Genomic DNA, 57,671 nt, shown 5'->3' with positions numbered 1-57,671 from the left:
AGCCCTGCTGGCGCAACCACTCCAGCGCCTGCAGCGACTGTGCGACTGCCTCCTCGGGCGCCAGGTTGCGCGACTTGAGCGCCACCACCAGCGCGTCGGCTTCGCCCAGCGCCAAGGGTCCACGTGGAACGCCAATGGTCTGCACAGTGCGGGCGCCGCCGCGCACGAGCATGCTGGCAAGGTCGGTCGCTCCGGTGAAGTCGTCGGCAATGCATCCAATCAGGGGCATGGTCAAATCTCCTCGTTGGCGGCGGCAGGCAGGTTGATACCGGGGAATATCTTCACTACGGCGATATCGTCCTCGCGCCCCAGCCCGGAAGCCGACGCTTGCTTGAACATCTGGTGGGCGCTGGCGGTCAGCGGCAACGGGAAGACCGCCTCCTGGGCGCTGTCGAGCACCAGCCCCAGGTCCTTGACGAAAATATCCACCGCCGAGCGCGGTCGATAATCACCCGCCAGCAAATGCGGCACGCGGTTTTCGAACATCCAGGAATTGCCGGCGCTGTGGCTGATCACTTCGTAGAGCGCCTCGGGATCGCAGCCCTGGCGAATGCCATAGGCCATGGCTTCGGCCGCCGCGGCAATATGGACCCCGGCGAGCAACTGGTTGACCAGCTTGATCTGCGAGCCTTGCCCGGCCTCTTCACCCAGCCGGTAGACCTTGGCGGCCACCGCAGCAAGTGCCGTTTGCGCCCGTTCGAAGGCCGCTTCCGGCCCCGACGCCATGATGGTCAACTCGCCCGCCTCGGCACGCACCGCACCACCCGAAATCGGCGCATCGAGCATCAGCACCTGGTGCTCGGCCAAGCGCTCGCTGATGCGCCGCGCAGCCGCCGCCGAGATGGTTGCACAGGCGATGACCACGGAACCCGGACGCAGCCGCGCGGCAATTCCCTGCGCGCCGAACAGCAGTTGCTCGGTCTGCGCGGCGTTGACCACCACGATGAACAGCAGATCGCTGAGCGCCGCGCTGTCACTCAGGCCGCTGACCGGCTGGCCGCCCTCAGCGCTGAAGGCCTGGCGCACGTCCTCGCGGATGTCGTAGCCCCACACGGGCAAACCGGCACGTAAAAGGGAACGCGCCATGCCCAGGCCCATGGAGCCCAGGCCGACCACACCAATATTGGATATTGCTGTCACGGGTGAATCCTCTTGTGGTTGTTATCCGGACGCGTCGGCCTCGCTTCGCGCTTCACGCAGGCGGACTTCGGCGTTACGCAGGTGCGAGGAGGCCGCGGTACGTGCCGCCTCACTGTCACCGGCGGCGATGGCGGCGAGCAGCGCGTGGTGCTCCTGGTCGACCTGACGCATGTACTGGCTGTTACGCGCCTCATTGCAACGGGTCACTCGGATCGCCTGTTGCAACAGTTGGTGCAGAAAATCGATGGTTTCGAGAAAGTGCTGGTTGCCGGTGGCGGCCACCACCGAACGGTGGAAGGCGAGGTCTTCGCGCACGCCGTCTTCACCCCGCTCAACCGCTTCGTCGAGCTCGGCCAAGGCGTTTTGCATCGCCCGCAATTGCGCATTGGTGCGCCGCGCCGCGGCCAGTTCGGCGGCTTTGATCTCCAGCGCGCTGCGCAACTCGAGGATTTCCACCACGGCCTCGAAGTTGCCCTGGGGCGGAGACAGGCGCAACGCGACACTGGGATTGGGCACGACAAAGGTGCCGCTGCCCTGGCGCGAAGTGAGCATGCCCTCGCGCTTGAGCATTGAAATAGCCTCGCGCACCACCGTGCGGCTGACACCGTATTGCTCGCACAAGGCCTGCTCGGTGGGCAGGCGGTTACCGGCGGCCAACTGGCCCTCATGGACCGCCGCACTCAGGCGTTTGGCCAGCCGTTCGGCCAGCTTGGGGGTAACGTCGTTCAGACTGTCCACTCAGATTCTCCCGGCAATCGTCGCGCTGCCTTGCCACTCGCTGTGAGCAAGAAGAAAACACGCAACGGTTGCGTCCACGTTAAATTCATCATACAACATGACAACTGCTTGTCACCTGGTTCATCAAATAACAAGAATACGGGGCGTTCGGCACGCTGCCCCGAATATTCTCCTTAAGCGGAGTGCAATACATGAAGATCCTGGTAACTGGCGGCGCTGGCTTTCTCGGCGCCCGCCTGATCGAAGCGCTGCTGGCGCCCACTGCGAGCGACCTGCTGCCCCCCGGCGCTAGCCTTGTCTCAGTCGACCTGGCGCCCTGCCCCATCGATGACCCGCGTGTGGTGTCGCACACGGGCGACATCTGTGACCCGGCCTTTATCCAATCACTGATCGGTCCAGAGACCTCCCTGGTCTATCACTTGGCCGCGATCGTCAGTGGCCAGGCCGAAGCCGATTTCGACCTGGGCATGCGGGTCAATTTCGAGGCGACCCGCGCCCTGCTCGAAGCCTGCCGCCACCAGGCCCAGGCCCCGCGTTTCGTGTTCGCCAGCTCCCTGGCGGTCTTCGGCGGGCCGATGCCCGAGCAGGTGCCCGAAGAACTCGCACCGCTGCCGCAATCGTCCTATGGCGCGCAGAAGGCAATGGCCGAACTGTTGATCAACGACTACTCGCGCAAGGGCTTCATCGATGGCCGGGTGTGTCGCCTGCCGACCATTTCCGTTCGCCCCGGCAAACCCAACGCAGCGGCCTCGTCATTTGCCAGCGGTATCTTGCGCGAGCCCCTGGCCGGCGAGGCGAGCAACTGTCCGGTACCGCTGGATACCCGCATGTGGCTGTCTTCGCCGCAGACCGTGGTCGACAACCTGGTCCATGCCGCGCGTCTGGACGGTCAGGCGCTTGGCCTGCGTCGGACCCTCAACCTGCCCGGCATCAGCGTGCGGGTCAGCGAAATGCTCGACAGTCTCGCCCGTGTCGGTGGCGAGGCGGCCCGCGCGCGGGTCAGCTTTGAGCCGGACGAGCGGATCCAGCGCATCGTCTGCAGCTGGCCCGGCGACTTCGACATCCAGCGGCCGCTGCAACTGGGCTTTCGCGGTGACGCGGATTTTGACAGCGTGGTAAGGGCGCACCTGCTCAGCATGAATCACTGACCCAGGCGGCGCCTGGCGGTGCCGTCGTTCCATCCAATAACAACAAGAGTGATTACCCAATGGACGCAACTTCTATCGCCGGTCCACAGCTGATGGTGAGCCTGGTCCTGGCCATCGTCATACTCATCGTGCTGGTTCTCAAGACCCGCATCCACGCCCTGCTGGCGCTGATCATCGCCGCCTCGATCGCTGGCCTGGGCGGCGGCATGGCGCCGGACGCGCTGGTCAAATCCATCACCACCGGCTTCGGTGCCACGCTGTCGACCATCGGCCTGGTCATCGGTTTCGGTGTGATGATGGGTCGCCTGCTGGAAGTCTCCGGCGCCGCCGAGCGGATGGCCTATACCTTCGTGCGTTGGCTGGGCAACAAACGCGAAGAGTGGGCGATGATGGTGACCGGCTACATCGTCTCGGTGCCGATCTTCTGCGACTCGGCGTTCGTCATCCTCAACCCGTTGGTCCGTGCGCTGGCGCGCAACAGTGGCAAATCGATGCTGACCCTGGGTATTGCCCTGGCCAGCGGCCTGATGCTGACCCACCATGCGGTTCCGCCAACGCCGGGGCCGCTGGGGATTGCCGGGATCTTCAATATCGACGTGGGCTTGATGATTTTCTGGGGCGTGGTGTTCACCATTCCCGGCACCTTCGTGCTGGTGGCCTACGCGCGCTTCATGGGCCCGCGTATCGAGGCGATGATCGCGCAAAGCGGCCAGCAACCGGTCGAACCCGCCACCGCCTACCGCGAAGTGCTCGAACGCGCCGATGCCCGCGAGGCCGAGCTGCCGCCGCTGTGGCTGTCGATGCTGCCCATCGTGCTGCCCATTGTGCTGATCTTCGCCAATACCCTGGTCGTGGCCCTCGGCAAACTCAACGGTGACACCACCCTGACCCAGAGCCTGTTCGGCCAGACCATCGCGTTTGTCGGCAACCCGGTCATTGCCGTCGGCCTCGGGGTCGTGGCAGCACTGTATGGCCTGGTGCCGCGGCGCCCGCGTGAGGAAGTCATCGCGCATATGGAGAAAGGCGTGGAAAGCGCCGGCATCATCCTGCTGGTCACTGGCGCCGGTGGTGCATTGGGTGCTGTGTTGCGCGACAGCGGTGCGGGCCAGTACATGGGCGAATGGGTCGCCACCTTGCCGCTGCCGGCGGTGTTGATCCCCTTCGTGATCGCTTCGCTGGTGCGCCTGATCCAGGGCAGCGGCACCGTCGCGATGATCACCGGCGCCTCGATTTCCGCGCCGATCCTGGCCTCGATTCCCGACGTTAACATGGTCTTCGCCGCCCAGGCGGCGGCCATTGGCTCAATGGTCTTTGGCTACTTCAACGACAGCTATTTCTGGGTAGTCAACCGCATGCTCGGGGTCACCAACGCCAAGCACCAGATGCTGACCTGGTCGGTGCCGACCACGATTGGCTGGTTCACCTCTCTGCTCACGCTGTTGCTGTTCAACGCCATTCTCGGATAACCAAGCGCCGGACACCTGGGCAGGAATTGATGAATCCTGCCCAGGTTTGCCCTTGCCCTTAGCGCCATATTTGTTCAACGCTTCAGCGTCACGCCATTCATTCAGCCAAAACCGTACTGCAACTCATATTCGCCACCTCCCCCGCCATCTCCCTGCCCGGATACGTCGTACTTCTCTGCCAGTTTGTTTTCCTTACGGCGAAACGAACCCGCGTTCATTAAATGTCGCCGAATCGACAGCTGGAAAAAGACAGGCCACACTCAAGTTTCCCATATGATCTGGACCGCCCGCCCATGCTCAATGCCCCCCGGTTCGACGGATGACACTCAAGCCTCCATAGGCCCAGCCGATAACACATTAAATCAATGCCCCCCAGGCCACGCCGGCACTGCTGGTTGCATAGGGTAACTCTCGATGATTTTGCCGTTTAACCGTCTTCTGATGCGCTGCGTCCTGATGTTCCTGGGTGCAAGCGCAACCCTGCCAAACGCCGCCGCAGAGACTGCGCTGCGCATCGTTACGGAAGAACTGCCGCCCTATAACATGACACAGAACGGGCGAGTGACCGGCATGAGCACCGAGGTGGTCCAGGCAGTGCTCAAGGAGGTCGGCGTAGAGGCGTCCATCCAGCCCATGCCTTGGGCGCGGGCCTACGAACTGGCGCTCAATGAAAGTAACGTATTGATCTATTCAATCGTCCGGACACCTGCGCGCGAATCACTTTTCCAGTGGGTCGGAGCCATCGCCCCAACCCAGTGGTACATGTACTCGCTGGCTGAGCGCCCGGTAAAACTCAACTCGCTGGACGATGCACACGGTCACCAGATTGCCACCGTCAATCAGGACGTGGGTGAGCAATACCTGGTGTCAAAGGGTTTCCGCATTGGGAAAGACCTTCAGTCGAGCAACAAGTACGAACACAACTACCGCAAGCTCAAGGTCGATCACGTGGAGCTATGGATTTCCAACGAGCTCAACGCGCTGTACCTGACCCGCCAGAATGGTGAAGACCCGGATAAAGTGTTGATCCGTTCACTGCCGCTTCCCGAATTGAGCAGTCAGGATGGCTTGAGCATGGCGTTCAGTCGCAAGACGCCGGCCGCGACGGTCGAGAAATTCCGCTCAGGCCTGGAGACCATCCGCCGCAATGGCGTTTACGACGCCATCATGCGCAAGTGGTTATGACATGGCCGACGATTTTCGAACGGTCCCCCTTCACCCGCCAAAGACCAGAACATTCAGCTCATTGGGACGGCGTCTGGTTTTGGCCACGCTGGTGTTCTGCCTGTGCTTTACCTTGGCGATGGTCACGCTGCGTACCTGGCAGGCCTGGGAAAACAATCTGGCGCAGATGAATTCGGAGCTGCTCCTGATCGACCAGGTGTTCCAGAACACCTTGGCCCATGCCATTTGGGAAATGGACCGTGAGTCGCTGGACAAGCAGATCACCAGCGTCGCGAATGCGGCGCCGGTGGGACGCGTGGTACTCAATATCCTGCGACCCGGACAGTCGCCAGAAATCATCGAGTTCAATCGATATGCCAGCAATCCATCCAGCGTGGCGCCGGTGCTGCATCGTCAGCTCGTCGCGCAGCCCTACCTTGGCGCCAACGAAAAGGTCGGTGAACTGACCATCGAGGGCGATAACAACCTGCTTTGGGAACGTCTCTGGGACGAAGCCCGCAGCATCGTCATCACGCAGGTGATCCAGTCGTTGCTGCTGGCCGGGCTGGTCATGACCATGTTCAACCGTCTGGTGACCGTACACGTTGTCCATATCGCCCGGCATCTGGGAAAACTCTCACCACAAACACTCAACTTCCACCTCAAGCTGCAACGTTCGGTCCAGCGCCAGGACGAGTTGAGCCTGCTCGAATTCAAAGTCAATGCACTGCAAGACAACCTCCACGCCCATTTGGAGCGCCAGCACTCGGACGAACTGGCCCTTGCAGCCAGTCGCGACCAGTTGGCCGAACTGGTCGAGGCGCGCACCTCGGAGCTCAAGGCTGCCAACCAGGCCCTCGAAGCGCTGTCGCGTCACGATGCCTTGACCGGCTTGGCCAACCGTCGTTACTTCGATGAACTGAAGGATGTCGAATTCCGCCGTGCGATTCGCCACAACACCCCGCTAGCCGTACTGATGTGCGATGTGGATTTCTTCAAGATCTACAACGACACCTACGGCCACATCAAGGGCGACGAGTGCTTGAAACAGATCGCCGGAACCCTGCGCAGTGTCTTCGGCCGCTCCGGCGAACTGACGGCTCGCCTGGGGGGTGAGGAGTTTGTCGTGGTATTGCCCAATATCAACGCCAGCCAGGCATGCGAGGCCGCCCAGCGGTTTCGTGAAAGCCTGGCTGAACTTGAACTGCCCCATGGCGGCTCAGCGGTTTCCCCTTTTGTCACCCTGAGCATCGGCGTCGCCGAGCTGGACACCAAAACCATGGACCACTTCGATCAACTGCTGCAACGCGCCGACCAGGCGCTGTACCGAGCCAAACGCCAGGGGCGCAATTGCGTCGCTTTATAAAACCATCATGTGCAGCGAGGTTTGTATGCACTATCGTCTGAAGCTCTGCTCGTGCTTGCTCCTGGCCTTGATCAGCGTGAAAAGTCACGCCGAGGCGATCGAAGTCGTGACCGAAGACTCGTTATACGCCTATCTGCGTGAAGGCGCGCTCGTCGGGCCGGGCACTCGAATAGCCGACGAAACCTTAAAAGGCGCAGGGATCAGCGATTATCGTATGTTGCTGTACCCATGGGCACGCGCTTACGAAAAAGCACTGCATGAACCCAATGTAATGATCTTCCCGCTCGATCGCACTCCGGCCCGTGAACAGATGTTCAAGTGGGTGGGTGAAATACATCGGGCGACGACCAAGCTTTACAAGCTGCGTGGACGTGACGGCATCGCCGTTGACAGCCTTGAAGACGCCAAGCAGTACACCATAGGCGTGGTGCGAAATGACGCCAAGCAGGTTTACCTGCAGCAGAAAGGCTTTACCCGGCTGGTGGTATCGGCGGACAACCACGATAACTTTCAAAAGCTGTTGAATCAGCAGATTCAGTTGCTGCCAATGCCCGAGAACACTGCGCGCCTGATGAGCAAAGATGCCCAAGTGGATTTCACCTCCCTGCAAGAGGTCTTTTCCCTGGATGAACAACCCCACCGAGTTCACATGGCGTTTAGTCTGAGCACCCCGGATGAGATCGTCACCCGGGCTCAACAGGCTTTCGCGAAGCTCAAGGCTTCAGGCGAAGTGGATCGGATCATGACCCAAGAGCGTTAGCCGGTGAGGCTAATGCTGTGCTTGCGCGCGGGGTGATTTGCTGACGCTGACCTTCCTATGGCAGGCTTGAGCCAGAGTTTTTTTCGCGGTTCACGCGGTCACTAAACGTCGGCAATGAGGCCCCTCCCATGAGCAAAGCGCCCTATGTACCGCCCAGAGTCTGGAAACACAACGCCCCGTCTGGCGGCCAGTTCGCCAACATCAACCGCCCTATCGCCGGGCCGACCCATGAAAAAGTATTGCCCGTGGGCGAACATCCGTTGCAGCTGTACTCACTGGCCACGCCCAATGGCGTGAAAGTGACCATCCTGCTGGAAGAGCTGTTGGCGCTGGGGCACACCGGCGCCGAATATGACGCCTGGCTGATTCGCATCGGCGAGGGCGACCAGTTCTCCAGTGGTTTTGTCCAGATCAACCCGAATTCAAAGATCCCAGCGTTGCTTGATCGCAGCGTGGAGCCAGCGATCCGGGTTTTCGAGTCCGGTTCGATCCTGCTGTACCTGGCGGAAAAATTCGGCGCCTTCCTGCCCACTGATCCGGCCGGGCGCACCGAAACCCTGAACTGGCTGTTCTGGCAGATGGGCGCAGCCCCCTATCTGGGCGGAGGCTTCGGTCATTTCTACGCTTACGCGCCCGATAAACTTGAATACCCCATCAATCGTTTCACCATGGAAACCAAACGCCAGCTCGATGTCCTGAATCGCCGTCTTGGCGAAAGCCAATACCTGGCCGCAGACAGCTACACCATCGCCGATATCGCGGTCTGGCCTTGGTATGGTCAATTGGTTCGCGACAACGTGTACTCGGCTGCCGAGTTCCTGGCTGCCCACGAATACACCCATGTGCAACGCTGGGCCGAGGAGATCGCCAACCGGCCGGCGGTGATCCGTGGGCAACGAGTGAACCGCACCTGGGGTGATGAAACGAGCCAAGTGCCGGAGCGGCATCGGGCTGAGGATCTGGATTAAAAGGACTGGGCCGGTCTTTCCCCGTCAGCGCCGGATAGCAACCGCGGTAGGCCGGGCGCTATCCGATCGCTGAACGCCGCGCAGATTAAACACGAATCGTGAATCCATGATTGGCTTTTCAGCCATTGAACCTGCAATCGCATTCCCTATGCTGGCATGACTGCTCATCGAGCGCGGCGCATCGTGAGGCCCTCCCGACGCGCCTTCCGATCACTCGCGAGAACCGTCATGAAAGGCCCCAGAACGCTCTACCAAAAGCATATAGATGCCCACACCGTCTGTACGCTGGATGACCACGGCCATGTGTTGCTCTACATCGACCGCCAGGTCGCCAATGAATACACCAGCCCCCAGGCCTTCAGCGGCTTGAGAGAAGCGAACAGAACGGTATGGCGCCCGTCATCGACGTTGGGCGTGGTCGATCATGTCAACCCGACCACACCTGATCGCGTTGCGACCATGCCGGATGCGGGTGGCGCACTTCAGGTTTCTTACTTCGAGCAGAACTGTCGAGACTTCGCAATCGAGCTGTTCGATGTCCTGGACAAGCGACAAGGCATTGAGCACGTGATTGCCCCTGAGCAAGGCTTCATTCTTCCCGGGATGGTCGTGGCCGCAGGTGATAGCCACACAACGACCTATGGCGCGCTGGGCGCTTTTGGTTTCGGTATCGGCACCTCGGAGATTGAACACCTGCTCGCCACACAGACGTTGGTCTATAAACGTCTGAAGACCCTGCGCGTGAATGTGCACGGGCGGATGGGCGCAGGCGTCACCTCCAAAGACATCATCATGGCCTTGATCCGCGACATCGGCGCATCCGGTGCAACGGGCTACGCCATCGAGTTCTCCGGCCCCACCATCGAGTCCCTCAGCGTCGAAGCGCGCATGACCATCTGCAACATGGCTGTAGAGGCCGGTGCCCGTGGTGCTTTCATGGCACCGGACGAAAAAGTGTACGCCTATCTCAAAGACAAGCCGCGGGCCCCCAAAGGGGCGCAATGGGAGCAGGCTGTCGAAAAATGGAAAGCGCTTTATTCCGACCCGGGAGCGCATTTCGACAAGGAAGTCGAACTCGATGCCAGCGCATTGGAGCCGATGGTGACGTGGGGAACCAGCCCGGACCAGGCCGCGCCGATTGGTGAGTGCGTACCGGATCCGCGTTTGGAGAGCGACCTGATCCGCCGCCAGGACCTGCAGCGGGCACTGCGCTACATGGGCCTTGAGCCGGGAACCCGACTGGCGGGAGTGCCGATCAGTCACGCCTTTATCGGCTCCTGTACCAATGCACGCATCGAGGATCTGCGGGATGTCGCGCGCATCGTTCGAGGCCGCAAAGTAGCGGCGAGCGTGCGCGCGATGATCGTACCGGGCTCCACGCTGGTGCGTGAGCAGGCGCAAGCGGAGGGACTGGCGCAGATCTTCAAGGATGCAGGCTTCGAATGGCGCCAGTCCGGCTGCTCGATGTGCCTGGCAATGAATGATGATGTGCTGTCACCGGGCGATCGCTGCGCCTCCAGTACCAACCGTAATTTCGAGGGCCGTCAGGGCGCCGGAGCAAGAACTCACCTCATGAGCCCGGCGATGGTCGCCGCCGCAGCGATTTGCGGCCACCTCACCGACGTTCGCCAGCTGTCCATGGAGACCTGAAATGCAGCCATTCACCATCGTTCGCGGTACCGCCGCGCCGCTGCCCGCCGCGAATGTGGACACCGACGTGATCATGCCCAAACAGTTTCTCAAGGGCATCGATCGCAATGGGCTGGACCGCGGGGTCTTTTTTGACTTACGTTTCCTGGCCGATGGCGCCCCTAATCCTGCCTTCATTCTCAATCAGCCCCCCTGGGATCACGCCAGTTTCCTGATCACCGGGCCAAATTTCGGCTGTGGTTCCAGCCGCGAGCACGCGGTTTGGGGGCTGAAGCAATTGGGTATACGCGCACTGATCGGCACGAGTTTCGCCGGTATTTTCTACGACAACTGCCAACGCAATGGTGTTCTTCTCATTCAAGTGAAGGAGTCAGAACAGCAGGAGATCAGCCATCTCGTTGGGTCACCTGAAAACTCGCAGATCACGATCGATTTGCATGCCCAGCAGATTCACCTTCAAACCGGAAAGATGATTGGGTTTGAGATCGATCCATTGCGCAAAAAAGCGCTGCTGGAAGGTCTCGATGCGATTGGCACAACGCTTGAGCATACGTCACGAATTCGCGACTTCGAGGCACAGCACCATCGTTCGAACCCCTGGCTGGCCTGAGCCTCAAGCGAACAAGGGCCTGCATCACGCGGGCCTGCGCAGCCGGACCGGGCCGTCGTCAGGGGTGGGACGCCTCAGGTAGCCGCAGCCTTTTCAGATAGCTCTCCAGAAACTCCACACAAACGCGAAGTTTGGCCGAGTCCGCCAGCCTGGTCGGATACACCGCCCAGACGTTCGCGCTTTGGGTGTAGTCGGGCAGCACGCGGACCAGCTTGCCTTGATCCAGCAGGGGCTGAACATCCCACAACGACCGCAGAAGAATCCCGCGCCCAGCCAATGCCCATTGCAGTACGATCTCTCCGCTGTTCGACGACAGCCTGCCATTGACCCGGACGACCTCATCACGGTGGGCGTGATTCAAGTGCCAAACACCGAACGGGTTGTTCCGCTCCTTCAAGACCAGACAGTCATGATGAGCAAGATCCTTGAGCGTCATCGGGACCCCTCGCCGCTCCAGATAATCCGGCGTGGCACAGAGCACCCGTTGGTTACTGAGCAACTTGCGGCTGATGTGATGTCCCGGCAAGTCGTCACCCACCCGGATCTCCAGATCAAAGCCTTCGGCAACGATGTCTACCACGCGGTCGAACACATCCAACCGCACCTCCAGTTCTGGATAGATCGATGACAGCTCTGCGATCGCAGGGGCGACATGATTACGGCCAAAACCAAAGCTGCTGCAGATGTGCAGCAGGCCGCGGGGAGCTTGGCGTATCTCGGTGAGCTCGCCTACGAAATCATCCATGTCGTCGAGAAAGCGCATCGCCCAGCGCCGAGTTTTTTCCCCCGCTTCTGTCAGCGCAATGCGTCGAGTGGTGCGGTGCAAAAGTCGCGTGCGCAAGGTTTGTTCAAGCACTCGAATCCGTTTGCTCACAAATGCAGGCGAGAGCCCAAGCTCATCCGCGGCACCGGCAAAGCTGGATTTGCGAATCACGGTCAGGAAAACCCGAAGGTCCTCCGGCAGAGGAGTTTGAACACGAAACGTGTTTTCTGGGGTCATGACCGCCCTGCTTATTCCGCTTTTTGCGCAGAATAGCACCTATGAATGCTCGCCCGCCCGCTCGGACCTGATCAGTGCGGCGGGCCCAGGTCAATCGCGGGCCGCCACTGAGGCTCTTTCAGTTGGATTGGTTGGCCGCCTGGGCCGCTTCGATCAATTCAGTCCCGATCTGGGCTTCGAAGGCTTTCCAGGCAGGACGCACGGCATCGCGCCAGGCATCACGTTGCTGCGGGGTCAGGCTGATGATCTCGCTCTTGCCCGAATCGATGATACCTTGCTTGGCCTGCTGATTGAGTGCCTCGGCCTGCTTGTTCACTTCGACGGTGACCTCATCGATGATCTGCTCCAGGTCATCGCGCACATCCACCGGCAAGCCATTCCAGAACTGGGTGTTGGCGATCAGCAAGTAGTTACCGATGGCATGGTTGGACTCGGTCATGTACTTCTGCACTTCATAGTATTTCTGGGAATAGATGTTCGACCAGGGGTTGTCCTGCGCATTCACCACACCCGTTTGCAGGCCCTGGTAGATCTCAGCGAAAGCCATCTTGCGCGGCACGGCGCGCAACGCGCTGTATTGCGCGGCCTGCAGGTCAGACGGCTGCACGCGAAACTTCTGCCCGCGGGCATCACTTGGCTTGACCAGCGGTTTGTTCGCGGTCAACTGGCGCATGCCGTTGAGCCAGTAGGCCAGCCCGGTGATGCCTTTGCCTTCCATTGATCGGAGCAGCGCCTTGCCTTTGTCCGACTGCTGAAAGCCCTGCGCCGCCGCGACGTCATCGAACAGGAACATCAAGTCGAACAACTGCAATTGCTTGGTGTACTGCTCAAGTTTAGAGGGCGCCGGCGCCAACATCTGCACCTCGCCGAGCAACAGGGCTTCCATCTCCTTGCCATCGCCGTACAACGACGAATTGGAGTAGACCTGCACTTGCACTTTACCCGGCAGGCGCTCCTCCACCAACTTCTTGAACATCAGGGCGCCCTGCCCCTTCGGCGTGCTGTCGGCGGTGATGTGGGAGAACTTGATCAGAATCGGTTCGGCGGCCTGGACAGACAACGCACCGACCAGGGCAAAGCTGGCAAGCACCCCGGTCAGGCCACGACGCACGGATGGATACTTCATGGTGAGCTCCTATTGTTTTTGTGTGAGCGTTGGGGACGCATCCCCCTCAGTCCGTTTGGACTCTAACCCCCGTCCCTGCGCGACTGAAATTCATATTTGAACAATGCTGCCTTCGGCTTTCACGAAGGCTCGACCATGGAAGCTTCCCGTTGCTCGCTGCTCATCAGGTGTTCAAGCATCTGGCGTGCTGTCATCGACAGCGCTTCCAGGCTGCGCACGGCAATCTTCAACTCGCGACGCGCCCAGGGATCGTCCAGCGCAATGACCTGCACATCGAGCGCCGGCAAATAGGTCCGCACGGCAAGCTCCGGCAGGATGCCGATCCCCATGCCGGTGTGGATCATCCGGCAAATGGCTTCGAAGCTGCGCACCTGGATCCGCAGGCGCAATGGCGTGCCCAAATGACGCGCAGCCTGCTGCAGCAGGCCGTGTAACGAGGCGTCCTGCTGCAACCCGATGAAGTCGTAGCTGACCGCTTCGTGCAGGCTGATGCGGCTGCGCTCGGCCAGCGGATGCGCGCGTGGGGTGACCAGCACCAAACGGTCGTGACGGTAGTTGAATACCTGCAGCTCGTCGGCGGGCACATGGCCGGCGAAAATGCCGATATCGGTAAGCCCTTCGCGCACCGCGCGAATGACTTCGCTGCTGACCCGCTCTTCCAGGTCGATTTTGACCTGCGGGTGCAACCGGGTAAAAGCACTGAGGTCCTCGGGTAAAAACTCGATCACCGCCGAGGTATTGGCGTGAAGGCGCACATGTCCCTTGACCCCTTCGCTGAACTCGCTGAGATCAGCGTTCAACTGCGCAAGGTTGTCCATCATATTGCGGGCGTGATGCAGCAAGGCATGCCCGGCCGGCGTCAGTTCGACACCCTTGGGCTGGCGGTAGAGCAAGGCGATACCCAACTGGTTTTCCAGGTCACTGACCCGTTTGCTCACCGCCGCCAGGGCCAGGTGCTCGCGCTCGGCAGCCTTGGTCAGACTGCGCTCATCGGCGATGGCGACGAACAGCTTGAGGGTGACGAAATCGATACGACGCATAGGCGCAGCCTCCTGTCAGTCGTGTATCACGACGTGCAGCACGATAAAGAACAGGTTCAAGGTTCTCACAGGTGGTACTTCGCAAGATACGAAGCCTGGCTTGGTCATTGATCAATTGTTCAGCTTCAGGGCCTGAGCCATCCTGCCTGACAAAGAACAGCGCACGACCCGAAGGTGCAGACATGACAGAACAACACGTAAGCAGCATGGCGCTGCAAGGCCTGAAGGTCCTGGAGATGGGCCAACTGATCGCCGGCCCGTTCGCCAGCAAGATGCTCGGGGAGTTTGGTGCCCAGGTGATCAAGATCGAGCCGCCGGGTGTTGGCGACCCGCTGCGCAAGTGGCGCAAGCTCAAGGATGGCACCTCGCTCTGGTGGCATGTGCAATCGCGCAACAAGCAGTCGTTGACCCTTAACCTGAAAGCAGCGGAAGGTCAGGAGATTGTCCGCCGACTGGTGGCCGAAGCCGATGTACTGGTCGAGAACTTTCGCCCCGGCACGCTGGAAAGTTGGGGGCTGGGCTGGGACACGCTGTCGAAGATCAACCCGCGCCTGATCATGCTGCGCATCTCTGGCTACGGGCAGACCGGTCCCTATCGCGACCGCCCCGGCTTCGGTGTCATCGGCGAGGCCATGGGCGGCCTGCGCCACCTCACCGGTCACCCGGGTCAGGCCCCGGTACGGGTCGGCATCAGCCTGGGCGATTCGTTGTCTTCCCTGTATGGGGTCATCGGCGTGCTGCTTGCTTTGCAGGAGCGCCACACCAGCGGCATGGGCCAGTTCATTGACGTGGCGTTGTACGAATCGGTGTTTGCCATGATGGAAAGCCTGGTGCCGGAGTACGACGCCTGTGGTTATATTCGCGAGCCCGCCGGCAGCGCCCTGCCGGGTATCACGCCGTCCAACTCCTATCCCTGCAACGACGGTCAATACGTACTGATCGCCGGCAACGGCGACAGTATTTACAAACGATTGATGCAACTGATCGGCCGCCCGGATCTGGCCGACGACCCGCGCCTGGCGCATAACGACGGGCGTGGCGAACACGCCGAGCGTATCGATGCGGCCATCGCCGAATGGACCCGGCAACACGATCGAGATCAGGTCCTGGAGGCACTGAATCAGGCGTTGGTGCCGGCCGGATTCCCCTACACCGCCGCCGATATCGTCAAGGACCCGCACTACCTTGCGCGCCAGATGATCGAGACCGTGCAGACCAGCGCCGGCGCGCTGAAAGTGCCGGGCGTACTGCCCAAACTCAGCCGCACCCCGGGGCGTCTCGGCGCCGGCGGCCCACAATTAGGCGAACACACCGACGACCTGCTGGCCGGTCTGGGCCTGAGCGGCGAACAGGTCCGCGGCCTGCGCGAGCGCGGCATCATCTGAACAAGGAGGCGCCTGCAAAAAAGGCTTGCGCCCCCTCACCGTCACCCGGAGAACCGCCCCATGAGCAAACGCCTGTACATCCAGGAAGTCGTCACCCGCGACGGCTTCCAGAGCGAAGCCCAGTTCATCCCCAGCGCAGACAAGATCGCCCTGATCGATCGCCTGGCGCAAACCGGCCTGGCGAAAATCGAAGTCACCTCCTTCACCTCGCCCAAGGCGATTCCCAGCCTGCGCGATGCCGAAGAGGTGATGCGCGGCATCCGTCGCATGCCAGGGGTGGAATACAGCGTGCTGGTGCCCAATGTGAAGGGCTGTGAGCGGGCATTGGCCTGCGAGGTTGACGAGATCAACCTGGTGATGTCGGTCAGCGACAGCCATGGCGTGGCCAACCTGCGCATGACGGCCGAGCAATCGCTCGAGCAGTTCCGCCAGATCATCGCCGTCAGCCAGGGAAGCGGCGTGTTCATCAACGCCTCGTTGTCGACCGCCTTCGGCTGCCCGTTCGAAGGCCAGGTCGCCGAAGCGCGGGTCCATGGACTGATCCAGCGCTTGCTGGACATCGGCGTGCAGGGCGTAACCTTGTGTGACACCACAGGCATGGCCGATCCGGCACAGGTCGCGCGCATCTGCCGTGAAGCCCTGGTGCGCTGGCCGCACACCCCGTTCACCCTGCACTTTCACAACACCCGAGGCATGGGGCTGGCCAATGCCCTGGCGGCACTGGACGCCGGCATCGATCGTTTCGATGCCTCGCTCGGTGGGCTGGGCGGCTGCCCCTATGCGCCGGGTGCCAGCGGGAATATTTGCAGCGAGGATCTGGTGCACATGTTCCAGCGCATGGGACTGGACACCGGCGTCGACCTGGACAAGTTACTCGCGGCGGCGGCCACCCTGCCAACGCTGGTCGGCCACCCGGTGCCTGGGGCAATCCTCAAGGCCGGCAAGTCCGACCGACGCTATGCAAAAGCTCAATAGAAGCCAAGCCGGCAGCCTCGGCCCGAGGCTACCGCACCGATAGGCAAGCGCCTCAGCGCACGCTCCAGCGTCCGCCAAAATTGTTATGGCGTCCTGCACAGACCATTCAAACCTGCTGGCTTTATCGCCAGCGCACCTGCCTTGTAAGCTCCATCTCGATCCCATTGACGACAAAGCCCACGAGTCATTGCCGATCATCGATCGGGGTTGAGCGCGATGGTGTCTGTCGCCATCGGTGTTTTCAATGTCGCCACGGATCTTTTCTTTGCAGACTGGGAGTCAACGATGAAGCTACAGGTCAATGAACGCGAACTGGAGGTGGATGCGCCCGACGATATGCCGCTGTTGTGGGTCGTTCGAGACCTGATGAACATGACCGGTACCAAGTTCGGCTGCGGGATGGGTTTATGCGGCGCCTGCACCGTGCATATCGACGGCTCGCCCCAGCGCAGTTGCATCACGCCTGTCGGTGCCCTGGCCGGTAAAAAGATCACCACCATCGAAGGCCTGTCAGCCGATATCAGCCATCCGGTTCAGCGTGCCTGGACCGAACTGGATGTCGTCCAGTGCGGCTATTGCCAGTCCGGCCAGATCATGGCCGCCGCGGCATTGCTGACAAGCAACCCTGCCCCCACCGACGCCGACATCGATCAGGCCATGGCCGGGAATATCTGTCGCTGCGGCACATACCAGCGCATTCGTTTGGCCATCCACCGCGCCGCCGACTTGAGCAAGGCCTGACCCCATTCCATCAGCCACCTTTCAGCCAGGGAGTGCTCTGCAATGAATGCCACGATTGTCTCTTCTCGTCGCAGTTTTCTTAAGTCTGGTGCCGTGCTTGGCAGTGGCCTGATTGTCGGTTTCACGGTGCCCGCTGGCAAACGCCTGATGGCGCAAGACCTGGAGTCCGCCGAATTCGCGCCCAATGCCTTCCTGCGCATAGCACCGGATGACAGCATCACCATTTTGCTGGCTCATGCCGAAATGGGCCAGGGGGTCTGGACCACCCTGACCCTGCTCATCGCCGAAGAACTGGACGCTGACTGGAGCACACTCAAGGTCGAGCATGCGCCGGCCGCCGCCGTCTATGCCAATCTCCGGCGGGGGTTTCAGGGCACGGTCGGCTCTTCCAGCATTCGTGATGAGTTCGAGCGTTATCGCCGGGCGGGCGCAATGGCGCGGACGCTGTTGATCCAGGCGGCGGCCATTCGTCTCGGCCAGGCACCCAGCTCATTGAGCACAGAGCATGGCGAGGTCATCGCCGGCAATACCCGTCTGCGCTATGGTGAACTGGCCGAACAGGCCGCCACGCTGCCGTCGCCAGATCCGGCGACGCTGCCCCTGAAAGATCCGGCGGCGTGGACGCTGATCGGCAAGGGCGCCTTACGGCTGGACTCGCCAGAAAAGATCAGCGGGCGCGCGAAGTATGGCATCGACATCCAGTTCGACGGCTTGCTCTGCGCCGTGGTTGCACGGGCGCCGATGCTCGGCGGCAGGGTCCGCACCTTCGATGCGACCCAGGCCAAGGCACTGCCTGGCGTACGCCATGTGGTTCAGATCCCCAGCGGCATTGCGGTCGTCGCTGATCATTACTGGGCGGCCAAGCGCGGGCGCGATGCGCTGCAAGTGCAATGGGAGGCTGCAAGCGGCGCCGTCATCCTCGACAGTGATCAGCAACGCCAGGATTTAACCGCCCTGACCCACACACCGGGCCAAGTCGTCACGCAACACGGCGAGGTCGAGTCAGCACAGAAGACGGCCCAAAAAATAATCGAGATGACATACACCGTGCCCTACCTCGCGCACGCCACAATGGAGCCACTCAACTGCACCGTGAAGCTCAGCGACGACGGCTGTGACATCTGGGTCGGCAGCCAGATGCAAACGTTCAATCAACGAACCGCCGCGAAGATCACCGGTCTTGCCCCTGAGCAAATACGTATTCACACCACCTTCCTGGGCGGCGGTTTTGGCAGGCGGGCGTTGCAGGATTTCATTGCCGAAGCAGTGGAGGTCGCCAAGGCTGTGAACGTGCCGGTGAAAACCCTCTGGAGCCGCGAGGATGACATGCAAGGTGGATACTACCGTTCAGCCTTCGCACAACACCTGCGTGTTGCCCTGGGGTCGGACGGGCGACCGGTGGCCTGGTCGCAAACCTCGGCGGGGCAGTCGATATTTCCGGATGCGCCGAGCATTCATCCGACGTCTGTCGAAGGCATGAGCGACTCGCCCTACATCATGCGCAGCCCGGCGTATCGGGTCGAAGCGCACTCCCCCCGGTCGAACATTCCCGTGTGGTACTGGCGCTCCGTTGGCCATAGCCACAACGCGTTCGTCATGGAGAGCGCGGTGGATGAACTGGCACACGCCGCCGGGCAGGACCCATTGGCGTATCGACGCCTGCTGCTTGAATCGGACCCACGGCACCTGGGCGTGTTGAACCTTGCCGCCGAACGCTTCGGTTGGGGGCGCACGCCGGCACCGGGGCGCGGCCATGGCCTCGCCGTGCATCAATCATTTGGCAGCTACTGTGCTCAAGCGGTGGAGGTTTCCATCGAAGGTGGGAATATCCGCGTACATCGCGTGGTGTGCGCGATCGACTGCGGCATCCCGGTCAACCCTGACAACATCAAGGCACAGATGGAAAGCGCTATTGTCTTCGGTCTCAGTGCAGCGTTGTTCGGGCAGATGAGCATCAAGGAGGGCCGGGTCCAACAGTCCAACTTTCACGATTACCGGGTGCTGCGTATCAACGAAATGCCGCAGATCGAGGCGCATGTACTGCCCAGCACCGAGAGCCCTGGCGGTGTAGGCGAACCGGCAACGCCCCCTATCGCTGCGGCCGTGGCCAACGCGGTTTTCGCGCTGACGGGTCAACGCTTGCGTGACCTGCCGTTGCGTCCATCGAGCAGCGCATGAAGCGAAGGCCGTCAGGTCAGGGGGCCAAAACGTTCGACATACAGAGCGCTCACCCACTCGACAAACACCTTGAGTCGCGGGGAGAGCTGGCGGTGATACGGATACAGCACCGAAATCGGCAGTCCTGGACTGGGCCAGTCACTGAGGACCTCGACCAACGCCCCTGACGCCAGGTATTGCTCCACGCGAAAGCGCGGCACCTGGATCAGTCCGCAGCCGTTCAACGCACAGCAGCAGTAAGACTCGGCGTCATTGACTGAAATCCAGCCGCCCGGCTCCAGCTCGACCACTTGGCCGTCAATGACGAAGGTGAAGGGGTAACGTATGTCGTGGTTGCTGGCAAAGAAGCCCACGGCCTGATGTTCAGCAAGCTGCTGTGGAAACATAGGCGTGCCGTGTTCGGCCAGATAGCCGGGGCTGGCACAGACGACTTCAGGCATCAACGCCAGCCGCTTGGCCACCAGCGAAGAATCACGCGGATTACCTGCACGGACCACGCAATCGACGCCTTCGCTGACCAGGTCCACCAACCGGTCACCGCAGCTGATGACCAGATTGATTTCGGGATAGCGCCGATGAAAATCCTGGATGTTCGGGAGGATGATCCGGGTCGCATGGCTGCCGTGCAAATCCAGACGCAAGGTGCCGCGTGGATTCGCCACGACCGTGCTGAGTGAAGACTCGGCATCCTCCAGATCGGCGAGCACAGCCTTGCAGCGCTCATAGAAGGCCTGGCCGTCGAGTGTCGGCCGCACCTGCCGGGTTGTACGCTCGAGCAGACGCGCCCCGAGCTGACGCTCCAGTTGCTTGATGGCCAGCGTCGCAGTCGCCCGCGGGATATCCAGACCATTGGCTGCACGCGTAAAGCTGCCTTGCTCGATGATGCGGATGAACAGTTGCAAGGCATCGAATTTGTCCATCGTTGACGCCTTTTATGGGTGAGGGATGAACAGTCTTACCTGCGATACCTGACTAATCCAGCCCTTTGAAGCAATCAGTATTACTTTCACGACGGCGCAAGGGGGCCACCGTACGCCGATTGTTCATGGGAGGTGAATTGTCATTGCAGCCCGGTCGATTTATCCATCGACAGGAAGACACCACAATCTTCTCGTCAGCCTTTTGATAAAACCACCCCAGGACATCATTCAGATGAAACCGACCTCTCATGCTCCCCATGCTGAACAGCCCTCGAAGCTGCTCCTCCCGGCCCTGGGTATTTTTTACCGATCGGGCGAGCCTCTGGCTTATGCAATGCTCAGGTTATGCCTGGGCATCATCATGGTGACCCATGGCTTGCCCAAGCTCTTGGGAACTTCACACGGGTCGATGGCCGATCCCATGGCCGGTTCGATTCACTTGATCGAAAACGTGCTGCATTTGCCATTCCCCCAGCTGTTGGGCCTGTTCGTCGCCTGGCTTGAAGGTTTGGGTGGGTTGCTGCTGGCCCTAGGATTGGCGACTCGGCCATTGGCGGTGGCGATGGCCATACAGATGGCGGCGATCGCCTACATCCTTGGCCCGAACTGGCCCTGGATAGACCGAGGCATCGAATACCCGGTATTGATGGGCTTTCTTTTCACGTATATCGCCTTCAAGGGGGGCGGTCGTCATTCACTGGATCGCATTCTGGGTCGTGAACTTTGACGGCTGCGCAGCGCTTATCGACCGGCATCGGCTGACAGTCGATAAAGGATTGCGGTAAGACGATGCGCAAAGGGCTCACCCTTGTTCAATCATCGTTAAAGGGAGCGCTCGGATCCCTTTCACCCGGTGCTCCAGGTTTCTGGATCGTGGCGCAGTTCGAGTCATAGCGCTGCCCCTCGAGCTGGGAACGTGCAAACGCAAACGCTTCATTCAACGAGCCATGCATCACCCCGTCATGCCCCAGTCCCTCATAGCGCTGCCAGGTGACCTGGTTTCCAGCAGCGCACAGTGCCGCCGCAACCGCATACTGTCGTACCGGAGTGATGGTCTCATCCGCCTGGCCGGTGGCAATCAGCAATGGAAAAGCAATCGTTGCCTGGGGCATATCGGTGGTGGGAGTGCGCAGAGCGCTCAACGATTGCGCACTGATGGTCAGCAGTTGCGAAAATGAACCGATTTTCAGCTCCCGCGACTTAAGGGCAATTTCCCGCGTACAACTTCGTCGGGCAACGTCGAGAAGCTCAAGCCCTGCCGGTGTCAGCAGGTCATCAATTCGGGGCGCGTTTTCGCGTAAGCCGCCCGTCGCCAATGACAGGAACACGGTGTTGGAATGGCGCGCCTCTAGCGCGATGGGCCCGGCGGGGAATGTGCTGTTGGGCGCCGTGATGACCGCGCCAAGGATCCTGAGCTCCGGTGCATAGCTGGCGGCGAGTATTGACGCGCCCAGAGCAGCACCTCCTCCCTGGGACTGCCCTGCCAGGATCGTGCGGTTGGAAATGACACCAGGCTCGAGTGCGCGGGCGGCACGAACCGCATCCAGGACGGAACTTCCTTCTGCCTGCCAGACCGTATACGGGTGAGGCCCCGGACCTCCCAGGCCTTGATAGTCCGTTGCCACGACGGCAAATCCGCGCTCCAGCCAACGATTGAGGTACGCAGCGTCACGCGCTCTGAACCCGGTCCACGAGGGCGCGCATATGTCGGCGATCCCCAGCGTACCGTGCGCCCAGGCCAAGAGTGGCCAACCTTCTGCCGGAGCAGGACCGGTCGGCAGAAACAGCGTGCCGCTGACAGGCACCTGACCTGAGTTCCAACGCTGGTCCGTGGAACTGTAGAGCATGCGGATAGTTTGCGCCGCCGCGGGCACCCTCTCCTGCGCCTTCAGCGTTTCGCTCCTCAGCAAAACACCGGGCGCAGTGGGCATTGGATCCTGCCAGCGATAAAACGGAGAAAGATCCATATCACCGGCGGCACGACCGACCGGGAGTTCACCGGCAGCCATTGCGTTGAACGCAAGGGTTACGATGCCCCCAAGACAAATCCGCGTGAGAAGTGAAGAAGCAAGGGCTCGAAAAATCAGCATTTAGCGTTCGCCTCATGATGAAGAAGGCGCCAGAGCAAAACCTGGGGCCACGGGGATCAATGTTCAGAGTCAGGTTGATTGACCGGACAGCGATCTACGCGAGTGCCTTACGCAACGCAGTGGCTTGCGCAAAAATCACATCCCGTACGACCGGTGCAACTTCGTTGAATCGCATGAAGCCGTGGGTCATGTTCGCTAGGACTTCCAGGCTCGTAGCCACACCGGCAGCCCGCAATTTATCCGCCAGTTCACAGTTCTCGTCGTACAAAGGATCAAGGCTTCCGACGATCAAGCGCACAGGCGGGAGTCCAGCCAGGTCAGCGGTGATCGGCTGCACGCGCCAGTCATCTTCATCCTCAGCCAGGTAGCTCGCCCAGTAGCCGCTCATCGTTTTGGCAGACAAGCTCTGCCCTCCATATCCACTCAGTCTCTGCCACGAATCGGAAGAAACACGTCGAGAATAGGAGCCGTAAAACAGCACCAACTGTCGCAGCGCATCCAGTTCGGCGTCGCGCAGGGCAAGGGCGGTACCCAGGGCCAGGTTGGCGCCTGCCGAGTCTCCACCCAGGGCATAACCGCGCACCGGACAATGAGTGATGGCCCCCAGGTTGATGACCCTGCTGACAATCGACACCACCTCGTTAAACGCCACCGGAAAACGGTATTCCGGCGAGAGGGCATAGCCGATGGACAACACCGCCATACCGCTGTCACGCACCCACTGACGTAGAGGAGCGTCCCAATCGGCGAGCGTTCCGTGCCGGAATCCTCCGCCGTGGCAATAGAACATCAGCAAAGGCGTGTCATCGTCCTCCGGCCAATACAGCTTGCACGGAACAACCCGACAATTGACCGAAAACTCCAACATGCGCTCGCAGGACAGAGGCACGCTGGGTCGCGACGCCCATGCGCCAATTCGTTCCAACTGAGCGCGGACCTTGTGGATCTCCCCTTCGACCACAGGGAGCAGACCCAATTGACGTAACGTACCCGCGACGCCAACCAAGTCTGGATGAACCTCATTCGGATCGACGAGCACACCGTCGTTCCCCTCGCCGCCCACTTTCGGGTTTTCGCACTTCCCACCGAGCCTGGACATCGTCACCCCTGATTATCTGTTGTCTGGCGCCGCGTTGAATGACGGCGCCATTTGGCACCGGCCTTGATGACGGGCTCAGGCTGATGATTGTTCGGCTGCGAGGAGTGCGTCCCTCACCATGAAGGCCCATTGCGCGCCATGCATATCACGATCCTGAAGCGCCCCCTGTATCACAGGGCGCGGCAGGCTGATCTTGATCACATTCAATGCCTCGATTCGAAAGACGCTGATCGATTCGACGCCCCGGCGAAAGAGCCGGGCAATGGCCGGTGCTTGCAGTTTTGGCTCGGCAGCCAGCCGGGCAAAAACGTCCGAGTCCCGACAAAACACATCAATGGTCAAAGAAAAGGGCCCGGCGTTCTTGGAGCGGATTTCGTAGCCAAGTGCTTCCATGGTATTCATTTCACGCTGCCTCAATGGTTTTCATGTCAAATCGAAAAGGTGCCAACGGATTTGCCACGACCATCACATGGCTGAGCACGAACTCATAGACCACCCCGCGATCCATCGAGGCCGGAGAGAAAGGGAACGCATGGGTGGGCAGGTCTTTGTCACCTGGCAACGGGAAGTGCAACAGGTAAGGATTGAGCAAAGCGACGATGTCTTTCGTGCGCTCGGCCGTCGCGGAAGTCGCCATGGCCATGACGCCTATTTCCACTGGGGTGGCGGATCGCGATTCAAACTCACCTAATGCCGCGTTCCTGCCAATCGCACGAAACTGCAGGTCGTAGTCGCCCGATCCGATGTTCAGATGTTTTTCTATTCGCTGGCGCATCACTGCATCGAGACAGGCCAGCCATTCATCGAAGCGCTCAAGGTATTCGGTGTCCCGGACAATACTCATGACAACCGATTGAAACCCGCAAGGCGCCGCACCTTCCAGCTTGACGGTGTAGTCTTCACTGGGTTTCCAGATCGAGCCTTCTACCCGCACGGTTCGCTCGTCGATCGCGGTGTACACTGCCCCCTCGACATCCAGCACACCACCGGGCTCGACGAGCACGTAGGGATTGCTGTTCTCATAGAGCATATGAGCCATCACCGATCGTGGCGTCAGTCGGGCACCCTCGCCGATCGCCTCGATGGTGAACCCCGTTTCGTCAATGGTTGCCATGACCACGGCCTGGGCGGGTGTGGTGGTGCAGGACGCGCCGCATTCTAGAATCTTTCCGGCGTGCCAGGCGGCCCCTGGATGCCCCCCTCGCATGATCGGTAGGGAGGCCATGACGGCGGTGTCCGTGGAGCGGCCGGCCAGGATAATATCCGCGCCTTCCTCGAGCGCATGAATGAACGGCTCCACGCCCATGAGTGCGACGATTCGGGAACAGCGATCCACCAGGGCATCATCAATAAAATCAAGCTGCAACGGTTTGATCCGTTTCTCCCATAACGCTGTTTTCACAACGCTTGCTGGCTGCTCGCTGTAGATACCCGCAATACGTACGGTCTGCCCCAGTTCTGCGGCGACCTCCTCACAGAGCCCGCGCATCAAATCGACACCGGCGTCGGAACCACAGGTCCCACAACTGCCGATGATTAGCGGGATCCCCAGTTTCTCCCGGGCCTGCATGAAGACCCGAAGCTCTGCGCGCAATATCGAAGCGGAAGACTTTGTCGTGCCGGTCCCGAGATAGTGAGGGCCCGAGTCGGTGGACCCGGCATCCATTGCAATCACATCGGGACATTCCAGAAGCGCTTTCTCAAACGCCTCCCTTGGAAATCCAGTGCCGATTGCACCCGTTGGCGTAAGTACCTTGATCTTGGCGTTCATATATTTTCCTTTGGAACGGTCTGTCGACGTCCGTCTGCAATGACACAGTGCTCAGGCGGGCTACGGCCTTCCAGAACCGCCACCACACACTGGGCTGCAATTAGATTGGTGCGATTCAAGCCCTCCACCGTAGAGGCGCCGGCATGGGGGGTCACAACCACGTTGGGCAGTTGGATGAGCTGCTCTGTCACTGCCGACAGCGAAGGATCGGACTCGCTTTCGAACACATCGAGTCCCGCTCCCGCGATTTCTTCCTGTTGCAGGGCTTGCAGCAGATCCGCGTCGCGCACCAGCCCACCTCGGGCGGTATTGATAAGTACCGCAGAAGCTTTCATTGACTGCAAAGCGCGGCGGTCAATCATTCCCCGGGTGTGCGGGTTAAGGGGGGCATGAAGCGTAATAAAATCACTTTCCTGAAACAGGGTTTCCAGGTCTACGAAGCAGCTTTGCCCCCCGTTGGATTTTTCCGAACTGTCTGGACGGGGGGCATAAATCAGGGGTTTGACTTCGAACCCGGCGAGACGCAGCAAGACGCCTTTACCGATTCTGCCCAACCCGACGATGCCGACCGTTTTGCGATACAGGTCACCGCCCAACGGAATGCTCCAATCATTGGCAGCCAGGCCCGCCTGACACTGTTTCAGCTTGCGGCACACCGCGAGCATCAGCGCGATCGTATGGTCAGCAACGCTTGCATCATTTCCACCGACGGCGATCGTGGCGACCTTGCCGGCCGCCTCCACCGCTGCCGTATCGATGCGCTCATAGCCCACGCCACGACGGGAGATCACTTTGAGCCGAGGAAGCGCGCCGAGCAGGCTGGCGGTCACATTTGCGTGCCCTAAAATCCACCCGTCAGCGTCGACCAAGAGGTCGATCAACTGACGCTCATTTAAACTTCCGTCCGCAACGCCCGGCGCAAGTTCTGCGAGGATGACTTCGCAACCGCAATGCGTGAGGAAATCAATGGTCGCCGAATCAAAAAAACGCTGAGTGACCACGACCCGATGACGAAATCTAGGCATCGCACACCTCTCGACAGGGTTTGAATAACCCGTATTCCATGAACACACTCCGCTCAAAACGCATAATCCAGGTACACCCGGGCTTCTGAGCCATTGACCACGTTATTGGGTTGGGCGGAAACAAGCGCAACGAAGTCCTGGTCGATTCGGTAATCGATATAAATCAGTCCCACGGACAGGCCGGCGTATTCTTTTTCATCGAACCGATAATAAACGCGGTATTCGTTTTGCCTTTCCCACACATCCGTTTTCTGGCCACTGAAAGGGTTCACGGCGTCAAAGTTTCCTTGCTTATAGAGCGCCATGATTTTAAACCCATCCAATGACGCCCCGAGGAGTGAAATACCGCCCAGGTCGTACTCGGCGCCTACTTGCCAGGTTCTTTCACCATGATTGTTGAAATCGTTGCCGGAACGGGTCCACGCATCCATTCTTCCATCAACATTATCTGCATGATCAAAGTAGGCATAGCCAAGGTTGCCATTGCTCAGCTCGGCTTTTGTTTCGGAGAAGGAAACACCCACGCGCAACTTATCAAGCAATAGACCGAGATTGACGTTTAACCACGTAGCCTCTTTATCATAGGCCGCATCACCGGCGGACCAATCTTGCTCCCACAATCGTCCGGCTTTCTGGAACCGATAATACTGGGTGTCTAAAATGACCCCTGCCGTTTCACCGATAGGTGCCTGCAGGGTCAAGCCATAACGGGTATTTTCATTGAAGTCCTTTGACACACCACGGGCATAGCTCAACTCAACGGCCTTTAGATCGTAGTTGACCCCATAGGTGTAGACGTTGCTTATTTCCTCACCCGACTGGCTGAGCAGCTTTCCGAACGCCTGCCTGTCCCGGGGAGAACTTCGATCGATGTAAGCCGCTTCGAAAGCCATCGTTCCGGGCAACGGCCCGATGCCCATGTCAGTCAAGTTGAAATGGGCACGCGCGCCCTGATAGGAACCTGGCACGAGTCGCGTGTCATTGCTGACCAGGGTGCCGGCGTCAAATCGGCCTCGACCTATTTGCGAATCCGCGTTCCATCCCTCGCCGACGTGGCGCAACTTCAAGTAACTTTGCCCGATTTTTGCAAAGCCACCGTTAGAACCGTCGTCATTATCGAACAGGTCACGGCTGTCCTGCTCGGAATCAATCATGGCCACTCCGTACAGGGACGCATCAAAGCCAACGACGCCGCCCCAGTAGTTAGAGTTGTAGTCCAGGATCGCGCCGACCCCTAGCCCACCCAACTCGGAACCGGTCGAAAACCCACCGAAGTTATCCTCAATCAGATCGTTGGATATTCGAGTATTGATATACGCAGATCGGAGATAAGCATTCAACTTGCCTTCATGCTGAAATCTGTCCGGATAGCTAATACTTGCGGAGAAACAACTGCCCGATGCCAACAGCGTAGCTAGATAAGTCGTTGCGACGGCTTTAGTCGATTTCATGATCACCTCAATTATTATTTTTATTTTCTCAATGAGCAGGCGTGAGCTGGCACTGCTTCAAATAAGCAGCGCGGGCGTACAGGTGAATCTTTAAATAATTGCTCTTGTAACGATGGCCGTTGCAATGAGCGTGAGGCTGCTGCCGATTGCCCACAGCAAGCAGTATCTTTGCATCTCCCCCATGTCCCGCTGGATAATCCCACTGATGAGATAAACAGCGGCAACGAGTGGACTTAATGCGTGAACCGGTTGCCCCAGCACCGAGGCGCGGGCGATGTGCATCGGGTCAATGCCATATTCGGCGCCCGCCGCGCCAAGCACTGGCAAGATCCCAAAGAAGAACGCGTCATTGGAAAGCAGGAAATTAAGAGGCAAGGCCACAAGGGCGGTAATAATACTGAAGTACTGTCCGCTACCGTCAGGAACCATCTGCACGATCCGCGCCGACATCCCATCGACCATTCCCGTGCCGGAAAGAATGCCCGTGAAGACCCCTGAAGCGAATATCAGAGCAATGACCGTTAACACACTCTCAGAATGCGCTGCGATTCTCGCCTTCTGTTCCGCCAAGCGCGGATAGTTGATCAGCAACGCCAGGGAAAAACCAACCATCATCACCAAAGGCAAAGGCGCCAATCCTGTTCCCATGGCGTACATCAGCGCAGCCGTGAGTGCGAGGTTCACCCAAAACAGCTTTGGTTTGTGCGTGGCTGATTCAATAATGGGCAAAGGCGGTTCTTCTGAGGCGGTCCCCTTTGCAACAGGCGTCCACCCCAAGCGACGCCGCTCTTTTCGGCCTATCCACACAGCGACGACGAACGCGTATGCAAGGCCTGCAAACATGGCGGGGACAAGCCCCAGGAAAATTTCACTCACATCCAGATGCAGAGCACTGGCCGCCCGCGCTACCGGCCCACCCCAGGGAATAATGTTCACAACGGTATTGGTCAATAAAAGCATCAGCGCAAGGATCAGCGGATTTATCCCGAGGCGAAGGTAGAGCGGCAAAAACGCCGTTGTTACGATCAGCACCGTCGTTGCCCCATCCCCATCGAAAGAGATGACCGACGACAGCAAAGCGGTGCCGAGCACCACCCGAAGGGGGTCATTTCCCACATAACGCAAGATCCGGCGAACCGCGGGCTCGAACAGCCCCGCGTCGAACATGATTGCGAAATACAGGATTGCAAACATCAACATCAGTGCCGTTGGCGCTACTTGCTGGACGCCGTCCATCACCATGCCGCCCAGCTCCGGTCCTGCACCGCTGGCCAGGCCGAAAGCAATCGGGATGAGGATGAGCGCCGTCACAGCAGAAAGTCGCTTGCTGATGATCAACGCCATAAACGTGATGACCATTGCGAAACCTAACCAAGCCATGCCTATCACCTTTTCTTGTTTTTTTTATCAATGTCGTAGCAAATCAATGTGAACGACCGGCCACTCCCGAAGAATCTACATAGGGGAGAAAACACTGTAAATCTTGATTTTTTTCGTCAACATCCAGCAAATGCTGGGGCAAAGGTGCCGGTGGCACGGCATCGAAGCGACACGAGGCAGATTTTTGATTCCCGCCTCCGTTGGGCCCTCCTGGTAGACCGGCTATTGTTCCCCCCATCGAAAGCACGGCGAAATGGATATCCTGGTAGACATTGACGCAAGGCGGGTATATTTAATGAATATGTACAAACCGCCATCAACCTGTTCGGATCCATCATGCCTGATCAAGAAGACCTTTACCTTTCGGCAGAAGAAGCGGCTGGAATGCTGGGGGTCAGCCTGCCAACGCTTTATGCCTACGTCAGCCGCAAGAACATTCGGTCCGTCAAGATCGCCAATACGCCCAAGCGGCGCTATTGGGCCGAAGACATCCAGCGCTTGGTGAAAAGCCCCGCGGGGCACGCGGCAAAGCGCTCGTCTTCATCGGACAGCGCCATTACCTTGATCACCGATGACGGGCTCTTCTACAGGGGGCACGACGTTGTCGAGCTCGCCGACCACGCCACGGTTGAGGAGGTCGCCGGATTGATGTGGCAGGTGCCATCGGCGTTCGGACCGTCGCTACCTCGCGCGCCGAAGGATAGCGCCAAACTGCTGAAGATCTATGAGCATATGTCAGCGCCGGAAAAGGCCATTGCGCTTTTCCCTCTGGTACAAAGGGAGAACCCCAAAGCCTTCGATCTTTCCATCGACAGCTATGCACGCACCGGCGCCGATGTCGTGAGATGGTTCGCCGCGCTGGTCGTGGGCGCGACCCAGCCAAGCACGCAGCCCTTGCACGAATTTATTACCCAGGCCTGCGGAGCCCCGCCGGCCCACGCCGATCTGATCAGGCGCCTTCTGATCCTCAGCGTCGATCATGAACTGGACCACGCCACTCACAGCGTTCGCGTTGCGGCAACGACCGGCGCCACCCCCTATTACGCGGCGATCGCAGGACTCGCGGCCGCCAGGGGGCATAAGATCGCCTATGGCAGAAACGAAGCCGCCAGCAGAATGATCGAGGAAATATGTACAGCCGCAGATCCCACCCAACCGATCTTGCAACGCTACAGCCAGGAGGGGCACATCATAGGGTTTGGCCCTAATGTCCACTCAATCAGGGACCCACGCGCGACCAACCTGATGAAGGCGTTGACCGCCGCCTTCGAGGGCGACAGTGAATTTGCAAAGCTACAGAAAGCTTTTTCCGTCGCCTCGGAACTCGTCGCCTACCCACCGGAGTTCATTCTCCTGGTGAGCTTCATCGGCAGAAAGCTTGGGTTGCACCGGCAGGAGATCGCACTGGCCGGTGTCGGAAGATTGATCGGCTGGATAGCCCATGCCAGCGAGCAATACAATCAGCATCATGACGCTCGCCCCCGCGCTCGTTACACGGGGACTCTGCCAAGAGCGACCCATCTCGCCAGTGACTAACCAGAGACGACCATGGCTGCAAACAGCGCTGTAAATTCGGATTGGTGTTGAAGTTCAGCAACATACCTCAGCACCTTGGCCTGTGCCGACTCATCAAGATGCGGTGAGGCCATCCTTCTGAATTTCCGTTCAAAATCGCTATCGGTCATCGGTGTTTCGACGGACCCAGGACCGCTGATCATCTCGCTCACGACGATTTCACCTGACACCAGCGTGACGCTGACCCGGTTGGCAAGATGACGCGGGAACAACGCGGTGAGCGCACCGTCCTCCACCACGGTGATCTTACCCATCAGAGCAATCACCGCGGGGTCAGCTATTTTTGCGGACGAATACGAGCCCAGGGTAATGTCACCGTCGAGCAGCGACCGGGCCACGTTGTAGGGCAAACTGTGGTCCGCCGTCTCCCGCGTCTTGGGCAACCATTTTTCAGGGGTGTCAGCCAACACTCGACGGTTGAACTCGGAGGTTTCGATAACGATGCAAGCGATATCGTCGAGATCGTCAATCCGAGCCCGTATATCCAGGGCTGCCCACACGGCGGTGTGCAACTCGCCGTTGGTGGGAAAGGTCTTGGTCAAGGAACGCCGTATAGCGTAATCACCATTTTCGGGCGTACCAAAACGATCCGTATCCAGGTCGAACGGGCCTGAGACCAATTTGAAAAAACCCATGTCACCCTCAAACACTGGCGACGGGCCTGTCATGCCGTGACGCGACAGTTGGGCAGCGAAGATCGCATTACGGGCAGCGTTTGCGGCCGAGCAGCCCTTCCAGTCCGACAGGGAGCCACTGCGAACCTGGCGCATGGCCAGATGAGCGCTCAACGCTATATTGATTGCCTGTTCGGTCTGCGCCACATCCAGCTTCATCAAGCTGGAAGCCGCCGCGGCCATCGCCACATTTATATAGTTGACGTGGTCCCAGCCGCGCTTGTTCAGACTGGCCGCGTCCTGCAGTCGCATCTGGATTTCATAGGCCAGCACAATGGCCGAAATGAGTTCTGCCCCAGTGGCCCCCTCAGCCTGTGCAAGCGCGAGGCAGGCTGGAATATTGTCACTCGGATGGCCCGGCTCCAGCCCCATGTAGCCGTCGTTGTAGTCCAGGAAACGCACCATCACGCCATTGGCAAACGCCGCGATCTCTGGCGTCGTTTGGATTGTTGTTCCGAATACGCTGGACGACTTCGCGGAATTGGCAGCGGCATAACACACGGCGGCATTCACAGGCCCCGCTCCGTAAGCGCCCAATATGCATGCCAGGCTGTCAATGAAGCGCTGTCGCACGAGCGCGGTGATTTCTTCAGGCAGACACTGATGCCTGAACTTATGCGCGTACTCTGCAAGTTGCAGCGCAATAGTCGTATCGCTCATGGTTGCCTCTGTTCTGTACAGGGGTTGGGTCTTCGCCGGTGACGGCGACGGCGTCACCTATTGCAAAGTGACGCGTGAGGTACTCAGTCCAGAACGACGTCGAGTAAACGCACATATTGCTGGCCGGCATGCATGTCACGCTCCACCATCCCGCCTTGCGGTGTAGCGCGCGGGTAGGAAATCTTGACCATTTCCAGGTCAGCCACGGGAATATGTTTTACCCGCGCCGGATCGGTGCCATAAAGCCTTGCGAATTGTGCCGATGAAAGTGCAGCACTTTGCGAGTAACGCTCGAAGTTTTCGCGTCCGTCAAAAAATATATCGAAGGTGATCCAGAACGGCCCGGCTTGTTTGGATCGAACATGCCGACATACATCACGTAATTTAACCATTATCCCAGCCCCTTCTCAGCCAATACCGATTTGCAAAGATCAACCCATTGAATACGTACCAACTCAAAGGGATCCTCCAACTGCACCACGTGGTTTAATTTGAACTCATAAATCTGGCCGCGGGGTATATCGGCCGGGGTGAAAGCAAAGCCGTAAGAAGGCAATTCCTTGCCCATTACGCTGGGGTAGTGAAAAAAGTAGGGATTGCACGCTTGGGCAATTGTATTGGCCATTTCTTGAGTCGCCGCAGTGGCGACAAATAGCATGCCTATTTCCGGCGGAGGCAAAGTTCCAACGGGGGGTTGTACGCCGGTGACGCCGTTCCAGCCGTACATTCGCAGAGAGATATGAAACTCGCCCAACTCCTGCGGCGGGATGGATTGACGTGTCCGGGTGTACAGGGCTTCTAACAGGCGGTCGTGAAACCCATCAATATCATTGAGTACATCGGGGTCCTGGATACCCACTAACATGATTGTCTGATAGAGACCGGCCGCGGCGCCCTCCAGCTTCATGGTGTAGGGCATCGTCTCCCATTCAGACCCTATGACACGAACGGCTCGCTCATTCAGCTTCTGGTAGCGCGCCTGTGAGACGTTGAGGATACCGCCCGGCTCCACCAAGCGAAACGGGTCGCTGTTCTCATAAAGCATGTGTGCAGAGACGCTATGGGGCGTGCACTGATTGTCTCTGCTTAATGGCTCAACGTCGAAACCCTGCGCATCAACACTGAGCAATATTCCCGAACCCAATGTCGGGTTAACGGCGCACTGGACACCACACTCCCCCGTTTTGCCGGCATGCCAGGACGGGCCCCAGGGCGCGCCCTTCCAGATCGGATAACAGGCGATTACAGCAGTATCGGTCGAACGCCCCGCCAAGATGATATCGGCGCCCGCCTCCAGCGCGGCGATGAACGGCTCCACGCCCAGGGCCGCCACAATGTGTTCACAGCTGTCCACCGTAGCGTCATCGAGCTCACCGTGAGGCGGGAGCGGTTTGATCCGCCCCTGTGCGTTCAACTTCTTTACGGTCTCCCTGTCCTGCTCACAATAGATGAGCGCAATCTTTGGCGTTACGCCCAACTCTCCTGCCACCTCCAGGACTATATCGCGCGTCCAGTCCAGGTTGAGATCACCACCGGCCTGCCCTGCCGTGCCGACAATTATCGGTACCCCGGACCACGCCTGCGCCTTCATTAATATCGTCAAGTCGCGTTTGACCGCCCCTCGGTTATTCTTCGACTTTCCAAGTGCGAGATAAGCGGCGCCGCTGTCGGTAGAACCGGCGTCCGTGGCAATTGCTTGCGCACCGGCCACCAGCCCATAAGTAATTTCTTCTTCACGAACGCCCGCGCCCAATGAACCACAAGGCACTATCACCTTGACGCAACCTTCAAATACCTGCCCCATACAACCCTCTTCCCATTCGCTTAGTCAGGCAATAATAAGGGCTGTAATCGTGCTGACAAGTGGACAGAAATTATCAATATAGGCCGGCCTTCCAATTGTCTATCGGGTGTTATTTCTGGCGTTCCCCACCATTAATTCGGCGACGGAAATATACTTTAGCGCTGTAACTCAACGCCGCTGAAAGTTCGTTTAACCCTGCACACTTCCCAAGATAGAACTTCAATTTTCGACGTGATCGAGCAACGCGATGAGCGGCATTGCTGATGATGAACAAGCACTCTCGCCGCGCGCCCCTCTTGCGCGCCTTGGGTTATGTTTCGACGGCGCTGGCGCTGGCACCCACGCCCAGCGCCTGCTGTCGATTGTCGGCACGCTGTCCCAGCTGCCAGCCCAGGTAGGCCCATAACAGCGCGCAACCGGCGCCAATCAGCGCCGCCAGGCCGCTGCCCTGCCCCAGCATGTCGAGCAGGCTCTTGGCCCAACCGCTCACGGCGTCACCCCCGCGATACACCACGGTGTCGATGAAGTTCTTGGCCTTGTATTTACTCTCGGCGTCCAAGGGTGCGAACAACATTTCCCGACCCGGTCGGACGAACGCGTATTCACCGATTCGTCGCACGATCATCAATGCTGCAAGCAGCGCAAAGCCGGGGGCCAGCGCAAGGCCGACGAACCCGATGCACATGAGCAGCGGCACGATCGCCAGCAACGCACGCACCCCCAACTTGGGCGCAATGCGTCCGGTGATGAACAACTGAGACACCAGGGCGCCTGCCTGCACGATGAAATCAATGGTGCCGAAAATCCGGACTTGCGCCTCGCGACTCGGGAAATGCTCGGCCACCAGGCGCGCCTGCTCGAAGTAGAGAAAGGTGGTGACCGTCGCCAATAGCACGACGAATCCGGCAATCCCCAACAGGTAGGGTGACCTGAGCACCGCCGTCAAACCGCTGAACGGGTTGCCCTGCAGTGGCTGCCTGGGGCTTTGCGTCGGTGCCGCACCGGGTCGACCAGCCCCGCCCTTCTCGCGCCAGCCCATCAACGCGCGCTTCAATATCAACGTGACACCGAGCAACAGGGCCGCCAGAAACATCAACCCCGATGCGCCGATGGCGTCAATCAGTGCGGCGCTCAGGGCCGGCCCCAGCAGCCCGCCGATGCTCGCGCCGGCCGCGATGAAAGCAAATAAACGCTTGGCCTGCTCACTGTCGAATACATCCGCCATCAGGCTCCAGGCCACGGACACCACGAACAGGTTGTAAACCGATATCCATACGTAAAAAGTCCGGGCCAGCCAGACACTGTCCGATTGAAACTCAAACAGTTCGACGAACATCAGCAAGTTGATCCCGAAGAAGCCATACACCCAATCGACGAGGCGCAGGCGCGGGACCCTTGAGCTGACCCAGGCAAACAGTGGAACGGCCGCCAGCATCACCAGGAAAGTCGCCGTGAACAACCATTGCAGGTTCTCCACGCCCGCCGCGATGCCCATCGATTCACGTATCGGGCGCAGCATGAAGTAGCCGGTGAAGAGGCAGAGAAACAACAAGAACCCGCACAGCGCCGGGCGCAGCTCATCATCACGGGCGTTAACGGCGTGGCTCAGCCGATGCAGGTAGGAAGGCGTACGCATGGAAACTCCTGGAAGGCGCAACAGGCCAGAGGGGCTGGGCACGGAACGGATTGCCGTGCCCAAGCGTTGATCAGCGGTAGGTAACGCCGGTCAGTTGCTCGGAGATGCTCCAGAGCCGTTCGGCATCTGCCTCATCGGTGGCGGCCGGCGGCATCCTGGCGAAGCCCAGCGGGCCGCGTTTTTCATCGTCACCGGTCGGCCCGTAATAGGCACCACCCACCGCCTCAGGCGCGGTGGCGGCATACAGAGTGGGCAACGCACCCTGTGCAGCTGAATGGTAGGCGTCGCGATCCTTGGCCCATCGCTGGCCGAACTCGCTGTTCAGACCCGGTCCACGCGCGACCAACTCGGTGACGGCGACGCCAGGGTGCGCAGCAATACTGCGAATGTCCCAATCTTCGGCCTCGCTGCGCTGCTGCAAGGCCAATGTCCAGTGGAGGATGGCCAGTTTGGATTGCGCATAAGCGGCCAGTGGCTGGTACTGCTGCTCGGCTTGCAAGTCGTTGAAGTTCATTGTTCCGCGAGCCGCGGCGATGCTTGACAGGCTCACCACGCGGGCGTCCTGGCTTTGACGTAACAACGGCACCAGCAAGCCGGTCAACGCAAAGTGCCCCAGGTAGTTGGTCGCCAACTGGAGCTCGAAGCCATCCGCAGAAACTCCCCGCTCAGGAGGCGCCATGACGGCGGCATTGTTGATCAACACATCCAGGCGCGGCAGTCTCTGGTTCAGACGCTGGGCCAGGTCGCGTACCGATGAAAGATTGGCCAGATCCACGGCCTCGAACTGCACCTTGGCGTCGGGTACGGACTGTTTGATTTGCGCAATGGCCTGCGCGCCCCGCTCCGGGTTGCGCGCAGCAATGATCACGTCGGCACCGGCGCGCGCCAGTGCCAGTGCGTCCTCGTAGCCCATGCCGCTCGTGCCGCCGGTGATCAGGACAATTCGACCTTTCTGGGAAGGCATGTCGCGGGTCGACCAGTCCGGTTTCGGCTCGGCGCGACTGGACGCATCGATACTGACCGCGCTGAGCAGCACGGCACCAACGGTGAGTGTTCGAGCCAGCTTCACCAGTCGGCTCAAATGATTCGATAGGCCAGTTTCGGTTGCTGCTGTTCTGATGCTCATGGTTTTAGCCCTTTATTTGGATGAAGAACCAGCACCGCCGGACGGTCACTGGAGCGTGCACACCTCAGACTGCTGCAGAAAGCTGACGCGCTTGGTGACCCCCTGGGTATTCACGTAGGTCATCTTGGCGCGCACGACCTCGCACACCTGCGACTTCGGTTCTTCAATGCGGATGACCCTGGCGATGTCCAGCGGCATGCCATATTCGTAGGCGGGAACATCGTTTTTTTCTTCGGCAAACAGAGGCAAACCGCTCAGAGTGATAAATGCCAGAAGACTGGCAATCGACACGTTTTGAATATTCATAGTGGACTCCACGACTGTCCTTACCGGGATGGTCGTAGCACTCTAAGGAGGGGCGACTGACGTCAAGGTGACTGCTGACTGACAGGAAGATGTCAAACACCGGCGAGCCACGCCGGGCATCGCGTGACGATGACTAGCGGGCTGCTTGGCTGATCAGGGAAAATCCAAAGGTATTGAAGCCATCCTTGCTGTGGGCGAACACTCGTCCACCGTGCATGGACGCTATTGCCCGCACAATGGACAGACCCAGGCCATGGTGCGCGTCGCTTCGCGCCCGGGCGACATCGGCGCGATAGAAGCGCTCGAACAAGCGCTGCAGGTGCACGTCGTCAATGGGCTCCCCGGCGTTGGAAACGCTCACCTCAACCTGCATGCCGTGGCTGACCAGATTCACCGTGATGGTGCTCCCCGGTACCGCGTAACGTGCTGCGTTGTGCAGCAGATTGGCCAGGGAGCGATGAAACAAGCGTCGGTCGATGCGCACGCACATGTCGCCTTCGATCGTCACGTTCAAATGTTTGTCGAGCAACACGGGCTCAAGGTATTCCACCGTCTTTGACGCCTCCTCGTAGAGCGAGACATCACTGAGCTCGGTTGCACGCTGCCCGCTTTCCGCACCCGCCAGGAACAGCATGTCATTGACGATGGTGCCCATGCGTTCAAGCTCTTCCAGATTCGATTGCAGCAGATCCTGAAGCTCAGCCACATCACGCCCGTGGGCCAACGCGACCTGGGTCTGCCCGATCAGGTTGGTCAGCGGCGTCCTCAGCTCATGGGCGACATTGGCATTGAACCCTTCGAGCTGGCACCAGGCGGCCTCCTGGCGAGCCAGGGCGCCGTTGAACGACACCGCCAGTTCCTGTAACTCGTCGGGCAGTGCCTCGGTGTCCAGTCGCTGCTTTGAATCACCCGGCGGCAGGCTGTTGGCCTGACGGCTCAGGCGCCTGACCGGCCCCAGGCCGAAACGCGCGATCCAATAACCCAGCAGCGCGACCAGTACCACGCCCAGCGCCGATGTCAGGATCAGCGTCTTGGTGAAATGGTCCAGGGTCTTCATGAACGGCGTTGAATCGAGCCCCACGATAAAGCGCAACTCCGGGCGATTACCCATGGCGGGGATGGTCTTGACTTGCAGCACCATGGGACGATCCCGTTCGGGTATCGCCATGCTGAAGAATCCATCCGGGCGCTTCGACCAATCCTGGCCGTCCGGCATCCCCCCGCCATAGCTGTAGGCCGGGTTGTCCACCAGGACCCAATAACGCACCCGCTCATCCGTGGGCGTCAGGCCGTCCAGCTTTTCACGCAAGCCGATCCAGAACGCCGGTGAATCGTATTTTGCGAGCACCGGATCAAGGACGGAATGACGCAGGATCAACTCGTTTTGCATCTGCTCTTCGAGCGATGTCTTCAAGGAACAGCGCAGCAGCGTCGCGCTGATCGCGGTGATCAGCATGACCGAAAGCGCAAACATCAGGGCGAGCCGCTTGGATATCGATCCTTTCATCATGACGTACCATTTTGTCTGCCGTCGGCTTCACGGCTTTCCAGTACATAGCCCATGCCCCGCACGGTATGCAGCAGTTTGCGCGAATAAGGCACATCGACCTTGGCCCGGACACGCTTGATCGCCACTTCGACGACGTTGGCATCACTGTCGAAATTCATGTCCCAGACCTGCTCGGCAATCATCATTTTGGAAAGAATCTCTCCTTGATGGCGCGCCAGCAGGCTCAACAGACAAAACTCCTTGGCCGTCAGATCCAGCCGCAGGCCGGCCCTGGTCACCTTGCGCGCTTGCAGGTCGACCTCCAGGTCGTCGATGCGCAGATGGGTCAGGTCAGCCGAGTCTGCGGTGCGCCGACGGATCAATGCCTGGACGCGGGCGACCAGTTCGGCAAAGGAAAAGGGTTTGCTGAGATAGTCATCAGCGCCTTCGCGCAATCCGCGAACGCGATCATCCACCGTGCCCCTGGCCGACAACATGATGACCGGGGTTTTTTTCTGCAGGCGCAAGCCCTCCAGTACGCCATAACCGTCCTTGCCCGGTAACATGACATCAAGGATCACGACGTCATATTCCATTTCCAACGCGTAATGCAGCCCATCGATACCGTTACTCGCCACATCAACAATGTAGCCGAGCTCACTCAGGCCACGATGCACATAGGAGGAAGTCTTTTCTTCGTCCTCGACGATGAGCAGGCGCATCAGGTAACTCCTCTCGGGAAGCGGGACAACCGGGCAAACAGGAGCCCGGTTTGGGTTATTTTTGCACACGACCTGCAAAGTAGCCTGTAGCTACCCTCCGCCAGTCTAGACAATGAAGGTGTCCGCAAACTGACCGTTTCCTGACATTTTTGTCAGAATCGGCTGACAAGCTTGTTCAAAGGCCTGTAGAGGTGGCCCGCTCGGATCCCTTGCGGGTGTGTAGATGGATCCATTGCTGGACATCATCCAGGCAAGTAAACACCACCGGCACCACCAGCAGACTCAGCAAAGTCGAGGTCACCAGCCCACCCATCACCACGATAGCCATGGGCGATCGAAAACTCGGATCGGCGCCCCAGCCTAGCGCGATTGGCGTCATGCCCGCCCCCATTGCCATTGTCGTCATGATGATCGGTCGGACCCGCTTGCTACACGCATCGATGATCGCTTCCCAGCGATCCAGGCCATGGTGACGGCGTGCCAGAACGATGTAGTCGATCAGCAGAATCGAGTTCTTCGTCGCAATGCCCATCAACATGATCAGCCCGATCATCGATGGCATTGATAACGCCGACTGGCTGGCGAAAAGCGCCAGGATCGCACCAGGGACGCAAAGTATGAGTGCGACGAGGACAGTCAGCGGTTGCACGAAATCCTTGAGCAACAGCACCAGCACCATGTAGATGCACAACACGCCCGTGAGCATGGCGATACCGAAACCCGAGGCAAGCTCGCCCATTGCTTCGGCATCCCCCCTGGCAGTCTGCACAACACCCGGCGGCAGGTCCCGCAAGCTCGGCAGGGAAAGCACAGCCTGCTCGATGTCACCCAGCGGCTGGCCGCTCGCCTCGATTTCGAAATTGATGTTGCGCATGCGGTCGTAACGCACTATTTGCGCCGAGCCACTGCCGATTTCGAGGGTCGCAACGCTTTCCAACGGTACAGGGCCACGCGCGCCGGGTACCGGCAGACGCTTGAGTATTTCGATGTCCTGACGAGCGGCAGCGGACAGGCGCACGACAATCGGCACTTGCCGCTCGCTGAAATTGAGCTTGGCCAGTTCCTGATCATAATCACCAAGCGTTGCAACGCGCAGCGTGTCAGCGATGTCTGCCGATGTGACGCCAAGGTCGGCTGCGCGCGCAAAGTCGGGCCGCACAACCAATTCAGGACGTAGCAGGCTGGCGGTCGAGGTGACCGCGCCAATAATCTGCGGGAGGGTTCGCAACTCCCGCTCCACCTGCTGCGCGTGCCGGGCGAGCGCAAGCCCATCCTCACCGGCGAGGACAAGCAGGTAGCTTTCCGACTCGTCCATGGCGACCTTGACGCGCGCGCCGGGAAGGATGGCAAGTGCCTCACGAAGCTGGTTTTCGATCTGCTGCCGGGTCAGCCCTGGTCGCTCATTGCGGTGCGTCAGTTCAAGCGTCAAGACGGCCGTACGCACATTGACGCCAGAACTGTCGGCGTGCTCGGTCGGGCCGGCTCCAGCATTACCAGCGCCGATGGCGGTATAAACCTTCTTCACATGCCGGTTTTGCTCGGCAATCCCTCGCGCCCGTTCGGCAAGCAAGAGCGTGTCATCGAGCTTGCTACCGGGAGCGAGCGTCAGCGTCACTTGCGTTTGCCAGTCGTCGTCGGGAGGGATGAAGGTGCTCGGCAGCAAGGGTACAAGCAGCAGCGCGCCGACAAAAACCAGCGCCGCGGTGGTGAGCGTCAATGCGCGATGGCCCAGGCACCAGCGTACCCAGCACAGATACACGCTCACCCATCGTGACTGCTGGCGGGGTGGGTGCTTCGGTGTACGAAGCAGGTAGGCTGACATCATCGGCGTCAGCAGGCGAGCCACTACCAGGGAGAAGAACACAGCGGTCGCCGCCGTCCAGCCGAATTGAACGAAGAACTGACCGACCGTGCCGCTCATGAAGGCGGTGGGCAGGAATACGGCAATGAGCGTGAACGTCGTGGCGATCACCGCCAAGCCGATTTCGTCGGCAGCGTCCATGGCCGCCTGATAGGGTTTCTTACCCATCTGCAGATGGCGGCCGATGTTCTCGACTTCGACGATGGCATCGTCCACCAGAACGCCGATCACCAACGACAGGGACAGCAGCGTTACGGTGTTGAGGGTGAACCCCATCCAGTGCATCACGGCAAATGTCGGTATCACCGAGAGTGGCAAGGCGACCGCCGAAACGAACGTCGCCCGCCAGTCCCGCAGAAACAGGAACACCACCAACACCGCAAGCGCTGCGCCCTCGTAGAGCAAATGCAGCGACCCGTCGTAATTCTCGATCACCGGATCGACAAAGTTGAACGCCTGAGCGATGACGATACCGGGATACTGGGTAACGAGCGTATCGAGCGCTGCGCGTACCCCCTTGTCGACCTCCACTTCGCCAGCCCCTCTTGCGCGGGCAATTTCGAAGCCGACCACCGGCTCGCCATTCAGAAGCGCGGCCGAGCGTGGTTCGGCGACGGTATCGGAAACCGTGCCGACCTGGTCGAGCCGGATACGCCGGCCATCGTTCAAAGTGATCTCAAGCGCGGCAACCTCTTGCGCCGACTGCACAGTGGCAAGGGTGCGCACTGTCTGCTCGGCCCCGCCCAGGTCGACCCTGCCGCCCGATGCCTCTTGCTGGACGCGGCGCAGTTGGCGAGAGATGTCCAAGGCCGAGGTGTTTAGCGCCAGCAGGCGAACCGGGTCCAGATCGATGCGTATTTCCCGGGTTACACCACCAACGCGTGTGACGGCACCGACCCCGGGAACCGCCAGCAAGGTTTTGCTGAGGGTGTTGTCAACAAACCACGACAGCGACTCCGCATCCATGTGGCTTGCCGAAACCGTGTAGGTCAGGATCGGAGAGCTGGCAAAGTCGACTTTTCTGATCACCGGGTCGCGCAGATCGGCTGGGAGATCGGCCCTTACCCGTGCAACCGCGTCGCGCACGTCGTCGAGCGCTTCCTGCAGCGGCTTCTCCAAACGAAACTCGACCGTGACTTGCGCATTGCCATCCGTCAACGTGCTCTGGATGTGCTTGACGCCCTGCACCGTCGCCAGGGAGTCCTCGATCCTGCGGGCGACATCGTTCTCCAGTTGTACCGGCGAAGCCCCTGGCAGCTCGAGCGAGACGGTGACCATGGGAAAATCGATGTCGGGGAAGTTCTGGACCTTCAACGCCGAAAATCCCATCAGGCCTGCAAAAGTCAGCAAGATAAACAACAGGATTGACGGCGTCGGATTGCGGATCGCCCACGACGATGCATTAAGGCTCATGGCGCGCTCCGGCTTGCTTCGCTGACGACAACCGAACCGGAAGCGGATGCTGCTCGCGCCGGGTCCACGGCGGGCGGTTCCTGGACGACCCGGACCTGATCGCCGTCGCTGAGAAAGCCAACACCGGCCACGACCACCTGGGCCGTCGCATCGATCCCGCCGCTGATTGCGATGCGCTCCCCGGCGCGCGGCCCCACCGTCACCCGCTTCTGGATAACCCTGGATGCCGCCCCTACTTGCCATACATAACTGAAACCGTCGCGTTGCAACACGGCGCTCTGCGGTAATGTCAGCAGGCGCGCCACACCCAATTCGAAGTCGCCCTGAGCAAACATGCCGGCACGCGCCGCGCCGTCCGCAGGCAGGTCGACGAACACCAACCCGTTGCGAGTTTGCATATCGACTATGGGCGCGACCTGTCGCAGCGTGCCCTCAACCGGCGCGCCGCTGGCGAGGGTCACCCGTGCCAGCTGACCCGGCTTGAGTTTCACCAGCTCAGCTGCCGCGACTTCTGCGCGCCATTCAAGCCGCGCGTTGCGAATCAAACGAAACAGCTCTTCCCCGGCAGGCAGTACGGCGCCAACCGTTGCGCTGCGAGCCGAAATCACGCCGTCGTCGGGCGCCAACACCCGAGTCTGGGCGAGGCGCAGGCGTTGCACCCTCTCCACTGCCCTGCTCGCGTTGAGTCGCGCCTGAGCCCTACGCTCTGCCGTCACATACTGCTGAACCTGCTGGGCCGACAGCGCACCGCCGTCTTGCAACGCCCGGGCACGCCGGGCGTTAGCGGCGGCTTCAGCGAGTGTCGCCCGCGCTTCGGCGCTGGCGGCGCGACTCTGCGCAAGCTCGGCGGCCACGGTGTCGGATGCGAACACGGCGAGCACCTGGCCACGCCGAACCAGGTCGCCGACATTCACATTGACCTCGGCCAGTCGCAGGCCATCCGCCTCGGTCCCGATACTCGCTTCCTGCCACGCCATGATGTTGCCGTGTGCGCGGACCCGGATCGGTAGCATGGCCGGCTGGAGCGTCGTGACGGTCACCGTGAGCGCCGGCCTGGACGACGTTTGCACCTTGGCGCTGTCGAGCGTCTCACCCGCAGATCCGATCGCCAGCGCTGTCATCACACCCATGATCGAGCAAAGCGTCGTCACCACAATCAGTAAGGCGTGCCGTGTTTTTCTTTTCATGGAGATCGAATTCCTGCGCAAGGTATCGCGTGATCGCAACGCTCGCGGGGTGCTGGTCGGCGCGTCGGGCGCTGAAGCGTCACACTCCCATTGGCGTGGTTGCCTCGGGGTGCCCACTATCGGATAGGGAATCTTTCGCGATGCTTACCAGCCAGAGAATCGGTGTCGGTTGATGGGTAAGTGTCCAGTAAGAAGAACTTTTCGACGATAGGGTCGTTTTCATCCTATTGATCTGGAGAACCCCATGCATTGCACGCCCCTGCCAACCTCTAAAGCTGCAAGTGCAACCCGGCTGACCGCCACCTCGTCAGCCTTGGTGCTCGGTCTGTGCTCATCCATGACCGTCCTCGCCGCTGAGTCGGCAAACGCCGAGCCCTCTTCATCCTGGGGCCTTGGCATGGGGGCGGTCAGCAGCCAATCGCCGTACAAGGGCGTCGACCGTGAAAGTCAGGCCATCCCGTTGATCTACTTTGAAAATGACTACGTGCGCGTATTCGGCCCTACCGCCGAGATCAAGCTGCCGGGTTTCACTATCAACGACTCCCAGCAACTGGATCTGAGCATCGTCGGTGAATACGATTTCAGTGGGTATGACGACGACGATGCCCGTTTCCTGGATGGCATGAGTGACCGTAAAGGTGGCTTCTGGGCTGGCGCCAAGGTGCAGTGGCGCAACCCGCTGGCCGATGTCAGCGCCCAGTGGCTGGCGGACGTATCGGGCAACAGCAAGGGCCAGCGTTTTACCCTGGGTCTTGAGAGATCCTGGCAATGGGCTGAGCACCTCACGCTCACGCCGCGAATGGCGGCGATATGGCAGGACCAAAAGTACGTTGATTACTATTTTGGCGTTCGCGAAAGTGAAGCTCGCATTGATCGAGCAGCCTATGATGGAAAATCCGGCCTCAATACCGAACTGGGCGTTCGTGGAAACTATATGTTCGATGACCATCACTCCGTATTCCTTGACATCAAGGCCACGAACCTCGCCGATGAGATCAAGGACAGCCCGCTGGTAGACCGTTCTACCGAAAACAGCGTGCTCTTCGGCTACCTGTACCGCTTCTGATGAGTCGTATTCTGCTGGTCGAAGACCACGAGCGATTGGCGCATCTGGTGTGCAAAGGCCTGGCGAGCGCCGGCATCGCCGTCGATGTGGTCAATCGCATCGATGGCGCGTGGGCGGCTATCGGGCGGGTCCCCTACCAGGCACTGATTCTTGATCGCGGCTTGCCGGACGGCGACGGGCTCGTCCTGTTGCAGCGCTTGCGCAACGCCGGGCTTGGCGTGCCCTGCCTTGTCCTCACGGCGCGCGACGCACTGCATGACCGTGTCGCAGGCCTGGATGCTGGAGCAGATGACTATCTGCCCAAGCCGTTCGCCATGGATGAGATGGTCGCGCGAGTGCGGGCGTTGCTAAGGCGTCCGGTGGACTGTCGTCCACTCGCGCCGAGTCATGGTGACCTGAGCCTGCAACCCGATACCGGCGTCATGAGCTGTGCCGGCCAAAGCATTCCTCTGGCGCCGGCGGAAATGCAGATCATGCTGTTGCTGTTGCGAAAGCCAGGGGAAATCGTGCGGCGCACCGCGATAGAAGCGGCAGGCTGGGGCTTGAGCGAAGCCGTGACGCCTAACGCCCTGGATGTGGCCCTTCACCGGATCCGCCGCAAGCTGCTTGCCATCGGCTCCCGCCAACGAATCATCAATCTCAGAGGTCTCGGTTATGCCCTTCGTCAAGAAGACGTGGAGCAATAGCATCAGCTTCAAGGTGCTGCTCGCCTACGTGGTCGGCGTGGGGTTGAGCATCCTGCTGATTGCGTTGGGAGCGCTCGCGCTTATCACGTCCAAGAGCGATATCTTGTTGACCACCGACGTCGCCGAGCGCACCCAGGATCTGGCCGGCAAGCTCCAGTTCGATGCCACTGGCCGACCCATCGGATTCGACAGCACTGAGAGTGACCGAATCTGGACCTTCGATAGTCTGAGGCGGGAAATCGGCCACCGCGTGCTGGACTCAACGGGCAAGGTGGCCCTGACCTCCACCGACGCGACGTTTTGGTCTTCAGTGGCAACGGCTCCTCCATCGCAGCAGCCGAGATTCAAGTTCGAGCGTGAAGGCATCGTCATGTACGCCGCCACCGCGGCTGTCGAGCATCAAGGCAAGACCTGGTATCTGCAATTTGCTGCCAGCGAGAGGCTCATGGATTTGCTCCATGGAGGATTTGCCTGGCCATTCATGGGGGCCGGGATCGCGCTGTTCAGCCTGGTGCTGCTGTTCGTCTTCGGCGCCTGCGCTTATTTCACGTTGGGCTACACCCTCAAACCCTTGCGTGAAGCGTCGGAGTCAGCGGCTGCCATCTCCCCTCGTTCCCTGCACTCGCGGTTGCAGGTCAAAACCGTGCCGTCCGAGGTCGAGCCGCTGATCACCAGCTTCAACCAGGCGCTTGCGCGCCTGGAGCAAGGTTATCGTATCCAGCAGGAGTTCCTTGCAACCGCAGCGCACGAGTTGAAAACACCGCTGGCGCTGATTCGCGCGCAAATCGAACTGATGCAAGACCATCACCCCCGCAACGCCCTGCTCAATGACGTGGCGCATATGACCCGGCAAGTCCAGCAACTGCTGCTCCTGACCGAAGCCAGTGAGGTTCAGAATTACAGTTTTGCCACGGTGGAAATCGCCGGTGTCGCCAAGGAAGCCTGCGGCTATCTGCAGCGTATGGCCGAGGCCGTCGACGTACGTCTTGTTCTGATTGACGAGACGCCCGCCGGCGGCCAATGGCAGGCCGATCGAAGCGCACTCTTCACGTTGCTCAAGAATCTGCTGGAAAATGCCATTCAACACGCCCCCCGAGGTACTGAGGTCAAGGTGCACGTCAGTGCGGATACACTCAGGGTGCGCGATTGGGGGCCGGGCGTTGATCGCGAGCAATTGCCGCACTTGTTCACGCGCTTCTGGCGCGGGCCGCATCGCCGTGACCATGGCGCAGGACTTGGCCTGACGATCTGCCAGGAAATTGCACGGGCCCATGGTTGGATGCTGTCTGCAAAGCGAGCCGAGCCGGGCCTGCTGTTTGAGTTGTCTTGGCCGGAGCGGTTGGATGCCCCTGCCCGGCTTTGAGTACCCGCGCTCGTGCGAACACCCCGCCCTCGCCCCTCAGATAAACGCCAGGGCAGCCCGTGCATCCACGACAGCAGCCAACATCAGTCACCTCGTCAGAGTATAAAACGGCCCGCCCCCCACTCAGGGCGGGCAGCAACTCAGTTGTGATAGGTCGGATTCTCGATCAACAGCGCCATGCCCTGGCCACCGCCGACACATGCCGCGGCTATCCCGTAACGCAGATTGTGCTGACGCAACTGCCTGGCCAGGGTCATGACCAACCGCAAGCCGGTAGCAGCCAGTGGATGCCCGACCGCCAAGGAGCCACCCTGGACGTTGAGCCGGGTCTGATCCAGTTCCAACTCCTGCGCGACCGCCAGTACCTGCGCCGCCTGGGCTTCGTTGATCTCGAAACGACCAATGTCATCAAGACTCAATCCACTGCGTTGCAGCAACAGATGAATCGCGGGTGCCGGGCCGATGCCCATGAACTCAGGCGCCACCCCGACCACCGCGCTGGCCAGCAAGCGAGCCAGGGGCCTACGCGTGCAGGCTGAGCCCCGTCCTACCAGGGCCGCCGCTGCGCCATCGACGACCGCGCAGCTGTTACCGGCGGTTTGTACGCCACCCACATGTAACGCCCGCAGGCGCGACAGCGCCGAGAAGTCAGTGGGTCGTGGATGGCTGTCCTGGGTGACGAGACTGGTGCGGCGCGGCAGCTTGATGCCCCTTGGCTGATAGCCTTCCAGTTCGAACACCTGGTTATCGATGGGTACGATCTCCTCACACCAGGCGCCTTCGCGCTGTGCCTGCAAGGCTCGCTGATGGCTGTCGCAAGCATAGCGGTCCACCGCCTCGCGACACAGATCATAGCGTCGCGCCAGGTTGTCGGCGGTGGCGATCATATCCAACCCGGGGGCCGGGTCGTACAGGGCTTCCCAGAGAAAATCCTTGAATTGCACCCCGCCACCGAGACGAAAGCCATCCCGGTGTGTGTAGGCGGCAATCGGATTGCGTGACATCGACTCACTGGCCACGCATAAGGCTAATTGAACGCCATCACGCAACTGTTCAGCAGCCTGGCGCAACAGTTCAAAGCCGGTGGCGCAGATGCGCTGCACCCCCAGCGCAGGAACCGTTTGCGCCACGCCGCTGTACAACCCGATGTGCCGCGGCAATAAATAGGCATCAAAGCTGGCTTGGGCCATGGAGCCGGCCAGCACGCTGTCTACGGCCAGAGGATCGATGCCGGCCCGGGCCAGCACCTCCCGACCGACCTTGATCCCAAGATCGATAGGCGAAACCTGAGCCAAGGCTCCTCCAAGATCAACCCAGGGGGTGCGCACCGCATCGAAAATGGCCACATCGACAAAAGCGGAATATTGCCCTGCACTGCTCATGCCCTGAGTTCCATGGTTTTTGCTCTCTCTTTGCGCACTTGAAGGTGAGCAAAAACCTAACCCGTCATTTTAGTTAATTCAAGAAACAATTATTCAAATTAACTAAATATGCTTCGGGTCGGTGGGTGAGAAGTCGTCGAGCAGTTCGATGAAGGATTGTCGCAACCAGCGGTTGGCCGGGTCATGATGGAAACGCGTATGCCAGTAAAGGTGTATGTCGTATCCGCAAATATCCCATGGCAGCGGCACCAGGCGCACATCGGTGATGTCGGCAAACCTCCGTCCGACTGCCAAGGGTACAGTGGCGATCATGTCAGATTCGGCCACCAGAAATGGCACGCCCATGAACCGTGGCAGGCTGAAACGCACCCGACGGGTGATGCCGTGGCTTGCCAGCTCACGATCCAGTCCGCTCATTCCACGCCCGTCAGGCTGGACCGCGACATGCAATGCGCTCTGGTATTGCTCGGCGCTCATGCTGTCACCGATGGTCGGATGATCGCGACGAACGATGCAGACAAACGAATGGCGATACAACGCACGATGCCGGATCGAGGTATTGAGCAAGCGCGGAAAATAACCGATTGCCGCGTCCACCTCGCCGGCATCCAGCCCCTCCTCCAACTGCTCCGAGGACAACGCCAGGGTACGAATTTTTAAATGCGGCGCTTTACTGTCGAGCATTCGCATCAATCTGGGCAGAAACACCATCTCACCGATATCCGACATGCACAGCACCAATTGGCGCTCGGAGTGTTCGGCAACGAAACCGGTGGAAGGCAACACCTCGCTGCTGACCATCTCCAGGATCCGTTGCACCGGCTCGGCGATCTGCAGGGCCCTCGCCGTAGGTTGCATGCCACGTGACGTGCGAATGAACAATGGGTCATCGAACAGCGTGCGCAACTTGGACAACGCGAAGCTCATGGCCGGCTGACTGAGCCCCATGAGATCACCGGCCAGGGTCACGCTTTGCTTTTTGCGCAGCGCATCGAAGACTTTCAGCAGGTTGAGATCGACGTCCTTGATATCCATATTTTGGATTTTATCTATAAGTAAAATAAGGTTTTCGGATTCTAGGTCGAAGCCTAGACTCGGTACAAGATCGTTAAGGTAATTAACCGAATCGACCTCTAATAAAAACAACGGAGCGAATCATGCCCAAGAAGCTACGCAGTAATTTCCCCTACGGATCCTACTTGTGGGCTGTGCGTGCCGCCCAGTGGCGCGCCTTGGGAATTGAGGAGAGCGAGCTGGAAAAACCGAAAATCGCCATCGTGAATTCGTCGTCGAACCTGGCGATCTGCTTCAGTCATCTGGACGGGATCGCTGCCACCCTCAAGCAATCGGTACGCGATGCCGGTGCGCTGCCCTTCGAAATTCGTACCGCCGCGCCCAGTGATTTCATCACCGGTGCCGGTGCGGGAGGAGCCTATATGCTCGCCGCCCGAGACCTCATCACCAATGATATTGAAGTAGCGGTCGAAGGTGCTCAGCTCGACGGCATGATCTGCCTGGCCTCTTGCGACAAAACGGTACCCGGCCAATTGATGGCTGCCGCCCGGTTGAACATCCCGACGCTGATCGTCGTGTGCGGGTATCAGCCAAGCGGCGAATATAAAGGCCAGCACGTCGATATCGAAGATGTCTTCATCAGCTCCATGCACGTGGTCACCGGCAAACTGCCGGTCGAGGAACTGGCCGGCATGGCACGCAATGCCATCAAGGGGCCCGGGGTCTGTTCGGGCATGGGCACGGCCAACTCCATGCACCTGGTATGTGAAGCCCTGGGCATGGCCTTGCCCGGCAGTTCCCCTATTGCAGCGAATAGCCCGCAGATGTTCGATTTCGTTCACCAGGCAGGCAAGCGCATCGTGGAAATGATCGAGGAGGATCTGAAGCCTCGCGACATCCTGACGCCTGCTGCGTTTGCCAACGCCGTTGCGACCATTCTCGCCGCGGGAGGCTCGGTCAACACCATCAAACATATGCAGGCGGTGGCGGCTGAAGGTGGCATTGACGTAGACGTGTACCAACTCTTCAGGGAACTGGGGAAAAAGATACCGGTGCTGGTCGGCGTACGACCCGTGGGCGAACACAGCATTGAGCAAATGGAAGCGGCAGGTGGTGGCCGCGGGCTGCTCAAGCGCCTTGAGCCGTTGCTGCACGGTGACGTGCTGACCGTGACCGGCAAAACCCTCACGCAAAACCTGGTGGGGGTAACCGTCAGTGACGACGAGGTGATCCGCCCGTTGCACACCCCATTTGCCACCCAACCGGCCATCGTGATGCTGCGCGGCAACATTGCGCCGCAGGCCGGCATCGTCAAATACGGCATCGACCCACACAAGCCACGCCGGTTCAAGGGCCCCGCGATCTGCTTCGAGCGCTCCGCCGATGCCATCCAGGCATTGCAGGACGGACGCATTCAGCCCGGCCATGTCGTGGTCATGCGTGGTTCCGGCGTCCAGGGCGGTCCGGCCATGGGCGGCGGTGCCTCGAAGGTCGTGTTCGCCATTGACGGGGCCGGGCTGGGTGACCACGTGGCAATGCTGACCGACGGTCACCTTTCGGGGCTGGTGTGCAAAGGTTTGGTCGTGGCTGAGGTGGCTCCCGAAGCAGCCGTCGGTGGCCCCCTCGCACTGGTGGAGGACGGCGATATCATCGATATCGACCTGGATCTCAACACCCTTGACGCCGATATCAGCGAAACCCAAATGCACGCCAGACGCGCCCGCTGGCTGCCTGCACCCTCCCAGTTCGGTGGTGGCTGGCTGGATATATATCGCCACAATGTGTCCTCCATGGAACACGGTGCGGTGTTGATAAAGCCCCTGGACATCACCCCTCCCGGGGAGAAACCGCAATGAAGTTGCGCGACGACGAAAAAGCCATGCTCGCTGGCGATCAAGGTCCGGCGGTGCAAAAAGCCATGGATTTACTGGTGCGCTATGGCGCAGCCCTGGATGCGGAGTGTCTGGTGGATACGCGAAATGTGGCCGGTACCATCGGCGCCACCACGCCCTTTCTGCGTCAGTACGCAGATCAAAATGGCGGTATGGATGCAGTGTTCAGCGAGTTCAACCTCGACAGCGCCGAGTGGGTCAAGATTCCTCCGGTCAAGGTCTCGAGCAGCCACCTGCAGCAAGGCATCGACCCCCGGCACGCTGTACGCCAAGGCGTCTCGCAAGACGTGGTCCGCATCTATGAAACAGGACAGGCCTACAGCAGTGGTCTGGGGGTCCAACCCTTGAATACCTGTACGCCTTATCAGGTCGGCAACGTGCCGGTAAAGGGCGAACACTGCGCATGGATGGAATCCTCTGCGGTGATCTATATCAACTCGGTACTCGGCGCCCGCACCAATGCCGAAGGCCGGGAAAGCACGGGCGCGGCGATGCTGACCGGCAAGATCCCCTATTGGGGCCTGCACATCGAGCAGAACCGTCGCGGCACTCACCTGATCCAGCTGGACATAGACGTCAGTACCACGGCTGACTGGGGATTGCTCGGCTACTGGGTCGGTGAACAGGTGCAGGACCGCATCCCGGTCATCCAGGGCTTGAGTCACCAGCCCAATCTGGCTCGCCTCAAGCATTTCGGGGCGGCGGCGGCCTCCAGTGGCGGGGTGGAAATGTATCACCTGGTTGGGGTGACACCTGAAGCCCAAACCCGCGAGCAGGCGTTTGGCGCGTCCCCGCCCCTGGCCACAATGCGCTTCGGCGAGGCCGAGCGGCGCTGGGCCTATGAGCAAGTCAATATCACCGCGCGTGATGACGAGATTGACTTCGTGATGCTCGGTTGCCCGCACTACAGCCTCGAACAACTCTGGGAGGTCTGCCAATTGCTGGAAGGCCAACGCCTGAGTCCGAATACCGAGCTCTGGATATTTACGGCGGCGTCGATCAAACAACTGGCCGATGTCGCCGGCTACACCCGCATCATCGAACAGGCCGGCGGGCATCTGATGACCGATACCTGCTCGGCCATTGGCAAGGTGGTTCCCACGGGCACACGGGTGGCGGCAGTCGATTCGGCCAAACAGGCGCACTACCTGCCTGCGATCATGGGTATCCAGACCTGGTTCGGTAGCACCGCCGAGTGCGTTCAGGCCGCCATTGAGGGCCGTTGGAAAGGAGTATTGAGATGAGTACAACCTTCACCCTCACCGGCCGCAAGGTCGTAGGCGGCTGCTTCGAAGGCGAAGCCCTGGTGACCCGGGACCGCATCTCTGGCTGGGGCGGTATCGACCCGCGCACCGGCACCGTCATCGAGACCCGTCACGAACTCAAGGGCATCAGTTTCGCCGGCAAAGTGCTGGTATTTCCCGGCGCCAAGGGCTCGTCCGGCTGGTCCTCGCAGTTCCATATCGCCCGTCTCGCCGGCGTAGCCCCGGGCGCCATGCTGTTCAACGAAATGACCGCAAAAATGGGCCTTGGCGCCGTGGTCGTCCATGCGCCGGCCATGACCGACTTCACAGAGGATCCATTGAGCCGTATTCAAACCGGGGATTGGGTCCGAGTCGATGCCGACGCTGGGACCGTTGAAGTGACCCCGCGTCAACGGCAAACCGATCCGTCGCAACACCCGACCGGGTCGCAGCGAACGCGGGCGCCGTCGTAAGCGAAATCTGCCAGCCGCAACAACCGCTCCCGTGACCTTTGGTCATCGGGCTCGGGCTCGGCTGCCCTTATTACATATCCAAAGGTAGTTTTATGGCTCATGTCATTCGCACGGTACGCCGTACCAGCGCCCCCACCCCGCAACGCTTGCAGGCCGACGTCTGCATTGTCGGCGCTGGTATCTCCGGTATTTCCGCCGCTCTGGAGGCCGCTGCGCTCGGCAAACGCGTCGTGCTGTTCGATGCCCTGCCGATGCTCGGCGGCCAGGCGGTCGGTTCGATTATCGGGACCTTCTGCGGGTTGTTTTCCAATGGTCCGAACCGCCGGTTGCTGACCCACGGTATCGCCGCCGACATCCTTCGTGACCTGGGTGCCTCAGGGGACTTGCACCAGGCTATTGGCCCCCTGACGACGGTGGTTTACTACGACGAAGTTGCCTTGGGCCGATGGATTGGCCAGAAAATACTCGACGCCGGGATCACCGTGGTGCTCGGTGCGGTGTTACGCAATGTAGTGCGCGAAGGTCCGCGGATCCGGGAAGTGGAACTGGCCACCCGCTACGGCGATGTGCGTGTCGCGGCCAACGGCTTTATCGACGCCAGCGGAGACGCGGCATTAGTCTGGAATGCCGGGCTTGCCTGTCGCGAGCCGGACACACCCATCTATGGCACCCAGATGTTCGTCCTTGAGCACATCAATGAAGCGTACTTGCCCACCCGCGCGCAATTCACCGAACGGGTCAAACAAAAAGCCAAAAGCTACGGTATCGAACGCGACGACGGACTGTTCTTTCAGTTCCCCGGGCGCGGCACCGCAGCGTTCAACATGACTCACATCGAAACGCCTCTGGATCCGGTGGCCGCTTCCCACGTCGCGATCGCCGGGCGCCAGCAGGTGGACCAGGTGATCAACTTCCTTCAGTCGGAGTACCCCGAGGCTTACAGCAAGGCCAAGGTTCGGGCATACGCGCTGCCCGGTATTCGCCAGACCCGCTGGATTGTCGGACATCATCATTTGACAACCGACGAAGTACGGGCGGCGACGATCTTCCCGGACGCGGTAGCACGTACATCCTGGCCAGTGGAATTACACGGCAATACCAGTGGCTATCAGTGGGAGCCCTTTGGTGACGATCACATTCACAGCGTGCCGTTGCGCAGCATGCTTGCCGAGGGTAGCGATAACCTGGTCGTCGCCGGTCGCTGCATCGATGCCGACGCGGCCGCGCTGTCGAGTGTTCGGGTGATGGGCCCCTGTATCGCAATGGGCGCCGCTGCGGCCCATGCGCTGGACCTCGCAGGCCCCGATGGCAGGTTGAGTGACATACCCGCCCCGGCATTGCGCGAGCGGCTGGCGTTCAATCTGGAATAGTGCTTAAAGCAGTTCGACGCGCCACCCGCCAAACGGGGGGCGCCACTCCAACAACAATAAAAAAATGCAGTGGAGAACGCACATGTCACAGTCCCGCACCCTGGACGTAGCGGCACTTATCGAAGGTCGCAAACTTTCACGTTTCAACTACGTGGTGATCCTGGTCTCGGTTCTGATCACCTTCCTCGATGGCTTCGATTTACTGGTGCTGTCGCACACGGCCTCCTACATCGCCGATGAAGTGGGTCTGGACAAGATCCAACTGGGCGAGATCTTCTCCATCGGCCTGCTGGGCATGATGCTCGGTGGATTCTTCTTCGGCTACCTGGGTGACCGAATCGGACGGCGTCCCACCATTCTTTTTTCCACCTGCTCATTTGGGGTGTTGACCTTACTGTTTGCCTTGGCCAACAGCTATGAGTCGCTGATGGTCTTGCGCTTTCTCAACGGCTTCGCCCTAGGCGCGATGCTGCCGTTGTGCTGGGCCTTGAACATTGAATTCGTACCCAAGCGTTATCGCTCGACGGTGGTGACCATCATCATGGTCGGCTTCAGTCTGGGCAGCGCGATGGCTGGCCCGATCACCGTCTGGCTGGCGCCACATGTCGGTTGGCAGGGGGTGTTCGTGTTAGGCGGCGTACTGACCCTGGCCGCCAGCATGCTCCTGTTTTTCACCCTGCCCGAATCGGTCCGGTTCCTGGCCAGCAAGCGTAAAGGCCCGGAAAAAATCCTGGCAACGCTCAAGCGCATGGATTCGAGCCTGGATGTGCGACCTGGCGACCAATTCGTTCTACTGGACGAGCCGGATCTGGGCCGCAAGGCATTTCGGGTCAGCCAACTGTTTATCGGCCGCCTGAAATGGGTCACCCCAATGATCTGGCTGGGCTACTCCGCCAGTTCCATGGCCATGTACTTTCTCGCCTCGTGGAGCCCACTGGTCTATCAGTACGCAGGATTTGACCGTGCGACAGCTTCGTGGGTCAGCTCGATCGCCTCGTTCAGCGGCGCAATGGCGGGCTTGGCGATGATGCGTTTCGTCGATACCCGCGGCCCTTACATGGTGATGATCTATCCGCTGCTGGCTTTGCCTTTCCTGCTGGTATTGGGCATCTCCGGCATGCAGGGCACCGCATTCCTGATGTTGAGTCTGGTCGGGGCCGTGTTCGTCAAAGGCTCCCACTACGGCATCCTCAGTATCGCCGGGGTCTTCTACCCCAGCGCTATTCGTGCCAATGGCGCGGGCTGGGCAACCTCGATCGCCAAGATCGGCTCGATCCTCGGCCCATTGCTGGGCGCTTATGTACTGAACAGCGGAATGCCAGTGGTCAAGAGCTTCCTGGTCCTGGCCATATGTCCGGCCATGCTGGCCGCCTGTGCGTTCGGCATCGGTCACCTGACCCGCCACGACCTTGCGGTGGATCCATTGCCAGCCCCGTCACAGATGTGACCGCCGGCCTCTGACTCACCACTTTGCCCCATGCCTGCTGCGCCGCGTCGTCACCGACGCGGTCAGGCAAAACTCGCCCTGAATAATCGTCTTCCCTCTCCTGAGAGCAATAAAAAAATGAACAGGAATCTACCCTTCTTCACCGCGTTTGCACTCTTCTGTCACGGCACCTACGTCCAGGCAGACTTTTTCAAGGACAGCAGCGCGACCTTGACGACGCGCAATTTTTATCTCAATCGCGACTTTCGCCAGAGTGGCGCGCCCCAGGCCAAAGCCGAAGAGTGGACCCAAGGCTTCTTCGCCGAACTTCAGTCTGGCTACACCGAAGGTACCGTTGGATTTGGCCTCGATGCCTTGGGCGAACTGGGGATCAAGCTCGACTCGGGCCGAGGTCGACGGGGCAGCGGACTGTTGCCCTACGGGCCCGACAGCAACCAGCCAGTTGACGAGTACAGCGAATTGGGGCTGACCGCAAAAATGCGTCTGTCCCAGACCCGGCTCAAGGTAGGAACCCTGATGCCGATTCACCCGCTGGCGTATTACAGCGATACCCGACTACTGCCCTCGACCTTCACCGGTGCCTACCTGACGTCGAACGAAGTCGAGAACTTGACCTTCACCGCAGCGAGGTTGACAGCGGCCAACGGCCGCGACTCTTCCAGTAATGACGACATCAGCTACGCCGGCCAGAGCAGTGATCATCTGGACCTGCTCGGCGGCGACTATACGCTGGGCAAGAACCTGACCCTGCGCTACCACCAGGGTGAGCTGCAGGACATCTACCGCCAGCATTTTTCCGGCGTGATTCACACACTGCCACTGGGAGAAGGCGTCAGCCTGCGCTCCGATTTGCGCTACGTCGACAGCAGCGACACTGGCGCCGCAAAGGCCGGGAAGATCGACAACCGCAACTTCAATGGCATGTTCACCCTGACCGTCGGAGCCCAGCGATTTGCCGCGGCGTTTCAGCACCTGTCGGGAGACAGTGTGTATCCCGTGATCGACACCGGCACTCCGTATGTGGCGAACCTCGTCACCTATAACTCCTTCACCAAAGCCAACGAAAAATCCTGGCAGTTGCGTTACGAATATGACTTTGCCGCGCTCGGCATACCAGGCCTGACGTTCATGACCCGTTATGTGAAAGGCAGCGATATCCGCACCAGTATGGTCAACGACGGCAGTGAGTGGGAACGTGATACCGACCTGACCTACGTCCTCCAGAGCGGTGCCCTGAAAGGCCTGAACCTGCGCTGGCGCAACGTCACGTACCGGTCTGGGGATGGCCTGACCCAGCAGCTCGATGAAAACCGCCTGATCGTCGGTTACACCTGGAAATTGTGGTGAGCCCGGCACACCGGAACACGCTCACTTGGGTCTTACTGTGTGGAAAGCAATCATGATCCCATCACGCGCAATTGATGTCGCCGCCTTGATTGAGGCGCGCAAACTGTCGAGTTTCAACTATCTGATCATTTGTGTGTCGGTGCTGATCACCTTCCTCGATGGCTTTGACTTGCTGATGCTCTCCCATACCGCCGCCTACATGGCCGAGGACATTGGCCTGGATAAACTGCAATTGGGCAACATCTTTTCCATAGGTTTGTTCGGCATGATGTTGGGTGGATTCTTTTTCGGTTATCTGGGCGACCGGATCGGCCGTCGCCCGACCATCATCCTGTCCACCAGCGCCTTTGGCCTGATGACCTTGCTGTTCACCCTAGCCGATAGCTACGCCTCGCTGCTGATCTTGCGCTTTCTCAATGGCTTTGCCTTGGGCGCCATGCTGCCACTTTGCTGGGCTTTGAATATCGAGTTTGTGCCCAAGCGCTACCGTGCAAGCGTGATCACCATCATCATGGTTGGCTTCAGCCTGGGTGGCGCGGTTGCCGGCCCCCTGACCGTTTGGATGGCTCCACACTACGGCTGGGCCAGCGTGTTTGCCCTGGGCGGCATCGCGACTTTGCTTTCCAGTGTGTTGTTGTTTTTCACCCTGCCGGAATCGGTGCGATTTCTGGTGAGCAAGCACAAACGGTCCGAAACCGTGGCGCGAATCCTCAAGCGCCTGGATCCTGGCATCGATCTTCGCA

At 59.9% G+C, this 57,671-nt stretch carries 51 protein-coding genes (2 of these 51 only partly in view); 24 read left to right on the top strand and 27 right to left on the bottom strand.

Annotated features, from left to right (window positions below; genetic code table 11):
• The 3 genes in view from otnK to BMY45_RS08560 are tightly spaced (at most 21 nt apart) and all read right to left on the bottom strand, a layout consistent with a single transcriptional unit that may run on beyond the window.
• Positions 1 to 229: the start of a 3-oxo-tetronate kinase gene (otnK, locus tag BMY45_RS08570; protein WP_092396593.1), read on the bottom strand. Its footprint begins 1,043 nt before the window's first position; the window shows 229 of its 1,272 coding nt (coding positions 1-229); it begins with the start codon at positions 227 to 229; its stop codon lies off the left edge, out of view.
• 2 nt (positions 230 to 231) lie between these two features.
• Positions 232 to 1,140, bottom strand: a complete 909-nt coding sequence (gene ltnD / locus BMY45_RS08565; RefSeq protein WP_092396591.1) for an L-threonate dehydrogenase — start codon at positions 1,138 to 1,140, stop codon at positions 232 to 234.
• Between the two features lie 21 nt (positions 1,141 to 1,161).
• The gene (locus BMY45_RS08560) at positions 1,162 to 1,878 is read right to left on the bottom strand and encodes a FadR/GntR family transcriptional regulator (RefSeq protein WP_256573635.1); all 717 of its coding nucleotides are present in this window, start codon (positions 1,876 to 1,878) and stop codon (positions 1,162 to 1,164) included.
• A gap of 191 nt (positions 1,879 to 2,069) precedes the next feature.
• Between BMY45_RS08560 and denD the strand changes: the two genes are divergently transcribed.
• Positions 2,070 to 3,026, top strand: coding sequence for a D-erythronate dehydrogenase (gene denD / locus BMY45_RS08555; protein ID WP_092396589.1), 957 nt, complete (start codon positions 2,070 to 2,072; stop codon positions 3,024 to 3,026).
• A 59-nt stretch (positions 3,027 to 3,085) separates the two neighbouring features.
• Positions 3,086 to 4,492 carry a GntP family permease gene (locus tag BMY45_RS08550; RefSeq protein WP_092396587.1) on the top strand — a complete coding sequence of 469 codons (1,407 nt, stop codon included), beginning with the start codon at positions 3,086 to 3,088 and terminating at the stop codon, positions 4,490 to 4,492.
• A gap of 101 nt (positions 4,493 to 4,593) precedes the next feature.
• On the opposite strand, the gene BMY45_RS28360 is transcribed toward BMY45_RS08550, so the two are convergent.
• On the bottom strand, positions 4,594 to 4,710 hold the full coding sequence (locus BMY45_RS28360) for a trehalase family glycosidase (protein WP_371913918.1): 117 nt from the start codon (positions 4,708 to 4,710) through the stop codon (positions 4,594 to 4,596).
• Between the two features lie 196 nt (positions 4,711 to 4,906).
• Here BMY45_RS28360 and BMY45_RS08545 point away from each other — a divergent pair, with 196 nt between their 5' ends.
• From BMY45_RS08545 to leuD, 6 genes are all read left to right on the top strand, one after another.
• Entirely contained in the window at positions 4,907 to 5,677 is a 771-nt protein-coding gene (locus BMY45_RS08545; RefSeq protein WP_092396585.1) for a substrate-binding periplasmic protein, read from the top strand.
• Between the two features lies 1 nt (position 5,678).
• Positions 5,679 to 7,022: a diguanylate cyclase gene (locus BMY45_RS08540; protein WP_092396583.1), complete on the top strand. Its 1,344-nt coding sequence runs from the start codon at positions 5,679 to 5,681 to the stop codon at positions 7,020 to 7,022.
• Positions 7,023 to 7,047: 25 nt separating this feature from the next.
• Positions 7,048 to 7,782: a substrate-binding periplasmic protein gene (locus tag BMY45_RS08535; protein ID WP_092396581.1), complete on the top strand. Its 735-nt coding sequence runs from the start codon at positions 7,048 to 7,050 to the stop codon at positions 7,780 to 7,782.
• Positions 7,783 to 7,910: 128 nt separating this feature from the next.
• Positions 7,911 to 8,750: a glutathione-dependent disulfide-bond oxidoreductase gene (gene yghU, locus BMY45_RS08530; RefSeq protein WP_092396579.1), complete on the top strand. Its 840-nt coding sequence runs from the start codon at positions 7,911 to 7,913 to the stop codon at positions 8,748 to 8,750.
• A gap of 228 nt (positions 8,751 to 8,978) precedes the next feature.
• Positions 8,979 to 10,400: a 3-isopropylmalate dehydratase large subunit gene (leuC, locus tag BMY45_RS08525; protein ID WP_092396577.1), complete on the top strand. Its 1,422-nt coding sequence runs from the start codon at positions 8,979 to 8,981 to the stop codon at positions 10,398 to 10,400.
• A 1-nt stretch (position 10,401) separates the two neighbouring features.
• Positions 10,402 to 11,010 carry a 3-isopropylmalate dehydratase small subunit gene (leuD, locus tag BMY45_RS08520; protein WP_092396575.1) on the top strand — a complete coding sequence of 203 codons (609 nt, stop codon included), beginning with the start codon at positions 10,402 to 10,404 and terminating at the stop codon, positions 11,008 to 11,010.
• 58 nt (positions 11,011 to 11,068) lie between these two features.
• Here leuD and BMY45_RS08515 read toward each other — a convergent pair whose 3' ends face one another.
• The 3 genes from BMY45_RS08515 to BMY45_RS08505 form a co-directional block, all read right to left on the bottom strand.
• Complete coding sequence (locus BMY45_RS08515) at positions 11,069 to 12,010, bottom strand: LysR substrate-binding domain-containing protein (RefSeq protein WP_092396573.1); 942 nt, start codon at positions 12,008 to 12,010, stop codon at positions 11,069 to 11,071.
• A 118-nt stretch (positions 12,011 to 12,128) separates the two neighbouring features.
• Entirely contained in the window at positions 12,129 to 13,136 is a 1,008-nt protein-coding gene (locus BMY45_RS08510) for a DctP family TRAP transporter solute-binding subunit (RefSeq protein ID WP_092396571.1), read from the bottom strand.
• 119 nt (positions 13,137 to 13,255) lie between these two features.
• The gene (locus tag BMY45_RS08505) at positions 13,256 to 14,176 is read right to left on the bottom strand and encodes a LysR family transcriptional regulator (protein WP_092396569.1); all 921 of its coding nucleotides are present in this window, start codon (positions 14,174 to 14,176) and stop codon (positions 13,256 to 13,258) included.
• Between the two features lie 182 nt (positions 14,177 to 14,358).
• On the opposite strand from BMY45_RS08505, the gene BMY45_RS08500 reads away from it, so the two are divergent.
• From BMY45_RS08500 to BMY45_RS08485, 4 genes are all read left to right on the top strand, one after another.
• Positions 14,359 to 15,561, top strand: a complete 1,203-nt coding sequence (locus BMY45_RS08500) for a CaiB/BaiF CoA transferase family protein (RefSeq protein WP_092396567.1) — start codon at positions 14,359 to 14,361, stop codon at positions 15,559 to 15,561.
• A gap of 60 nt (positions 15,562 to 15,621) precedes the next feature.
• Positions 15,622 to 16,536, top strand: coding sequence for a hydroxymethylglutaryl-CoA lyase (locus tag BMY45_RS08495; protein WP_092396565.1), 915 nt, complete (start codon positions 15,622 to 15,624; stop codon positions 16,534 to 16,536).
• 285 nt (positions 16,537 to 16,821) lie between these two features.
• On the top strand, positions 16,822 to 17,277 hold the full coding sequence (locus BMY45_RS08490; RefSeq protein ID WP_092396563.1) for a (2Fe-2S)-binding protein: 456 nt from the start codon (positions 16,822 to 16,824) through the stop codon (positions 17,275 to 17,277).
• A gap of 42 nt (positions 17,278 to 17,319) precedes the next feature.
• Positions 17,320 to 19,455 (top strand): xanthine dehydrogenase family protein molybdopterin-binding subunit, encoded by a 2,136-nt coding sequence (locus BMY45_RS08485; protein WP_092396561.1) that lies wholly within the window; start codon positions 17,320 to 17,322, stop codon positions 19,453 to 19,455.
• A gap of 11 nt (positions 19,456 to 19,466) precedes the next feature.
• On the opposite strand, the gene BMY45_RS08480 is transcribed toward BMY45_RS08485, so the two are convergent.
• Positions 19,467 to 20,375, bottom strand: coding sequence for a LysR family transcriptional regulator (locus BMY45_RS08480; RefSeq protein ID WP_092396559.1), 909 nt, complete (start codon positions 20,373 to 20,375; stop codon positions 19,467 to 19,469).
• 232 nt (positions 20,376 to 20,607) lie between these two features.
• Here BMY45_RS08480 and BMY45_RS08475 point away from each other — a divergent pair, with 232 nt between their 5' ends.
• Positions 20,608 to 21,102: a DoxX family protein gene (locus BMY45_RS08475; RefSeq protein ID WP_092396556.1), complete on the top strand. Its 495-nt coding sequence runs from the start codon at positions 20,608 to 20,610 to the stop codon at positions 21,100 to 21,102.
• Positions 21,103 to 21,187: 85 nt separating this feature from the next.
• On the opposite strand, the gene BMY45_RS08470 is transcribed toward BMY45_RS08475, so the two are convergent.
• From BMY45_RS08470 to BMY45_RS08440, 7 genes are all read right to left on the bottom strand, one after another.
• Complete coding sequence (locus BMY45_RS08470; protein ID WP_092396554.1) at positions 21,188 to 22,465, bottom strand: lipase family protein; 1,278 nt, start codon at positions 22,463 to 22,465, stop codon at positions 21,188 to 21,190.
• Between the two features lie 94 nt (positions 22,466 to 22,559).
• The gene (locus BMY45_RS08465; protein WP_092396552.1) at positions 22,560 to 23,564 is read right to left on the bottom strand and encodes an alpha/beta hydrolase; all 1,005 of its coding nucleotides are present in this window, start codon (positions 23,562 to 23,564) and stop codon (positions 22,560 to 22,562) included.
• A gap of 75 nt (positions 23,565 to 23,639) precedes the next feature.
• Positions 23,640 to 23,966 carry a DUF4387 family protein gene (locus BMY45_RS08460; protein ID WP_092396550.1) on the bottom strand — a complete coding sequence of 109 codons (327 nt, stop codon included), beginning with the start codon at positions 23,964 to 23,966 and terminating at the stop codon, positions 23,640 to 23,642.
• 1 nt (position 23,967) lies between these two features.
• The gene (locus tag BMY45_RS08455; protein ID WP_092396548.1) at positions 23,968 to 25,335 is read right to left on the bottom strand and encodes an acyclic terpene utilization AtuA family protein; all 1,368 of its coding nucleotides are present in this window, start codon (positions 25,333 to 25,335) and stop codon (positions 23,968 to 23,970) included.
• On the bottom strand, positions 25,332 to 26,360 hold the full coding sequence (locus BMY45_RS08450) for a phosphoglycerate dehydrogenase (RefSeq protein WP_092396546.1): 1,029 nt from the start codon (positions 26,358 to 26,360) through the stop codon (positions 25,332 to 25,334). The genes BMY45_RS08455 and BMY45_RS08450 overlap by 4 nt, the downstream gene beginning before the upstream one ends.
• Before the next feature lie 53 nt (positions 26,361 to 26,413).
• Complete coding sequence (locus BMY45_RS08445; protein WP_092396544.1) at positions 26,414 to 27,811, bottom strand: OprD family outer membrane porin; 1,398 nt, start codon at positions 27,809 to 27,811, stop codon at positions 26,414 to 26,416.
• 90 nt (positions 27,812 to 27,901) lie between these two features.
• The gene (locus BMY45_RS08440; RefSeq protein ID WP_092396543.1) at positions 27,902 to 29,191 is read right to left on the bottom strand and encodes a CitMHS family transporter; all 1,290 of its coding nucleotides are present in this window, start codon (positions 29,189 to 29,191) and stop codon (positions 27,902 to 27,904) included.
• Positions 29,192 to 29,527: 336 nt separating this feature from the next.
• Between BMY45_RS08440 and BMY45_RS08435 the strand changes: the two genes are divergently transcribed.
• The gene (locus BMY45_RS08435) at positions 29,528 to 30,727 is read left to right on the top strand and encodes a citrate synthase (RefSeq protein ID WP_092396541.1); all 1,200 of its coding nucleotides are present in this window, start codon (positions 29,528 to 29,530) and stop codon (positions 30,725 to 30,727) included.
• On the opposite strand, the gene BMY45_RS08430 is transcribed toward BMY45_RS08435, so the two are convergent.
• The 10 genes from BMY45_RS08430 to BMY45_RS08385 all read right to left on the bottom strand — a co-directional run bounded on the left by BMY45_RS08430 (position 30,724) and on the right by BMY45_RS08385 (position 43,644).
• Positions 30,724 to 32,100 carry an MmgE/PrpD family protein gene (locus BMY45_RS08430; RefSeq protein ID WP_177193321.1) on the bottom strand — a complete coding sequence of 459 codons (1,377 nt, stop codon included), beginning with the start codon at positions 32,098 to 32,100 and terminating at the stop codon, positions 30,724 to 30,726. The genes BMY45_RS08435 and BMY45_RS08430 overlap by 4 nt on opposite strands.
• A gap of 83 nt (positions 32,101 to 32,183) precedes the next feature.
• Entirely contained in the window at positions 32,184 to 32,492 is a 309-nt protein-coding gene (locus BMY45_RS08425; RefSeq protein WP_092396539.1) for a DUF4387 domain-containing protein, read from the bottom strand.
• Positions 32,492 to 33,904, bottom strand: coding sequence for an acyclic terpene utilization AtuA family protein (locus BMY45_RS08420; RefSeq protein ID WP_092396537.1), 1,413 nt, complete (start codon positions 33,902 to 33,904; stop codon positions 32,492 to 32,494). Before BMY45_RS08420 ends, BMY45_RS08425 begins: the two co-directional genes overlap by 1 nt.
• 310 nt (positions 33,905 to 34,214) lie before the next feature.
• Positions 34,215 to 35,540: an NTP/NDP exchange transporter gene (locus tag BMY45_RS08415; RefSeq protein ID WP_092396535.1), complete on the bottom strand. Its 1,326-nt coding sequence runs from the start codon at positions 35,538 to 35,540 to the stop codon at positions 34,215 to 34,217.
• Between the two features lie 70 nt (positions 35,541 to 35,610).
• A complete protein-coding gene (locus BMY45_RS08410; protein WP_092396533.1) occupies positions 35,611 to 36,666 on the bottom strand; it encodes an oxidoreductase in 1,056 nt (351 codons plus the stop codon).
• A gap of 45 nt (positions 36,667 to 36,711) precedes the next feature.
• Positions 36,712 to 36,972: a DUF2790 domain-containing protein gene (locus BMY45_RS08405; RefSeq protein ID WP_092396531.1), complete on the bottom strand. Its 261-nt coding sequence runs from the start codon at positions 36,970 to 36,972 to the stop codon at positions 36,712 to 36,714.
• Between the two features lie 133 nt (positions 36,973 to 37,105).
• Entirely contained in the window at positions 37,106 to 38,479 is a 1,374-nt protein-coding gene (locus BMY45_RS08400) for a heavy metal sensor histidine kinase (protein ID WP_092396529.1), read from the bottom strand.
• Entirely contained in the window at positions 38,479 to 39,183 is a 705-nt protein-coding gene (locus BMY45_RS08395) for a heavy metal response regulator transcription factor (RefSeq protein ID WP_092396527.1), read from the bottom strand. The genes BMY45_RS08400 and BMY45_RS08395 overlap by 1 nt, the downstream gene beginning before the upstream one ends.
• Positions 39,184 to 39,358: 175 nt before the next feature.
• Entirely contained in the window at positions 39,359 to 42,457 is a 3,099-nt protein-coding gene (locus BMY45_RS08390) for an efflux RND transporter permease subunit (RefSeq protein WP_092396525.1), read from the bottom strand.
• A complete protein-coding gene (locus tag BMY45_RS08385) occupies positions 42,454 to 43,644 on the bottom strand; it encodes an efflux RND transporter periplasmic adaptor subunit (protein WP_256244236.1) in 1,191 nt (396 codons plus the stop codon). The genes BMY45_RS08390 and BMY45_RS08385 overlap by 4 nt, the downstream gene beginning before the upstream one ends.
• Positions 43,645 to 43,888: 244 nt before the next feature.
• Here BMY45_RS08385 and BMY45_RS08380 point away from each other — a divergent pair, with 244 nt between their 5' ends.
• Genes BMY45_RS08380 through BMY45_RS08370 form a run of 3 tightly spaced genes read left to right on the top strand, consistent with a single transcriptional unit; the run spans position 43,889 to position 46,759 of the window.
• Entirely contained in the window at positions 43,889 to 44,710 is an 822-nt protein-coding gene (locus tag BMY45_RS08380; RefSeq protein ID WP_256244238.1) for a MipA/OmpV family protein, read from the top strand.
• On the top strand, positions 44,710 to 45,396 hold the full coding sequence (locus tag BMY45_RS08375; RefSeq protein ID WP_092396523.1) for a response regulator transcription factor: 687 nt from the start codon (positions 44,710 to 44,712) through the stop codon (positions 45,394 to 45,396). Before BMY45_RS08380 ends, BMY45_RS08375 begins: the two co-directional genes overlap by 1 nt.
• Positions 45,365 to 46,759: a sensor histidine kinase gene (locus BMY45_RS08370; RefSeq protein WP_092396521.1), complete on the top strand. Its 1,395-nt coding sequence runs from the start codon at positions 45,365 to 45,367 to the stop codon at positions 46,757 to 46,759. The genes BMY45_RS08375 and BMY45_RS08370 overlap by 32 nt, the downstream gene beginning before the upstream one ends.
• Before the next feature lie 140 nt (positions 46,760 to 46,899).
• On the opposite strand, the gene BMY45_RS08365 is transcribed toward BMY45_RS08370, so the two are convergent.
• Both BMY45_RS08365 and BMY45_RS08360 read right to left on the bottom strand, forming a co-directional pair.
• The gene (locus BMY45_RS08365; protein WP_092396519.1) at positions 46,900 to 48,141 is read right to left on the bottom strand and encodes a thiolase family protein; all 1,242 of its coding nucleotides are present in this window, start codon (positions 48,139 to 48,141) and stop codon (positions 46,900 to 46,902) included.
• 102 nt (positions 48,142 to 48,243) lie between these two features.
• A complete protein-coding gene (locus BMY45_RS08360) occupies positions 48,244 to 49,176 on the bottom strand; it encodes a LysR family transcriptional regulator (protein WP_092396517.1) in 933 nt (310 codons plus the stop codon).
• Positions 49,177 to 49,298: 122 nt separating this feature from the next.
• Here BMY45_RS08360 and BMY45_RS08355 point away from each other — a divergent pair, with 122 nt between their 5' ends.
• The 7 genes from BMY45_RS08355 to BMY45_RS08325 all read left to right on the top strand — a co-directional run.
• Positions 49,299 to 51,011 carry a dihydroxy-acid dehydratase gene (locus BMY45_RS08355; protein WP_092396515.1) on the top strand — a complete coding sequence of 571 codons (1,713 nt, stop codon included), beginning with the start codon at positions 49,299 to 49,301 and terminating at the stop codon, positions 51,009 to 51,011.
• A complete protein-coding gene (locus BMY45_RS08350) occupies positions 51,008 to 52,291 on the top strand; it encodes an aconitase X (protein WP_092396513.1) in 1,284 nt (427 codons plus the stop codon). The genes BMY45_RS08355 and BMY45_RS08350 overlap by 4 nt, the downstream gene beginning before the upstream one ends.
• Positions 52,288 to 52,764, top strand: a complete 477-nt coding sequence (locus BMY45_RS08345) for an aconitase X swivel domain-containing protein (protein WP_092396511.1) — start codon at positions 52,288 to 52,290, stop codon at positions 52,762 to 52,764. Before BMY45_RS08350 ends, BMY45_RS08345 begins: the two co-directional genes overlap by 4 nt.
• A 92-nt stretch (positions 52,765 to 52,856) precedes the next feature.
• Positions 52,857 to 54,134: an FAD-dependent oxidoreductase gene (locus tag BMY45_RS08340; RefSeq protein WP_092396509.1), complete on the top strand. Its 1,278-nt coding sequence runs from the start codon at positions 52,857 to 52,859 to the stop codon at positions 54,132 to 54,134.
• An 82-nt stretch (positions 54,135 to 54,216) separates the two neighbouring features.
• Positions 54,217 to 55,581: an MFS transporter gene (locus BMY45_RS08335; RefSeq protein WP_177193320.1), complete on the top strand. Its 1,365-nt coding sequence runs from the start codon at positions 54,217 to 54,219 to the stop codon at positions 55,579 to 55,581.
• A gap of 117 nt (positions 55,582 to 55,698) precedes the next feature.
• Positions 55,699 to 56,928: an OprD family porin gene (locus BMY45_RS08330; RefSeq protein WP_092396505.1), complete on the top strand. Its 1,230-nt coding sequence runs from the start codon at positions 55,699 to 55,701 to the stop codon at positions 56,926 to 56,928.
• A gap of 52 nt (positions 56,929 to 56,980) precedes the next feature.
• Positions 56,981 to 57,671, top strand: partial view of an MFS transporter gene (locus tag BMY45_RS08325; protein WP_092396503.1) — the 5' portion only. The gene runs 674 nt beyond the window's last position; the window shows 691 of its 1,365 coding nt (coding positions 1-691); the start codon lies at positions 56,981 to 56,983; its stop codon lies off the right edge, out of view.

This window comes from Pseudomonas sp. NFACC39-1, from assembly GCF_900110355.1.
Lineage (GTDB): Bacteria > Pseudomonadota > Gammaproteobacteria > Pseudomonadales > Pseudomonadaceae > Aquipseudomonas > Aquipseudomonas tehranensis.
This window is presented reverse-complemented; position numbering and strand designations above follow the sequence as displayed.

Coding starts and splice junctions, on each gene's coding strand:
- denD (WP_092396589.1), top strand. CDS start 2,070: ATGAAGATCCTGGTAACTGGCGGCGCTGGCTTTCTCGGCGCCCGCCTG.
- BMY45_RS08550 (WP_092396587.1), top strand. CDS start 3,086: ATGGACGCAACTTCTATCGCCGGTCCACAGCTGATGGTGAGCCTGGTC.
- BMY45_RS28360 (WP_371913918.1), bottom strand. CDS start 4,710: ATGAACGCGGGTTCGTTTCGCCGTAAGGAAAACAAACTGGCAGAGAAG.
- BMY45_RS08545 (WP_092396585.1), top strand. CDS start 4,907: ATGATTTTGCCGTTTAACCGTCTTCTGATGCGCTGCGTCCTGATGTTC.
- BMY45_RS08540 (WP_092396583.1), top strand. CDS start 5,679: ATGGCCGACGATTTTCGAACGGTCCCCCTTCACCCGCCAAAGACCAGA.
- BMY45_RS08535 (WP_092396581.1), top strand. CDS start 7,048: ATGCACTATCGTCTGAAGCTCTGCTCGTGCTTGCTCCTGGCCTTGATC.
- yghU (WP_092396579.1), top strand. CDS start 7,911: ATGAGCAAAGCGCCCTATGTACCGCCCAGAGTCTGGAAACACAACGCC.
- leuC (WP_092396577.1), top strand. CDS start 8,979: ATGAAAGGCCCCAGAACGCTCTACCAAAAGCATATAGATGCCCACACC.
- leuD (WP_092396575.1), top strand. CDS start 10,402: ATGCAGCCATTCACCATCGTTCGCGGTACCGCCGCGCCGCTGCCCGCC.
- BMY45_RS08515 (WP_092396573.1), bottom strand. CDS start 12,010: ATGACCCCAGAAAACACGTTTCGTGTTCAAACTCCTCTGCCGGAGGAC.
- BMY45_RS08510 (WP_092396571.1), bottom strand. CDS start 13,136: ATGAAGTATCCATCCGTGCGTCGTGGCCTGACCGGGGTGCTTGCCAGC.
- BMY45_RS08505 (WP_092396569.1), bottom strand. CDS start 14,176: ATGCGTCGTATCGATTTCGTCACCCTCAAGCTGTTCGTCGCCATCGCC.
- BMY45_RS08500 (WP_092396567.1), top strand. CDS start 14,359: ATGACAGAACAACACGTAAGCAGCATGGCGCTGCAAGGCCTGAAGGTC.
- BMY45_RS08495 (WP_092396565.1), top strand. CDS start 15,622: ATGAGCAAACGCCTGTACATCCAGGAAGTCGTCACCCGCGACGGCTTC.
- BMY45_RS08490 (WP_092396563.1), top strand. CDS start 16,822: ATGAAGCTACAGGTCAATGAACGCGAACTGGAGGTGGATGCGCCCGAC.
- BMY45_RS08485 (WP_092396561.1), top strand. CDS start 17,320: ATGAATGCCACGATTGTCTCTTCTCGTCGCAGTTTTCTTAAGTCTGGT.
- BMY45_RS08480 (WP_092396559.1), bottom strand. CDS start 20,375: ATGGACAAATTCGATGCCTTGCAACTGTTCATCCGCATCATCGAGCAA.
- BMY45_RS08475 (WP_092396556.1), top strand. CDS start 20,608: ATGAAACCGACCTCTCATGCTCCCCATGCTGAACAGCCCTCGAAGCTG.
- BMY45_RS08470 (WP_092396554.1), bottom strand. CDS start 22,465: ATGCTGATTTTTCGAGCCCTTGCTTCTTCACTTCTCACGCGGATTTGT.
- BMY45_RS08465 (WP_092396552.1), bottom strand. CDS start 23,564: ATGTCCAGGCTCGGTGGGAAGTGCGAAAACCCGAAAGTGGGCGGCGAG.
- BMY45_RS08460 (WP_092396550.1), bottom strand. CDS start 23,966: ATGAATACCATGGAAGCACTTGGCTACGAAATCCGCTCCAAGAACGCC.
- BMY45_RS08455 (WP_092396548.1), bottom strand. CDS start 25,335: ATGAACGCCAAGATCAAGGTACTTACGCCAACGGGTGCAATCGGCACT.
- BMY45_RS08450 (WP_092396546.1), bottom strand. CDS start 26,360: ATGCCTAGATTTCGTCATCGGGTCGTGGTCACTCAGCGTTTTTTTGAT.
- BMY45_RS08445 (WP_092396544.1), bottom strand. CDS start 27,811: ATGAAATCGACTAAAGCCGTCGCAACGACTTATCTAGCTACGCTGTTG.
- BMY45_RS08440 (WP_092396543.1), bottom strand. CDS start 29,191: ATGGCTTGGTTAGGTTTCGCAATGGTCATCACGTTTATGGCGTTGATC.
- BMY45_RS08435 (WP_092396541.1), top strand. CDS start 29,528: ATGCCTGATCAAGAAGACCTTTACCTTTCGGCAGAAGAAGCGGCTGGA.
- BMY45_RS08430 (WP_177193321.1), bottom strand. CDS start 32,100: ATGAGCGATACGACTATTGCGCTGCAACTTGCAGAGTACGCGCATAAG.
- BMY45_RS08425 (WP_092396539.1), bottom strand. CDS start 32,492: ATGGTTAAATTACGTGATGTATGTCGGCATGTTCGATCCAAACAAGCC.
- BMY45_RS08420 (WP_092396537.1), bottom strand. CDS start 33,904: ATGGGGCAGGTATTTGAAGGTTGCGTCAAGGTGATAGTGCCTTGTGGT.
- BMY45_RS08415 (WP_092396535.1), bottom strand. CDS start 35,540: ATGCGTACGCCTTCCTACCTGCATCGGCTGAGCCACGCCGTTAACGCC.
- BMY45_RS08410 (WP_092396533.1), bottom strand. CDS start 36,666: ATGAGCATCAGAACAGCAGCAACCGAAACTGGCCTATCGAATCATTTG.
- BMY45_RS08405 (WP_092396531.1), bottom strand. CDS start 36,972: ATGAATATTCAAAACGTGTCGATTGCCAGTCTTCTGGCATTTATCACT.
- BMY45_RS08400 (WP_092396529.1), bottom strand. CDS start 38,479: ATGAAAGGATCGATATCCAAGCGGCTCGCCCTGATGTTTGCGCTTTCG.
- BMY45_RS08395 (WP_092396527.1), bottom strand. CDS start 39,183: ATGCGCCTGCTCATCGTCGAGGACGAAGAAAAGACTTCCTCCTATGTG.
- BMY45_RS08390 (WP_092396525.1), bottom strand. CDS start 42,457: ATGAGCCTTAATGCATCGTCGTGGGCGATCCGCAATCCGACGCCGTCA.
- BMY45_RS08385 (WP_256244236.1), bottom strand. CDS start 43,644: ATGAAAAGAAAAACACGGCACGCCTTACTGATTGTGGTGACGACGCTT.
- BMY45_RS08380 (WP_256244238.1), top strand. CDS start 43,889: ATGCATTGCACGCCCCTGCCAACCTCTAAAGCTGCAAGTGCAACCCGG.
- BMY45_RS08375 (WP_092396523.1), top strand. CDS start 44,710: ATGAGTCGTATTCTGCTGGTCGAAGACCACGAGCGATTGGCGCATCTG.
- BMY45_RS08370 (WP_092396521.1), top strand. CDS start 45,365: ATGCCCTTCGTCAAGAAGACGTGGAGCAATAGCATCAGCTTCAAGGTG.
- BMY45_RS08365 (WP_092396519.1), bottom strand. CDS start 48,141: ATGAGCAGTGCAGGGCAATATTCCGCTTTTGTCGATGTGGCCATTTTC.
- BMY45_RS08360 (WP_092396517.1), bottom strand. CDS start 49,176: ATGGATATCAAGGACGTCGATCTCAACCTGCTGAAAGTCTTCGATGCG.
- BMY45_RS08355 (WP_092396515.1), top strand. CDS start 49,299: ATGCCCAAGAAGCTACGCAGTAATTTCCCCTACGGATCCTACTTGTGG.
- BMY45_RS08350 (WP_092396513.1), top strand. CDS start 51,008: ATGAAGTTGCGCGACGACGAAAAAGCCATGCTCGCTGGCGATCAAGGT.
- BMY45_RS08345 (WP_092396511.1), top strand. CDS start 52,288: ATGAGTACAACCTTCACCCTCACCGGCCGCAAGGTCGTAGGCGGCTGC.
- BMY45_RS08340 (WP_092396509.1), top strand. CDS start 52,857: ATGGCTCATGTCATTCGCACGGTACGCCGTACCAGCGCCCCCACCCCG.
- BMY45_RS08335 (WP_177193320.1), top strand. CDS start 54,217: ATGTCACAGTCCCGCACCCTGGACGTAGCGGCACTTATCGAAGGTCGC.
- BMY45_RS08330 (WP_092396505.1), top strand. CDS start 55,699: ATGAACAGGAATCTACCCTTCTTCACCGCGTTTGCACTCTTCTGTCAC.